At 44.2% G+C, this 40,490-nt stretch carries 37 protein-coding genes and 2 pseudogenes (1 of these 39 cut by a window edge); 30 read left to right on the plus strand and 9 right to left on the minus strand.

Annotation, left to right across the window (positions count from 1 at the left end):
• Positions 1-52: the start of an endonuclease SmrB gene (smrB, locus tag Xinn_RS02260; RefSeq protein ID WP_086956129.1), read on the minus strand. It extends 491 nt beyond the left edge of the window; 52 of the gene's 543 nt are visible here — the first part of the coding sequence; its start codon is at positions 50-52; its stop codon lies beyond the left edge, outside the window.
• A gap of 184 nt (positions 53-236) precedes the next feature.
• On the opposite strand from smrB, the gene hutI reads away from it, so the two are divergent.
• From hutI to Xinn_RS02325, 13 genes are all read left to right on the plus strand, one after another.
• Positions 237-1,493: an imidazolonepropionase gene (hutI, locus tag Xinn_RS02265; RefSeq protein ID WP_086956130.1), complete on the plus strand. Its 1,257-nt coding sequence runs from the start codon at positions 237-239 to the stop codon at positions 1,491-1,493.
• 16 nt (positions 1,494-1,509) lie between these two features.
• Positions 1,510-2,469 carry a formimidoylglutamase gene (gene hutG / locus Xinn_RS02270; RefSeq protein WP_086956616.1) on the plus strand — a complete coding sequence of 320 codons (960 nt, stop codon included), beginning with the start codon at positions 1,510-1,512 and terminating at the stop codon, positions 2,467-2,469.
• A 36-nt stretch (positions 2,470-2,505) separates the two neighbouring features.
• Positions 2,506-3,237 (plus strand): histidine utilization transcriptional repressor HutC, encoded by a 732-nt coding sequence (gene hutC, locus Xinn_RS02275; protein ID WP_422645986.1) that lies wholly within the window; start codon positions 2,506-2,508, stop codon positions 3,235-3,237.
• A 290-nt stretch (positions 3,238-3,527) separates the two neighbouring features.
• Positions 3,528-5,237, plus strand: coding sequence for a urocanate hydratase (gene hutU / locus Xinn_RS02280; RefSeq protein ID WP_186435672.1), 1,710 nt, complete (start codon positions 3,528-3,530; stop codon positions 5,235-5,237).
• Positions 5,238-5,251: 14 nt separating this feature from the next.
• Positions 5,252-6,811 carry a histidine ammonia-lyase gene (gene hutH, locus Xinn_RS02285; RefSeq protein WP_086956132.1) on the plus strand — a complete coding sequence of 520 codons (1,560 nt, stop codon included), beginning with the start codon at positions 5,252-5,254 and terminating at the stop codon, positions 6,809-6,811.
• Positions 6,812-6,889: 78 nt separating this feature from the next.
• The gene (locus tag Xinn_RS02290) at positions 6,890-8,260 is read left to right on the plus strand and encodes an amino acid permease (RefSeq protein ID WP_086956133.1); all 1,371 of its coding nucleotides are present in this window, start codon (positions 6,890-6,892) and stop codon (positions 8,258-8,260) included.
• 194 nt (positions 8,261-8,454) lie between these two features.
• Positions 8,455-9,387 (plus strand): 50S ribosomal protein L3 N(5)-glutamine methyltransferase, encoded by a 933-nt coding sequence (gene prmB / locus Xinn_RS02295; RefSeq protein ID WP_086956618.1) that lies wholly within the window; start codon positions 8,455-8,457, stop codon positions 9,385-9,387.
• Between the two features lie 155 nt (positions 9,388-9,542).
• The gene (aroC, locus tag Xinn_RS02300; protein WP_086956134.1) at positions 9,543-10,628 is read left to right on the plus strand and encodes a chorismate synthase; all 1,086 of its coding nucleotides are present in this window, start codon (positions 9,543-9,545) and stop codon (positions 10,626-10,628) included.
• A 78-nt stretch (positions 10,629-10,706) separates the two neighbouring features.
• Entirely contained in the window at positions 10,707-11,507 is an 801-nt protein-coding gene (locus Xinn_RS02305) for a sulfite exporter TauE/SafE family protein (RefSeq protein WP_086956135.1), read from the plus strand.
• A 90-nt stretch (positions 11,508-11,597) separates the two neighbouring features.
• A complete protein-coding gene (locus Xinn_RS02310) occupies positions 11,598-12,149 on the plus strand; it encodes an elongation factor P hydroxylase (RefSeq protein WP_086956136.1) in 552 nt (183 codons plus the stop codon).
• Positions 12,150-12,170: 21 nt separating this feature from the next.
• On the plus strand, positions 12,171-12,446 hold the full coding sequence (locus Xinn_RS02315; protein ID WP_086956137.1) for a YfcL family protein: 276 nt from the start codon (positions 12,171-12,173) through the stop codon (positions 12,444-12,446).
• 622 nt (positions 12,447-13,068) lie between these two features.
• Entirely contained in the window at positions 13,069-13,680 is a 612-nt protein-coding gene (locus Xinn_RS02320) for a hypothetical protein (protein ID WP_086956138.1), read from the plus strand.
• 19 nt (positions 13,681-13,699) lie between these two features.
• Positions 13,700-14,218, plus strand: a complete 519-nt coding sequence (locus tag Xinn_RS02325; protein ID WP_086956139.1) for a GNAT family N-acetyltransferase — start codon at positions 13,700-13,702, stop codon at positions 14,216-14,218.
• 98 nt (positions 14,219-14,316) lie between these two features.
• Here Xinn_RS02325 and mnmC read toward each other — a convergent pair whose 3' ends face one another.
• Positions 14,317-16,362 (minus strand): bifunctional tRNA (5-methylaminomethyl-2-thiouridine)(34)-methyltransferase MnmC2/FAD-dependent 5-carboxymethylaminomethyl-2-thiouridine(34) oxidoreductase MnmC1, encoded by a 2,046-nt coding sequence (mnmC, locus tag Xinn_RS02330; RefSeq protein ID WP_086956619.1) that lies wholly within the window; start codon positions 16,360-16,362, stop codon positions 14,317-14,319.
• A gap of 215 nt (positions 16,363-16,577) precedes the next feature.
• Between mnmC and fabB the strand changes: the two genes are divergently transcribed.
• Positions 16,578-17,792, plus strand: a complete 1,215-nt coding sequence (fabB, locus tag Xinn_RS02335; protein ID WP_086956140.1) for a beta-ketoacyl-ACP synthase I — start codon at positions 16,578-16,580, stop codon at positions 17,790-17,792.
• Between the two features lie 57 nt (positions 17,793-17,849).
• On the opposite strand, the gene Xinn_RS02340 is transcribed toward fabB, so the two are convergent.
• The 4 genes from Xinn_RS02340 to Xinn_RS02355 all read right to left on the minus strand — a co-directional run bounded on the left by Xinn_RS02340 (position 17,850) and on the right by Xinn_RS02355 (position 22,181).
• A complete protein-coding gene (locus Xinn_RS02340; RefSeq protein ID WP_086956141.1) occupies positions 17,850-19,373 on the minus strand; it encodes a tripartite tricarboxylate transporter permease in 1,524 nt (507 codons plus the stop codon).
• Between the two features lie 9 nt (positions 19,374-19,382).
• The gene (locus Xinn_RS02345; RefSeq protein ID WP_086956142.1) at positions 19,383-19,814 is read right to left on the minus strand and encodes a tripartite tricarboxylate transporter TctB family protein; all 432 of its coding nucleotides are present in this window, start codon (positions 19,812-19,814) and stop codon (positions 19,383-19,385) included.
• Between the two features lie 13 nt (positions 19,815-19,827).
• Positions 19,828-20,817: a Bug family tripartite tricarboxylate transporter substrate binding protein gene (locus tag Xinn_RS02350; protein WP_422645987.1), complete on the minus strand. Its 990-nt coding sequence runs from the start codon at positions 20,815-20,817 to the stop codon at positions 19,828-19,830.
• A gap of 464 nt (positions 20,818-21,281) precedes the next feature.
• Positions 21,282-22,181: a DMT family transporter gene (locus Xinn_RS02355; protein WP_086956144.1), complete on the minus strand. Its 900-nt coding sequence runs from the start codon at positions 22,179-22,181 to the stop codon at positions 21,282-21,284.
• A 165-nt stretch (positions 22,182-22,346) separates the two neighbouring features.
• On the opposite strand from Xinn_RS02355, the gene Xinn_RS02360 reads away from it, so the two are divergent.
• The 11 genes from Xinn_RS02360 to Xinn_RS02410 all read left to right on the plus strand — a co-directional run bounded on the left by Xinn_RS02360 (position 22,347) and on the right by Xinn_RS02410 (position 33,239).
• On the plus strand, positions 22,347-23,108 hold the full coding sequence (locus Xinn_RS02360; protein WP_244590116.1) for an AraC family transcriptional regulator: 762 nt from the start codon (positions 22,347-22,349) through the stop codon (positions 23,106-23,108).
• A gap of 146 nt (positions 23,109-23,254) precedes the next feature.
• A complete protein-coding gene (gene pdxB, locus Xinn_RS02365; protein WP_086956145.1) occupies positions 23,255-24,382 on the plus strand; it encodes a 4-phosphoerythronate dehydrogenase PdxB in 1,128 nt (375 codons plus the stop codon).
• Positions 24,383-24,496: 114 nt separating this feature from the next.
• Positions 24,497-25,507: an aspartate-semialdehyde dehydrogenase gene (locus Xinn_RS02370; protein WP_086956146.1), complete on the plus strand. Its 1,011-nt coding sequence runs from the start codon at positions 24,497-24,499 to the stop codon at positions 25,505-25,507.
• Entirely contained in the window at positions 25,507-26,346 is an 840-nt protein-coding gene (truA, locus tag Xinn_RS02375) for a tRNA pseudouridine(38-40) synthase TruA (protein ID WP_086956147.1), read from the plus strand. The genes Xinn_RS02370 and truA overlap by 1 nt, the downstream gene beginning before the upstream one ends.
• Before the next feature lie 45 nt (positions 26,347-26,391).
• Positions 26,392-27,081, plus strand: a complete 690-nt coding sequence (locus Xinn_RS02380) for a DedA family protein (protein ID WP_422645988.1) — start codon at positions 26,392-26,394, stop codon at positions 27,079-27,081.
• Positions 27,082-27,239: 158 nt separating this feature from the next.
• Entirely contained in the window at positions 27,240-28,187 is a 948-nt protein-coding gene (accD, locus tag Xinn_RS02385; protein ID WP_086956148.1) for an acetyl-CoA carboxylase, carboxyltransferase subunit beta, read from the plus strand.
• The gene (gene folC / locus Xinn_RS02390) at positions 28,180-29,478 is read left to right on the plus strand and encodes a bifunctional tetrahydrofolate synthase/dihydrofolate synthase (RefSeq protein WP_086956149.1); all 1,299 of its coding nucleotides are present in this window, start codon (positions 28,180-28,182) and stop codon (positions 29,476-29,478) included. Before accD ends, folC begins: the two co-directional genes overlap by 8 nt.
• Positions 29,468-30,181, plus strand: coding sequence for a cell division protein DedD (gene dedD / locus Xinn_RS02395; RefSeq protein WP_086956150.1), 714 nt, complete (start codon positions 29,468-29,470; stop codon positions 30,179-30,181). The genes folC and dedD overlap by 11 nt, the downstream gene beginning before the upstream one ends.
• Before the next feature lie 200 nt (positions 30,182-30,381).
• Complete coding sequence (cvpA, locus tag Xinn_RS02400) at positions 30,382-30,870, plus strand: colicin V production protein (RefSeq protein ID WP_086956151.1); 489 nt, start codon at positions 30,382-30,384, stop codon at positions 30,868-30,870.
• A 32-nt stretch (positions 30,871-30,902) separates the two neighbouring features.
• On the plus strand, positions 30,903-32,420 hold the full coding sequence (gene purF, locus Xinn_RS02405) for an amidophosphoribosyltransferase (protein ID WP_086956152.1): 1,518 nt from the start codon (positions 30,903-30,905) through the stop codon (positions 32,418-32,420).
• A 234-nt stretch (positions 32,421-32,654) separates the two neighbouring features.
• The gene (locus Xinn_RS02410) at positions 32,655-33,239 is read left to right on the plus strand and encodes a UbiX family flavin prenyltransferase (protein WP_086956153.1); all 585 of its coding nucleotides are present in this window, start codon (positions 32,655-32,657) and stop codon (positions 33,237-33,239) included.
• 17 nt (positions 33,240-33,256) lie between these two features.
• On the opposite strand, the gene Xinn_RS02415 is transcribed toward Xinn_RS02410, so the two are convergent.
• Together Xinn_RS02415 and Xinn_RS02420 are read right to left on the minus strand one after the other, a co-directional pair.
• Positions 33,257-34,165: a TIGR01777 family oxidoreductase gene (locus tag Xinn_RS02415; RefSeq protein ID WP_086956154.1), complete on the minus strand. Its 909-nt coding sequence runs from the start codon at positions 34,163-34,165 to the stop codon at positions 33,257-33,259.
• Positions 34,166-34,476: 311 nt separating this feature from the next.
• The gene (locus Xinn_RS02420) at positions 34,477-35,094 is read right to left on the minus strand and encodes a glutathione binding-like protein (protein ID WP_086956622.1); all 618 of its coding nucleotides are present in this window, start codon (positions 35,092-35,094) and stop codon (positions 34,477-34,479) included.
• 105 nt (positions 35,095-35,199) lie between these two features.
• On the opposite strand from Xinn_RS02420, the pseudogene Xinn_RS02425 reads away from it, so the two are divergent.
• Together Xinn_RS02425 and Xinn_RS02430 are read left to right on the plus strand one after the other, a co-directional pair.
• A pseudogene (locus Xinn_RS02425) lies at positions 35,200-35,373 on the plus strand (IS630 family transposase); the annotation flags it as partial.
• A gap of 100 nt (positions 35,374-35,473) precedes the next feature.
• Positions 35,474-37,078 (plus strand): MBL fold metallo-hydrolase, encoded by a 1,605-nt coding sequence (locus Xinn_RS02430; RefSeq protein ID WP_086956156.1) that lies wholly within the window; start codon positions 35,474-35,476, stop codon positions 37,076-37,078.
• Between the two features lie 49 nt (positions 37,079-37,127).
• Here Xinn_RS02430 and Xinn_RS02435 read toward each other — a convergent pair.
• Positions 37,128-37,250: pseudogene (locus Xinn_RS02435) on the minus strand (IS630 family transposase); the annotation flags it as partial.
• A 138-nt stretch (positions 37,251-37,388) separates the two neighbouring features.
• On the opposite strand from Xinn_RS02435, the gene yfcD reads away from it, so the two are divergent.
• The 3 genes from yfcD (at position 37,389) to Xinn_RS02450 (ending at position 40,112) form a co-directional block, all read left to right on the plus strand.
• On the plus strand, positions 37,389-37,907 hold the full coding sequence (gene yfcD / locus Xinn_RS02440) for an NUDIX hydrolase YfcD (protein WP_086956157.1): 519 nt from the start codon (positions 37,389-37,391) through the stop codon (positions 37,905-37,907).
• Between the two features lie 123 nt (positions 37,908-38,030).
• Positions 38,031-38,795, plus strand: a complete 765-nt coding sequence (locus Xinn_RS02445) for an aminoglycoside adenylyltransferase family protein (RefSeq protein WP_211285996.1) — start codon at positions 38,031-38,033, stop codon at positions 38,793-38,795.
• Positions 38,796-38,960: 165 nt separating this feature from the next.
• Positions 38,961-40,112, plus strand: coding sequence for a hypothetical protein (locus tag Xinn_RS02450; RefSeq protein ID WP_086956159.1), 1,152 nt, complete (start codon positions 38,961-38,963; stop codon positions 40,110-40,112).
• The last annotated feature ends 378 nt before the right edge of the window (positions 40,113-40,490 follow it).

Raw genomic sequence — 40,490 nt, forward strand, 5'->3', positions numbered from 1 at the left:
ACGTTCTAAATAGACTAATGTCTTCTTCATTTAATAGTTTTTTCTTCTTCATTACATACGAATTCATTAATAACTTTCGGCGATTGTACCCGATTTATTAAGATTTTGCTTCGGCGCTATATCTCAGGGTACATGCTATTCATAAAATTATTTGACAATTGTGTCTGGTTATAAAATAAATGTATATACAACATAACAACAGATAGTAACAAGAAAAAAATAACAGGACGGAAATAATGTCGATTGAACTGAAAGATACCGACATTATCTGGCGTAATGCCAGACTTGCCACAATGAACCCTACAATCAGTAACATAGATGGCAAGCATAATTACGGTATTCTGGAACACTATGATTTGATCATACGGGATGAAAAGATCCTGGCGATTCTGCCAATGGAGAGCGTGCCCGTTAACCGTTGCAAGGTGATTGATGCAGAACAGCGATTAATAACTCCCGGTCTGATTGATTGTCATACTCATCTGGTCTTTGGTGGTAATCGGGCATCAGAATGGGAACAGCGCCTGAATGGTGTTTCTTATACAGAAATCAGTGCTAAAGGCGGCGGTATTAATGCCACAGTCAATGCCACGCGGCAAAGTTCAGCTCAGCAACTGGAAATCACGGCGCAAAAACGGCTGAACGCGCTAATGGCTGAAGGTGTTACAACCATTGAAATGAAATCAGGCTATGGGCTGGATTTGGAAAATGAAGCGAAACAACTGGAAGTTGTCCAGATATTAGGCCGGAACAACCCCGTTGAAATCAGCCCGACTCTGCTTTCCGCTCACGCCGTTCCTCCCGAATATAAACATAATTCTGACGCTTATATTGATTTAGTTTGTAATACTATCCTGCCCACGCTTTGGCAAAAGCAATTATTTGAATCTGTTGATGTATTCTGCGAAAGCGTCGGATTTAGCCTCGAACAGACTAAACGAGTCTTTGATGCTGCCAGAAAATTAAATATTCCCGTCAAAGGCCATGTTGAACAGCTTTCCAATCTGGGTGGAACTGAGCTGGTTGCTGATTATCAGGGGTTATCTGTTGATCATATCGAATATCTGGATGAAAAAGGTGTTGAGGCAATTAGCCAAAGCGGAACGGTTGCGGTTTTATTACCCGGCGCATTTTATTTTTTGCAAGAAACGCAACGTCCCCCAATTAACTTATTGCGTCAATATCATGTGCCAATGGCTATTTCGACGGATTTTAATCCGGGAACCAGCCCGTTTACATCCCTGCGTATGATGATGAATATGGCTTGTGTTCAGTTTGGCCTGACACCGGAAGAAGCGTGGCAGGGTGTAACTATTCACGCGGCACGTGCATTAGGCAGAGCTGATAGCCACGGTCAGTTAGCCGCAGGTTATATGGCTGATTTTGTTGTCTGGGATGCAAAAGAACCTGTAGATATATTATACGAACTTGGGCATAACCCACTGGTTTACCGTGTTTATCGCGGCGTAATTACCCATGGTTTTTATGAATAAAAATAAGAGAGACAGCATGAAATTATGGCATCCGACATCAGAAAACATTTGGCAGGGGCGTAATGATCTGGCAGAAGCCAATAATGCCTTACGTCTGTTCCAGACGATAAAACAGCCAGCGGATTTCTCCCCTGAACAGTATCCGAATCATATTGCCTTGCTGGGTTTTGAGTGTGATGAAGGAGTAAAACTCAATCAGGGGCGAGCAGGAGCAAAATCAGGGCCTGAATATCTGCGTCAGTCACTGGCAAATATGGCAAGTCATGATGGGCATGAAGCGCTGGTGGATTTGGGCAATATCCGGGCTAATAGCGGTCAGTTAAGTGAAGCTCAAAATGCATTGAGTGATGCTGTTTATGCGTGTCAGAGTCAGAAAATGCGAACCCTCATTTTTGGCGGAGGGCATGAAACCGCATTTGCTCATGGTATGGGGATTTATCGGGCATTTCCAACCCAGCGGGTAGGAATTATTAACTTTGACGCACATTTGGATCTACGGAATGCGCCACAGGCGACATCAGGAACACCATTCCGTCAGCTTGCTGATTACTGTCATCAGCAACAGCGCTCGTTCAATTACAGTTGTGTGGGGGCCAGCCTGGCCTCAAATACACAGGCTCTGCTGGACGAAGCTAATCACCTTGATGTCACCATTATTTGGGACACTCAATGTGTTGACTCTATGTTAGATAAAGTTCAGCAACAGATACAGGATATGCTGAATCAGGCTGAAATTATCTACATGACAATTGACTTGGATGTGTTACCAATCTGGCAAATGCCGTCAGTTTCAGCTCCGGCTGCTCTGGGTGTGCCGTTGGAGCGCTTATTGTCACTGATCCAGCCTATTTGTCAGAGTAAAAAATTACAGGCTGTTGATTTGGTTGAGCTTAATCCATTGTATGATATTCAGGGTATGGGCGGTAAAGCAGCGGCCCGCCTTGCATGGCAATTAGTGCACTGGTGGAATGGATAATTGGCAGAACGTCGGGGGAGTAGAAAGGAATTTATTGTGACCATTGATTTATCAGGCAAAATAACAAAACCCGTACCTTTGTATGCGAAAGTCAAACAATCAATTATTGAGAAAATACACACAGGGGAGTGGCAACCCCATGACAGAGTTCCTTCAGAATCTGAATTAGTAAAACAATTTAATTGTAGTCGCATGACAGCAAACAGGGCATTACGGGAATTAACGGCAGAAGGGTTTTTATTCCGTTTGCAGGGAGTTGGCTCATTTGTTTCTGAGCCTAAAGGACAGTCTGCTCTGTTTGAAATTCACAGTATTGCCGATGAAATTTCGGCACGCACTCATCGTCATCACTGCAAAGTTTTGAAGCTGGCGGAAGTCACCGCCAGTGCGACTCAGGCGACAGAGCTGGGAATAACAGCCGGTACTCCTGTTTATCACTCAATTATTGTCCATTATGAAAACGATGTGCCGGTACAAATTGAGGATCGTTATGTGAATGCGTTAGCGGCACCGGAATATTTGCAACAGGATTTCCATCAACAGACTGCCCATGATTATTTATCAATGGTGGCGCCGCTTACGGAGGGAGAACATATTGTGGAAGCCGTTGCCGGTGATGCACGCTCCTGCCGTTTACTGCAAATAGAGGAAAATGCTCCCTGCTTGTTAATCAGCCGCCGAACCTGGTCGAAAGACCATATTGTTTCCAGTGCCAGATTATTATTTCCCGGTCACCGTTATAAATTAAAAGGGCGTTTTAGCTCGTGAATTGACGTTTATGATGGGTTTTTACTGTACGAAAAAATCTCCTCTTTGCTTTATGCGTAAGAGGAGAAAGTAACAAAAATGTAAAGCATGTGTGATGTAAAACGCAAAATTAGCAAAAATCCCCTACTGCCAACCCGTGAATGAATCACCAGCATCTTATTGATCTTCATTAAAAAAGAAAAATAACAGAATTATTGACTTTATCTTCGTCACATTTTTGCCTATTGAATATACATGTATATACAACTATACAGTTAATAAATTTTCATAAATATGAAAAAGGAAAAACTGTGACAATGCAAAATAATAAATTCAGTAATACGGTTATCCGTGCTCCCAGAGGAACAAAACTCACAGCAAAAAGCTGGCTGACAGAAGCGCCGCTTCGCATGCTTATGAACAACCTTGATCCTGACGTTGCAGAAAATCCCAATGAGCTGGTTGTTTATGGTGGTATTGGCCGCGCAGCCAGAAATTGGGAATGTTATGAAAAGATTGTTGAAACACTGAAAAATCTTGAGAATAACGAAACATTACTGGTTCAGTCAGGCAAGCCTGTCGGCGTTTTTAAAACACATGAGAATGCTCCCCGCGTACTGATTGCTAACTCAAATCTGGTTCCTCACTGGGCAACGTGGGAACACTTTAATGAACTGGATGCCAAAGGATTAGCGATGTACGGCCAGATGACGGCCGGAAGTTGGATCTATATCGGCAGTCAGGGGATTGTACAGGGTACTTATGAAACATTTGTCGAAGCCGGGCGTCAGCACTATAACGGTGATCTGACAGGCCGCTGGGTTCTGACTGCCGGATTAGGCGGTATGGGAGGAGCACAGCCTCTGGCTGCGACACTGGCAGGTGCTTCATCGCTGAATATTGAATGTCAGCAAAGCCGCATTGATTTTCGTTTACGCACTCGGTACGTAGATGAGCAGGCTTCGGATCTGGATGATGCGTTGGCACGTATCGAACGTTATACCCGCGAAGGTAAGGCGGTATCGATAGCATTGTGCGGTAACGCGGCAGAGATTCTGCCAGAGCTGGTTCGTCGTGGTGTTCGCCCTGATATGGTGACGGATCAAACCAGTGCTCATGATCCACTACATGGTTATTTACCGGCAGGCTGGACATGGGAAGAATATTGCCGCCGTGCTGAAACTGAGCCGGAATCTGTTGTTCAGGCTGCGAAAGCATCAATGGCTCTGCATGTCGAAGCGATGCTGGCTTTCCAGAAACAGGGCATCCCTACGTTTGATTACGGCAATAATATCAGGCAGATGGCGAAGGAAGTCGGAATCGAAAATGCTTTTGATTTCCCCGGTTTTGTGCCTGCTTATATTCGCCCGCTCTTTTGCCGTGGAATTGGCCCTTTCCGTTGGGCGGCACTTTCCGGTGATCCTCAGGATATTTATAAAACTGATGCCAAAGTAAAAGAACTACTGCCGGATGATACTCATCTGCATCGCTGGCTGGATATGGCGCGGGAGCGAATCAGCTTTCAGGGCCTGCCTGCCCGTATTTGCTGGGTAGGGTTGGGCGATCGCGCCAAATTGGGTCTGGCTTTCAATGAAATGGTTCGTACTGGCGAGCTTTCAGCACCTATCGTGATAGGACGTGACCATCTGGATTCAGGCTCAGTTGCCAGCCCTAATCGCGAAACCGAATCCATGAAAGATGGCTCTGACGCAGTATCCGACTGGCCATTGCTGAACGCTTTGCTGAATACAGCCAGCGGAGCAACATGGGTATCACTGCATCATGGTGGCGGGGTTGGTATGGGCTTCTCCCAACATTCTGGCATGGTGATTGTCTGTGATGGTTCAGATGAAGCGGCAGAACGTATTGCCCGGGTACTCCATAATGATCCGGCAACAGGCGTTATGCGTCATGCAGATGCAGGTTATGAACTGGCAATTCAATGTGCAGAAGAACAGGGTCTGAATTTACCCATGCTTAATACCCGAACAAAAGAAACTCAAGCGGCAAAAATAAAATAAGGAGCGTTATTAATATGAAATATATCACTATTCATCCGGGAAAAATGACGCTTGAAGAATTACGCCATGTCTATCAGCACCCTGTTCAAATCACGTTGGATGAACAATCTTTTCCGGCTATTGAGAGCAGTGTTGAATGTGTTAACCGTATTCTCAGTGAAAACAGAACTGCTTACGGAATTAACACGGGGTTTGGGTTACTGGCAAATACCCGAATCGCAGAACAGGATTTAGAAGAATTACAGCACTCCATTGTCACGTCACATGCGGCTGGTATCGGAGAGCCGTTGCCGGATGATATTGTCCGCCTGATGATAGTATTAAAAATTAACAGCTTAGCCCGTGGTTACTCAGGCATTCGTCTGGAAGTGATTCAGGCGCTGGTGGCATTGGTCAATGCCGAAGTTTACCCTTGTATTCCGGCTAAAGGATCGGTTGGGGCTTCTGGTGATTTAGCTCCGTTGGCACATATGAGCCTGTTATTGCTGGGTGAAGGTAAAGCGCGTTACCGAGGGGAGTGGCTGCCAGCAAAAGAAGCACTGGCAAAAGCAGGTCTTCAGCCACTTAAACTGGTCGCAAAAGAGGGGCTGGCGTTACTGAACGGTACTCAGACTTCAACAGCATTTGCCTTGAAAGGATTGTTAGCGGCCGAGGAGCTACTGGCATCAGCCATTATTTGTGGCGCTTTATCGGTTGAAGCGGCTCTGGGTTCCCGTAAGCCATTTGATGCACGTATTCATGAAGTCCGTGGACAGCAGGGGCAAATTGATGTCGCAGCTTTATACCGCTTTGTACTGGGAGAGCAAAGTGGCATTTCAGCTTCCCACGAGAACTGTCCGAAAGTTCAGGACCCTTATTCATTGCGTTGTCAGCCTCAGGTAATGGGAGCCTGCCTGACCCAAATCCGTCACGCTGCTGATGTCATCATGGTTGAAGCCAATGCCGTTTCTGATAATCCACTGGTTTTCACCGAACAGGATGAAGTCATTTCCGGCGGGAATTTCCATGCTGAACCGATAGCAATGGCATCGGATAATCTGGCTCTTGCTCTGGCGGAAATTGGAGCACTGGCAGAACGGCGGATTGCGCTGCTGATGGATAGCAATATGTCTCAGTTACCGCCGTTTCTGGTCAAAAACAGCGGGGTGAATTCCGGTTTTATGATTGCTCAGGTAACGGCTGCTGCTCTGGCAAGCGAAAACAAAGCGTTGGCTCATCCTTCCAGTGTTGATAGCCTGCCGACTTCAGCGAATCAGGAAGATCACGTTTCTATGGCTCCGGCAGCAGGTCGTCGCTTGTGGGAAATGGCGGATAACGTCAGAGGCATTCTGGCAATTGAGTGGCTGACGGCATGTCAGGGCATCGATTTTCGCGAAGGATTAAAGAGTAGCCCGACGCTGGAAAAAGCCCGCCATATCCTCCGTAATAAAGTGAAGTATTACGATAAAGATCGTTTTTTCTCACCGGATATTGAAGCCGCCATTCAGTTATTGGCTGAACAGCAACTTTCTGCACTATTACCGACAGATAAGATCCTGCCAATTGGTAATATCCTGAAAAACCACATAAACTAAATCGTCTGAAGGCCGGTTTTCCCGGCCTTATCGTTGTATTTATCTTTCATCTAATAATAAAAGAAATAGGGATAAATCATGCAAAACACCTCACAACTCAAGCGTGGGCTAAGTGTTCGTCATATTCGGTTTATGGCATTGGGGTCGGCAATAGGTACCGGGCTTTTTTATGGTTCTGCGGGAGCCATTCAGGCCGCGGGGCCTGCGGTATTGCTGGCGTATATTATTGGTGGTGCAGCTGTCTTTATGGTGATGCGGGCATTAGGAGAAATGGCGGTTCATAATCCTGTGCCCGGCTCATTCTCCCACTATGCCAGCCATTATCTGGGGCCGTTGGCAGGCTTTCTGACCGGATGGACTTATGTCTTTGAAATGTTGGTTGTCTGTCTGGCGGATGTCACCGCATTTGGCCTCTATATGAAATTCTGGTTTCCCCATGTTGAACAATGGATCTGGGTTCTTGGTATCGTCTTGTTTATCGGAGCAATAAACCTGTGCAACGTTAAAGTTTTTGGTGAAATGGAGTTCTGGCTTTCCATCATCAAAGTGGTTGCGATCATTGCTATGATAGTCGCTGGTCTGTACATCATGATGTTTGGATTTGGTCAGGAAGCGGGCCACGCTGCTGGTTTGTCAAATCTGTGGGAACACGGCGGCTTTATGCCGAATGGTATTGCCGGGATTATTGCTTCATTTACGGTTGTTATGTTTGCATTCGGTGGTATTGAAGTTATCGGCATTACCGCCAGTGAAGCGAAAAATCCGGCATATTCTATCCCGCGGGCTATCAATGCCGTTCCAGTGCGTATTCTGTTGTTTTACGTTCTTACCCTGTTTGTCCTGATGTGTATTTATCCGTGGGATCAGGTGGGTCAGAATGGCAGTCCGTTTGTTCAGATTTTTTCCAGCCTGCACTTCGACTATGCCGCTCATGTTCTGAATATTGTTGTTATCACCGCAGCAATTTCAGCCATAAACAGCGATATTTTTGGTGCTGGTCGGATGATGTATGGCATGGCGCAGAAAAAGCAGGCTCCCTCTGCTTTCACTGAACTGACGAAACATGGTGTGCCGTGGGTTACTGTACTGGCTATGTCAGGCGTTCTGTTGATCGGTGTTGCGTTGAATTATTGGTTGCCTGAAGAAATCTTTTTGATTATTGCTTCCATTGCAACGTTTGCCACGGTGTGGGTATGGCTGATGATACTGTTGTCACAATATATCATGCGTCGCAAAATGCCTGCGGAAGAAGCCCGCCAGCTAAAATTCCCGGTTCCGTTCTGGCCGATAGCTCCAGCTCTGACAATCGCATTTATGGCGTTCATCATAGTCGTGCTGGGTTATTTCCCTCATACGCGCGTTGCGTTATATGTGGGAATTGGCTGGATAGCGTTACTGACAGTCAGTTATTTCTTGTGGGTGAAAAAATCGGGCGAGAAAAAGGTCTGAGTAATAAAATAGCCTGAGTAATAAAATAGATAGAGATAATGAAAGCCATCTTGCCATAACAGGGTGGCTTTCCTGTTTTTGTCGATCTTACATATACTTTTCATCTGAAATAATTCACATGCTCAGATTGCTGATTTGTGGCGGGGATCGTGGCAAACTAGCGGACTTAACATTTTTGAGGTTTAGAGGTGCTTGTGGATAAGATTTTTGTAGATGAAGCCGTTGCGGAGCTGCATACCATTCAGGATATGCTGCGCTGGGCAACCAGCCGTTTCAGTGCAGCCGGTATCTTTTATGGTCATGGGACAGATAACCCGTGGGATGAGGCTTTGCAATTGGTTCTGCCAACATTGCACCTGCCTATCGATATACCAGAAAATATGATGGCATCCCGCCTGACAACAACAGAGCGTCACCATATCGCTGAATGTGTTCAGCGTCGTATCAACGAGCGTATTCCGATCGCTTACCTGACTAACCGGGCTTGGTTCTGTGGGCACGAGTTCTATGTTGATGATCGCGTTCTGGTGCCGCGTTCACCCATTGGTGAGCTGATTAATAATCAATTTGCAGGGTTACTCTCACAGGAGCCATCCACCATTCTTGATCTGTGTACCGGAAGTGGTTGTATTGCAATTGCCTGTGCTCATGCTTTCCCTGAAGCAGAAGTTGATGCGGTTGATATTTCCGCAGATGCTTTAGCTGTGACAGAACAGAATATTGAAAACCATGCTCTGCTACATCGCGTCATACCAATCCGCTCTGATATGTTCCGCGATATGCCTCCGATGAAATACGATCTGATCGTGACTAATCCACCTTATGTGGATGAAGAAGATATGAATGATCTGCCGGATGAATTTCATCGTGAACCGGAACTGGGTTTAGCTGCGGGAGTGGATGGATTGGATCTGGTGCGCCGTATTCTTGCAACCGCGCCGGATTTCCTGACAGAAGAGGGTGCGCTGATATGTGAAGTCGGTAATAGCATGGTTCACCTGATTGGGCAGTATCCTGACGTACCATTCACATGGCTTGAGTTTGAACATGGTGGTGCTGGCGTCTTTATGCTGACACGCAGCCAGCTCGTGGAATATCACGAACATTTTCAGCAGTTCAAAGATTAAAGTTTAACACTCAATATTAAGCACAATGGTTAAAGTGTTCTTTATCACATTTAAGTGAAATAAAGCTGATGAAATAAATTATGCTTTAACCATTTGTTAGTTTATTGTTATTCAACATCTAATCTTAATACATAAAAAATAATGGCAGGGTAGGTATGGCAGGAAACAGTATTGGGCAGTTTTTCCGTGTTACTACATTTGGTGAATCACACGGTCTTGCATTGGGGGGGATTGTTGATGGTGTCCCTCCGGGTATTGCTATTACGGAAGCCGATTTGCAGATTGATCTGGACAGGCGTCGCCCCGGAACTTCCCGCTATACCACTCAGCGTCGTGAACCCGATGAGGTTCGCATTCTTTCAGGTGTTTTTGAAGGAGTGACGACCGGAACCAGTATTGGGTTATTTATTGAAAACACCGATCAACGCTCACAAGATTACAGTGCGATTAAAGACGTTTTTCGTCCCGGTCATGCAGATTACACTTACGAACAAAAATATGGATTGCGCGATTATCGCGGCGGTGGTCGTTCATCTGCCCGTGAAACTGCAATTCGTGTTGCTGCGGGAGCGATAGCCAAAAAATATTTATTCGAAAAACAGGGTATCCGAATCCGTGCCTGCCTGACTCAGATGGGCGATATTCATTGCGAAATGAAAGATTGGGATCTTGTTGAGCAGAACCCATTTTTCTGCCCTGATGAAAGTAAACTGACTCAGCTTGATGAATTATTGCGTGCCCTGAAAAAAGAAGGGGATTCCATTGGTGCCAGAGTCACGGTTGTTGCTGAAAATGTTCCGGCTGGGTTGGGAGAACCGGTTTTTGACCGTCTGGATGCCGATATTGCCCATGCAATGATGAGTATTAATGCTGTGAAAGGTGTGGAAATCGGCGATGGTTTTGGCGTTGTTGGTTTACGGGGCAGCGAAAACAGGGATGAAATCACCTCACAGGGCTTTACCAGTAACCATGCGGGCGGCATTCTGGGTGGGATCAGCAGTAGCCAGCCTATTATTGCTCACATTGCTTTGAAGCCGACATCCAGCATTATGGTTTCGGGCAAAACGGTTAATCGACAGGGTGAAGAAGTTGATATGGTGACCCGGGGGCGGCATGACCCTTGCGTTGGTATCCGGGCTGTGCCTATTGCAGAGGCAATGATGGCGATTGTTCTGATGGATCATCTGTTGCGCCAGAGAGCACAATGCGCAGATGTGGTGCCTTCCCTTCCAAGTTGGTGAGCCAGAGCAGGTGGTAATACAAACTGGTGCCGAAAGACATCATAAAATTAAATACGCAGTTTTCTGGTGAAATCAATCATGGAATGGTCATTACTGAGTCCGGAAATTTATGGTTTTCTCTTTTTGGTTGCTCTGGTAGCAGGTTTTATCGATTCAATCGCTGGCGGCGGCGGGCTATTAACTATTCCCGCGTTATTATCAACAGGCATCACGCCGGTGCAGGCTCTGGCAACCGGGAAACTTCAGGCTGTAGGGAGTTCACTGTCTGCCAGCCTGTATTTTGTCCGCCGAGGCATAGTAAATCTGCGTTCTCAACGGTTTGCTATCACGATGACGGTTCTGGGTGGTATGTCAGGTGCATTGCTGGTTCAGTTCGTATCACCGGATTTATTGCGTTATGCCCTGCCGATTCTGGTGATGATTATCGGTCTTTACTTCTTGTTAGTACCGAATATAGGCACTGAAGATCGGCAGCGTCGTTTGGGGCCGGTTGCATTTGGTTGTCTTGCCGGGGGTGGAATTGGATTTTACGATGGGGTATTTGGGCCGGGAACAGGTTCTTTTCTGGCACTTTCTTACGTCATGTTGTGTGGCTACAATCTGGCGAAGGCGACTGCACATGCGAAGGTACTGAATTGCGCCGCTAATCTCGGGGCATTGGTTTTCTTTATTCTTGGCGGGCAGGTTTTATGGCTGCTGGGTTTTGTTATGTTGGCTGGTCAGATGATTGGAGCACGTTTAGGAGCGGGGTTAGTCTTAAGTAAGGGACAGAAATTGATTCGTCCAATGCTGGTAACTATCTCTTTTTTAATGAGCATCAAATTGCTCCACGAACAGCATGGTGAAACTATCCGTTCCTGGCTGGCATTTTATTTTTAATTTTATATCCGTCTTCTTTCGGGTTGTCCCTTTGCCGCAACTCGAAAGTTATTGAGTATAGTATATTAATTTTTAGGATTGTATTAATAAATGGCTGGACATCATTATCAACAACTAATTGAAATATTTGATAATTGCTTTAGCGATGACTATAACACCCGTTTGATAAAAGGTGATGATGAGCCAATTTATCTACCCGCAGATGATAAAGCAGTTTATAACCGGGTCGTGTTTGCCCACGGTTTTTACGCCAGTGGGTTACACGAAATTTCCCATTGGTGTATTGCAGGCACAGAGCGTCGCAAATTAGTTGATTTTGGTTATTGGTATTGCCCCGATGGCCGCGATGCTCAGACTCAGGCTGAATTTGAGAAAGTAGAAATTAAACCTCAGGCCTTAGAGTGGCTATTCTGTACAGCCGCCGGTTTTCCGTTCAACATTAGTTGCGATAATCTGGAGGGTGATTTCGAACCAGATCGTTTCGCTTTTCAGCGGAAAGTTCATGCTCAGGTCATTGCATACCTTGAAAATGGTATTCCTCTGCGTGCAGCACGCTTTATTCGTGCCCTGCAATCGTTTTACAATACCCCCCCACTAAAGGCGGAACATTTTCCTGACCCGGAAAACCCTTTTGCCAACTGATTTGATTTTTGAGGAAAAACAATGCTCGCAGAGTTTGAAACACGCATTCTGGCACATATAGATGACATGGTTGAATATGCCAGTGATGATGAATTATTTGCTGGTGGATATCTCCGCGGGCATCTGACATTAGCTGTTGCTGAACTGGAACAGGAAGGTGCCAATACTATTGAACAGCTTCATCAGCGTGTCGAGGAAAGCGTTCAGAAAGCAATTAAGGCGGGTGAATTGACACCACCAGATCAGGTTTTGATTTTATCAACCTGGAATAAACTACTGGATAGTGCGAGAGCATAATAATTTATTGCACTATTTTGAGGGTTGTTTTACAGCCCTCTATTTTCAGATTTGGATAAAGTAATTATTACCTTTTCAATATATATAATGGGTTTCGAGTGGGACTATTCCTTTACTACTACGATGTAATACAACCTCATTGAGTATACATAAAATTGCGTAGTGGTTCGCAATTAGCTACAAATAAAATATATTTGGAAATACTTATTGTTATTTTATGAATGAAATAAGGTAAGATTATTGAGCTGTAATAATTATAGGGCTTTTCATAATAGTGAGAGTTTTTAAAATGAAGCGTCCTTATCCCACGCGGTGCACGGGATAAGGGATACTCCTGTCATTTTGAATCGCTATTTAATTTTAATGCAATAAAGTTATATATCAGCGTAATTTACTTTTATGTGTAATTCATAAATCTTTATATTGTTAGTTGAACGAGTGATGATTTAATAAATTAATGATGATAAGGTTTATCAGGTCATGATGAATTAAAATATTTTTGATTAATTGGTTGTTTTATCAGTTTTAACGTGTAGTAAAACGTTCGGTACTTTAGAAAGTATGGATATAAATTCTCTGTAATAAGTACAGAGTAGAAAAAGGATGTTTCGGAGGTCGTACCATGAGGATTGAGGGCAGTGCTGTTCAAGGTGAATATGGATATTACAATGAACAAAATAAAAATTTTTTGTTACCTGAATCAATAAGTTTTAGTACTTCCAATCTGACAGGGAGAAAGGAAATGAATGTAATGTTAGAAAAACGATTTGAAAATATGGAGACAGATGTTTCACAACTAAAAGTAGATGTAACACAGCTAAAAACCGATGTCACAGAGCTAAAGTCAGACGTAACACAACTAAAAACCGATGTCACAGAGCTAAAGTCAGACGTAACACAACTAAAAACCGATGTCACAGAGCTAAAGTCAGACGTAACACAGCTAAAATCAGATGTAAAAGAGTTAAAGTCAGACGTAACGCAGTTAAAAACCGATGTGACAGAACTAAAAATAGATGTGGGGATTATAAAAAAGACCTATGCAACCAAGGCGGATATTGAGTCAGTAAAGGTACTCATTCATAATGAGATTGCATCTGTAAATAGGGAAATGTCATCTATACATAAGGCACTATTAGAGAAAATAGCATCTCAGACAAAATGGATGGTAACAATAATGTTTGGTTTTTCTGGTATTATTATTGCCGCAATGAAATTGATGCTCCCATCCTGATTAATGACTAAGGAGTGTTATGTTTACTATTCGGCCAGCACAGGTGTCAGATATAAATCAATTAGCCATAATTGAGCATTCCGCTGCACAATTATTTCGTTTGATACCTGAATTATTCTGGATTGCTGATGGGCATGTACAGACTGAAAAACAACACTTAGCTTATATTGTACAAAACAATAGCTGGGTAGCGTTGGATAATAATGGCGTTCCTGTAGGTTTTATTCTGGCCAAATCTCTGGATGGTGGATTGCATATTGTTGAACTGTCTGTGCATGGGAATTGGCAAAGAAAAGGTATAGGCAAGGCATTAATGGAAACAGTTATTCAGGTGGCAGAAAATCGCCGATTAAAGTCTGTAACTTTAACAACTTTCCGGCACGTCATCTGGAATGCACCTTTTTACCAAAAGCTGGGGTTTTCTATCTTGGAGTCACAGGATATGAGTGAAGAATTACAACAGATTTTACAAGATGAAATTGAGTATGGTTTTTCGGCACAACAGCGTTGTGCCATGAAGCGTACCATCATTATATGAAAGAAGTGCAATTCAATTATTGATAACTTCCCCAATCACATAACCTATCTACGTGACTGGAGATTGATTTTCTTATTGTCGAATAATATCAGTGTAAGTTAGGGCTTTTCGATTTTTACCTTTTTGCCGCGTAACAGCTTTCTGACCCAAAAGCGGTTAGGGTTTAATGCTGCTAATGTTTCATTATCGAGAGGCAGGGCCTCACCAAAAATTTGTCCTGCGAGTAACTCAGCACATAGAGGGGCAGAGCACAAGCCTCGAGACCCTAACGCACCAATAACAAACAGATCAGAATAGCAGGGAGTATCGTCTATTTTCTCACCGGCCTGCATTTGTAAAGGTAAGTTGGCATATCTTTCCATAATCTCATTGAGAATAGGCACATTACCAACCATTGGCATATGATCCCGAATGACACATCGTATTCCCTGACGGGATTTATCCTCTGAAATATCGATTTGCTTTACCCATGCCACATCGGGAAAACATTTGAGTAATCGATCTCGGTTTTCTTGTTGTTCGATAGGAGAATACTCAGTATTTAGCAAATTACGCTGATAACTTGCGCCAATGCAGTGGTATTGATTCTGTGGATTGACCGGCGTCATGTAACCATCGTAACACAAGACACTTTTTAGCTGGCTGAGGAGTTTAGTTGTTGGAATATGGCTGACCTGCCCACGCACAGCGGTAACGGGCAGTTTTTCAGTTTGCTTAAATTGTGGCAGGCAATGTCCATTGGCAATGATAACCACTTTATGGTTTTTAACCTGCATTTGCCCCTGATGTTCAATATGCAGTTGCCAGCCGTTTTCATGTTGAGTCAGACGCATTATTTTATGGTTGAAGAGCGTACACATACCAAGTTGTTGTGCAAGCTTGATGGCTTCCTGAGTCAATTGCCCCGGATAGAGCCATCCACCTTGTGGGTAGTGAACACCATGATAATTGACATCCAGCCCACTCATCTGACTAAGCTGCTGGCGATCCATCCCAATAGCAATTTCCTCCGGCCATGTAGTTTCCAGTATGGCGGAGATTTTTTTATCCGTTTTTTCATCATAGGCGAGTTGGCTGACTCCGCCCCATTGGTGATCAAATAATACTCCCTGATAAGTCAGGTGATCGTACTGGCGACGGGCAAAGGTAAATGCTGAGGTAAAAAAACGTTCTAATGGGTCATTCTGACCATTCAGTAAGGGATATAATGCCCCCTGCTGATTACCTGATGCATTCAGTGCCGGTTGTTCATCCTGACAATATAAAGTAACTTTTGCACCCCGACGCAGCAAAGACAATGCCGTAAATGCACTGGCAATACCTCCGCCTATGATGGCAATATCATCAGTACACGTTGCACTCTGGCGGGTAAACCAGGGCGTATCGGAGCTGAAAGGGGGAATATCTGGATGTAAAGAGCCAATCAACATCTCTCTTTTACGTCCGAATCCTTTTATTTTTTTGACATCAAAACCCGCTTCCTGTAACCCCCGACGTACTAAACCGGCGGATGTAAATGTCGCAAATGTGCCTTCCGGGCGGGAGAATTTTGCCATAGAAGTGAACAGTTGTTCGCTCCACATTTGCGGATTTTTGGATGGGGCAAAACCATCTAAAAACCACGCATCAACTTTGCCGTTCAGGCCGGAAGTTATCTCAGGTAATAGCTCATTTACATCACCAAACCAAAGATCCAGTGTAATCGCACCATTATCCAGAATTAATCGGTGACAACCTGAGAGGGGCAAAGGCCATTGCTGACATAATTCTTCAGAAAATGGCTGAAGTTCTGGCCAGCGCTGATGGGCATTTTTTAGGTCTGAGGTTTTTAATGGATACTTTTCAAAACTAATGTAATGCAGTCTTTTTAATGTGGCATTCGGTGACTGCTGCCTGAAAGCGGAGAAAGCGCGCCAGAGCGCCAGAAAATTTAACCCTGTACCAAATCCTGTTTCGGCGATAACGCAATCACAACGGGGGTGAGTGTTAAAACGCTGAGGAAAATGATTGCCTTTCAAAAATACATATACAGTTTCTTCCAACCCGTCTTGATTTGAAAAATAAACATCATCAAACTGCTCAGAAATAGGTGTGCCCTGTTCATTCCAGCTTAGGGTTGCGCTACTGATAGCACTGTTTTTCACGATACTGTTTTTCAAAATAAGACCTGTATTTTTGCGAAGAGTAATAGGGGATTTTAACGGGCTTGAGTCTGTTACACCACCTATTGCGGATCTTAAGAACTGATACTGATCAATTGTTCCATGATTTTTAACCTGATCGGACTTGTTCAGCGTACAAGTGTACGCTAAAGTGCGAGTAGGAAATCCCGCAGGTAAACATATTGATGAGGTAATTAATGAAAAGAGCAGTAATCACTGGTCTGGGAATTGTTTCCAGTATTGGTAATAACCAGAAAGAGGTGCTGAAATCTCTGAAAGAAGGCCTTTCCGGGATAACTTTTTCCGAAGAATTCAAAGAAATGGGGCTTCGCAGCCAAGTTTGGGGAAATGTCAAACTGGATACAACGGGTTTGATTGACCGAAAAACACAGCGTTTTATGAGTGATGCTTCTGTTTATGCTTATCTGGCTATGGATGAGGCAATCAAAGATTCCGGCCTGCCAGAAGATCAGGTTTCTAATTTACGCACCGGGCTGGTTGTCGGTTCTGGTGGCGGTTCTCCGCACAATCAGGTTGTCTGTGCGGACGGTATGCGCGCCCGTGGCTTACGGGGTGTCGGGCCTTACATGGTTACAAGAACAATGGCTTCCGGCATTTCAGCCTGTCTGGCAACTCCATTTAAAATTAAAGGCGTGAACTATTCGATCAGCTCCGCCTGTTCAACTTCTGCACATTGTATCGGTCATGCTGTTGAGTTAATCCAGCTTGGCAAACAGGATGTTATTTTTGCTGGCGGCGGTGAAGAACTTAGCTGGGAAATAGCCTGTGAATTTGATGCAATGGGGGCACTTTCAACCAAATATAATGAAACCCCGGATCGCGCTTCCCGTACTTATGACCAAAACCGCGATGGTTTTGTTATCGCAGGCGGGGGCGGTATTGTGGTTGTTGAGGAACTGGAACACGCATTAGCCCGTGGTGCACATATTTATGCAGAGGTTATTGGTTACGGAGCCAATTCTGATGGCATGGATATGGTGGCACCTTCAGGCGAAGGGGCTGTTCGCTGTATGAGAATGGCTATGGATGGCATTGATGGCGAAATAGATTACATAAACACGCATGGCACATCGACACCTGTTGGTGACCTGAAAGAGCTGGAAGCAATCAGGGAAGTATTTGGCGACAACACACCTGCAATCTCAGCGACCAAAGCGATGACCGGGCATTCTCTGGGAGCGGCTGGTGCTCAGGAAGCCATTTACAGCCTGTTGATGCTTGAGCACGGGGTTATTGCACCAAGCATTAATATTGAAGAGCTGGATGAAAAAGCGCTTGGTATGAATATTATTAGAGAACCGACCGAACGCGAGCTAAGAACAGTAATGTCCAATAGCTTCGGGTTCGGTGGTACAAATGCATCTTTGGTAATGCGTAAATATTCGGACTGATTTTCTGAATTTCTGAAGCCGGAAATTTATCGTTCTGAATAAAAGCCAATTCATCAGTTAGGTGGATTGGCTATAAATCTTCCCGTTTTTCTGACGTCTTTTACGGATACCCCGCAATATAGGCGGAATAATCAGAACCAGTGCCGCTAATACCAGTAGGGATTGAGCGATAGCACTGCTCCAAAGGATATCAAAACTACCGTTGCTGATTGAAAGTGCCCGCCTTAAGTTTTGTTCCAGCATTTCACCTAACACAAATCCCAGAATAAGTGGTGACATCGGGAAGTTCATTTTCCTGAGAATGTAACCCAAAACGCCCAGACCAACCATCAACATCAGATCGAACGTTGTGCTGTGTACTGCATAAACGCCGACGGCTGAAATGGTGGCGATGACCGGTACTAAAAACCACAGAGGGATACTCAGCATACGGGTAAATAACCCAATCATCGGAATATTCATAATCAGCAACAGAATATTGGCAATGAGCAGTGCAGCGATTAATCCCCATACGATATCCGGCTGCTCTGTAAACATGGCAGGCCCCGGTGTGATGTTATAAAGAGTCAGTGCACCTATCATGACTGCTGTAGTGCCTGAGCCGGGTACGCCGAGCGTAAGCATAGGAATGAACGAACCACATGCAGAGGCATTATTAGCCGCTTCAGGAGCAGCCACCCCCCGAATATCACCTTTACCAAACGAATCACTGTTACCGCTGAGCCGCTTTTCTGTCATATATGTGATTGCGCTGGCAATGGTCGCGCCTGCCCCCGGCAATATTCCGACAAAGAAACCAATAACGGATGAACGTAATATTGGTCCGGTACAGGTCTGAGCTTCTTTTTTATTAAAAAGTAATCTTCCGGTTTTGCTTATGACTTTTTGGCCGGTAGAAGTGCTCTCCAGCATCAGCAGAATTTCGCTGACGGAAAACAGCCCAATGACAACGACAATAAACTGAATACCATCGGAGAGATGGACACTATCGAAGGTGAAACGATAAACCCCGGTATTGGCATCAACGCCTACGGTGGCTAAACCCAAACCAATCAGGGCTGCCAGTAGCGATTTAACCGGATTCTGGCTCATCATGCTGCCAAGACAGGCAATGGCAAACACCATCAGGGCAAAATATTCAGCAGGCCCGAATGCTAACGACCATTTTGCCAGAAGTGGCGCAAACAAAATGATACCAGCAATGGCCAACAGTGAGCCACAGAATGAACTGACGGCTGAGATAGATAATGCAACCCCGGCTTTGCCCTGTTTTGCCATTGGGTGCCCGTCCAGTGCAGTCATTATTGCTGCTGCATCCCCCGGCACATTCAGCAGAATTGAAGATATCCGTCCTCCGTATTCGCAGCCAATATAGACTGTCGCCAGTAAGATTAAAGCCGATTCTGCGGGGAGCTTCAGAGCAAAAGCCAATGGTAATAAAATCGCTACACCATTTATCGGGCCAAGCCCCGGAAGCAGGCCAACAACAGTACCAATAAAACAACCGATTAATGCAATAACCAGATTTTTGGGGATTAATGCGACTTCAAAACCGTGCGTGAGGTATATCCATGTATCCATTTTATCTCCTTACCTGAACAGGCTGCCAAGCGGCAGAGTGACATCTAACAGGCGATCAAAGATAAAAAAGAGAGAGATACCTAAGATCACGCCAGAAATAATTGCGGCGGGAAGAGTGGCGTTAAATAGTAACGCGATACTGACAGTCAGTAATGTTGTTGCCAGAGGGAAGCCTAACCATTCAAACATTCCGGCATAAAAGGTCAGGCAAACAATCAGTAATAATAAACGGCGTAATGCTTGTGGAGCAGGCCAGTCAACGATTTCAGGTTTTCTGAACAGCATTAGCAGTGCACACAATGCCATTAATGAAATAATGGCAATCGGGAAAGGACGAGGGCCCAATGGTTCATAATTGTATTCACTGTGGATACTCCAGCCAATGCTCAGCCCTATTGTGCACAGTACTAACCAGATAATGGCAAAAATACGATCACTCATAATACAATTCCTGTTATTTTGCTAAACCAAAAGATTTAGCCATTTCATGGTACTGAGTAACCTGTTTTTTCACATAATCATCCAGCTCTTTACCTGTCATATTGAATTCAAACAGGCCACGTAGTTCACGCTGTTTTTTAAATTCATCGGATTGTTGCAGTTTGTTGAAGGTATCAACCCACCATTGATATTGTTCATCAGAAACTTTCGGTCCCATGTAAAAACCCCGGATAACAGGCCATACAATGTCATAACCTTGCTCTTTGGCTGTCGGGATACCGGCCAGAACGCCATCAAGTCTTTTATCGGTATAGACGGCAAGAACACGGATCTTATTACTTGTCAGGTAAGGTAAGACTTCGCTGATATCGCCGGAATAAACCTGTATATGATTACCCAGCAGGGCGGTGAGAGATTCTCCTCCGCCTTCGAAGGCAACATAACGCATTTTGTGTGGATCAATACCGGCTTCTTTCACCAGTAATGCGGTCTTCATCCAATCCTGACCGCCGATGGAAGCACCTGCACCAAACACAATACTGGCAGGGTTATTCTGGAGTGCATCAATGAGATCTTTTAAGGTCTTGTAAGGCGAATCCTGACGTACGGCAATCATACCGTAATCTGTACCAACACCTGCCAGCCAGCGGACATCATCCACGTTGTAACGTCCGAACTTCCCCTGAGCAAGATTTAACAGTGAACCGCCGGAAAAGGCGACAATTGTTCCCGGTTCGGCAGGGCGCTGGGCAACAATAGCGTTATAGGCAACTGCACCGACACCCCCGGGCATAAATGTTACCCGCATGGGGGAATTAATGGTTTTAGTCTCCAGTAATGAGACCTGAGCTAATTTACAGGTTAAATCGAACCCACCACCCGGTTTCGCTGGGGCGATACATTCAGTTCTGTCAGGGGCGTTGGCTGCGAAGGTATTGATAGAAAAAAGTAAACCGGTAGTTGCTAATAATGCCTTTAGTTTTTTCATTTTTTTATTCCTCATGTGGCACCAGTACAGGTGACAATTCAATAAAACGCTGGTGCATTATTATTTATAGAACCGAAATCCTTTATTAACCGTGAAAAATGTTTATATGTGATATTAATCACTTAATATCATGTATAGCCTATTTCAAATTCATCAAGAATTTTATTATCACAATTTATTGAAAATATAGTGAATCCGATCTGATATTTATTTTCTGATAAAATACGACTTAAATGTACCATTTAATAGAATGGAGCATTAAAAAATATTAATAGTAAAATAATTTCAATGGTTATATGTTCGATGGGGTTCAGGTTCTAATAATGCAATAAAAATTAGATTTAATTCGAATGATTAAAAATACGTTTATATAAAAATATTATATGGAGAAAAAATGATTCAGTTTTTCAGTTACCGCCCAAAGATAAGTAGGGCGATAACTGATGAGAAAGTGATTTAACTTGCAGATAATTAACTTTTTATTCTTTTCTCTGTTTTTTGCTGTAGCTGTTAATAGGGGTACGTAGTTGTTGAGCAATAATAACACCAACCAGAACAATACCACCTCCGATAAGATGATAGCTATACATCTTCTCATGAAGTACTGCAATCGCAATAATAGCGGTAAAAACCGGAGCCAGATTCATAAATATTGATGCCATATTTGCACCAAGTCGGGTAACTCCCTGTATCCACACATAAGGGGCAATAATTGAAGCAGGAATACCGGCAAACAAAACAAGAGAAATATTATCACTGGTCAGCCGGACATCTTCTGTCATTATAAAATTGGGCAAAAGTAATAACACGCCAAACCCGATTTGTATATAAAGTGCCTGCCAGTTGGGTAATGGAATTGCCCAGCGTTTGGTCAGAACTCCGTACAGCGCATAAGCGGCCGCTGCAATAAACATCATGACATCGCCGATTCCTAATCCGTTCTGTAACAGAGTGGAAGGTTCACCTTTACCCACTAACCATATGAGTCCAAACAGTGAAAAAGCGGTTCCGATCAGAATGCCAACAGTCGGTGTGACCCGTAGAACAAATATACTGAGTATGATCGTCAGTAGCGGAATTAATGAGGTTAAGATCCCGATCAGTGTTGCACTGACAGTGTGAGCGGCATAGTAAACCAGACTTTGATTAAGAACCATACCAAGCAAACCCAGAATCAATAACTTCCACCAGTGTGGAATGATCGTTTTCCACTGTTTCAGTACCGGTAATAAGATAAAAGGACTCAAAGCCAAAAACGCGATAAACCAACGATAAAAAGCGATAGCGCCGGGTTCAATGGCGGTGGCGGCGGATTTACTGACGACGACGTTGGCTGACCAAATCAGTACAGCAATAAGGGGAAATAATAAATTCTTCATTGAGTTAAATTGTGTGTGTAGAACATTGTGTGCTTAGTGTAGCAGTGACCGATTTATTGTATATATTTATAATCCGCCAACTGATGTGGCAATCAGGACAAATTATTATAAATTCCCCTCTGTTTTTTGGATAAAAAATGAATTTTCTGAAAGGGAGTTAACCAAATGATGTTGCAGTTACCGGACTGGGATATGCCCAACACCCTCCTTTTTCGTGATGAAACTCTGAGTGCTGATACTGAATTTATGCTGCATTCCCATCCATTCGGCCAGTTAATTTATGTCGTATGCGGCGTTATGGAAATGACGGTGGGAGGGCAACGTTTTCTGGCTCCCCCGGAATTTTGTATCTGGATACCGAAAAATAGCGTTCATTCGAGTTATAACCGGAAAACCATGCGGTTTTGGATAATCGATATTTCGCCACAATTGAGCAAATCCTTACCCCAACAGCCATGCATTATCCGGTTAAGTGCTATTTTTAATGCCATTATGCAAGATTTCTTTAGCCGTAAGGTGATACGGCCACATGCCGAAAAAGATCGGCGGCTGGTACAGGTTCTGATTGATCAGCTTGAACTTTCACCCAGTCAGAATACTTACCTGCCTTCATCAAAAGATAAACTTCTTGCGCCGATCTTGCAGGAATTGGAGCACAACCCTGCGGATAATACTTCATTGGCAACATGGGCAAAGAAGCGTTATACCTCGGAAAGAACTTTATCACGCCGTTGTCAGCAAGAATTAGGCATGTCTTTTAGTGAATGGCGGCAGCGTCTGCGCTTTCTGCACGCGATTTCCTTGCTGGGACAGGGAAAAAGTGTTTATGAAATTGCATTTGATGTTGGCTATAGTTCATCGTCCGCTTTTATTGCTATGTTTCAACAAATTTCCGGAACAACACCTGAACGTTTCAGGAAAGGATGATCGGGAATTGAAACGAATTAGTGAACGATAAACTGCGAAAAACCGCTCATAAAGGGTCAGCCAGAAAGATAAAGGGATATTAGGCATTATGTCGATAAAATGGCAGAATAACGGATCACGCCCACTTCACTCGTTGGATAAGAAAAGTGAAAATTTTAGTCGATGAAAATATGCCTTATGCTGAACAACTCTTTAAACAATTAGGAGAAGTTCAGGCTATTCCGGGGCGCCCTGTGCCTGAGGGAGTGCTGGAACATGCAGATGCCTTTATGGTGCGTTCTGTCACTAAAGTTAATGAGTCCCTGTTAAAAGGTAGTGCTGTAAAATTTATCGGAACCGCTACCGCAGGTATGGATCATGTTGATCAGCCGTGGTTAGAGCAGGCTGGGATTGGTTTTTCTGCTGCCCCCGGATGCAACGCTATTGCTGTCGTTGAATATGTGCTCTCCGCGCTGATGGTTCTGGCAGAACAAGATCAGTTTCAGTTGAAGGATAAAACGGTCGGTATTGTTGGTGTTGGTAATGTCGGAGGGCGTTTGGCCACACGACTGACTGCTCTGGGCGTGAAAACTCTGTTGTGTGATCCACCACGGGCAGATCGGGGAGATGAAGGTGAATTCTGGCCTTTGGAAAAGTTGGTCAGCGAGGCCGATATTCTGACATTCCATACCCCGCTTAACACATCAGGCCCTTATCAGACCTATCATCTGGCAGATGCAGAACTGCTTTCTGCCTTACCGGATAACCGAATCTTAATTAATGCCAGCCGTGGTGAAGTGGTTGATAATCAGGCATTGCTGTCAGCTTTACAAAACGGAAAAAAATTGCGTACCGTACTTGATGTCTGGGAGCCGGAACCTAACCTTTCATTACCTTTGTTGGCGCTGGTTGATATCGGTACGCCACATATTGCGGGATATACTCTGGAAGGCAAAGCCCGTGGTACAACTCAGGTTTTTGAGGCGTATTGTGAATTTTTAGGGCAGCCCCAGAAGACGACACTGTCTGACTTGCTGCCGGAGTCTGATTTCAGTCATATAACGGTTCGTGGTGAAGTGACACAAAGCATCCTGAAGCGTCTGATGCATTTAGTGTATGATGTGCGCCGCGATGATGCACCACTGCGTCAGGTAGCCGGACAGACTGGTGCTTTCGACCAGCTACGGAAGAATTATCCAGAACGTCGTGAATGGTCTTCCCTGACAGTGCATTGTGACTGTGAAAGCAGTGCTCAATTACTATCCCAGATTGGGTTTAATACTAAAATCATTTAAAAACAGTTAATTAAAAGTTTTGAATTAGCCGTATTGAATTAACTGTATTTGAATTAACAACAGGCAGAATTCTCTGCCTGCCAGCAAAATAAAAGAGAAGTGGAGAAAACCAACATGTCAGAAGGTTGGAATATTGCGCTATTGGGTGCAACGGGCGCAGTAGGTGAAGTGATATTGGCGTTACTACAGGAGCGCCAGTTTCCGGTTGGTGAACTGCATCTTCTTGCCAGTGAGCAAAGCGTCGGGAAAATCCAGCGTTTTAATGGTAAAAATATCACCGTTCGTGATGTTGCCGAATTTGACTGGTCACAGGTACAGCTCGCATTTTTTGCTGTAGGCATGGAAGTCACAGCGCAGCATATTGCGCAGGCAACAGAAGCGGGTTGTCTGGTGATTGACAGCAGCGGGTTGTTTGCGGCTGAACCAGATGTTCCATTAGTTGTGCCAACAGTAAACCCACATGCACTGGCGGAATACCGTAACCGTAATATTGTTGCGGTTGCAGATAGCGCAGCCAGTCAGGTGTTAACTGCCATCAAACCTTTAATTGATACTGCGGGTATTGCACGTTTACAACTGACCAATATCCTGCCGGTTTCTGTTCATGGTAAAGCCGCTATAGAAGAACTGGCGGGGCAGAGTGCCCGTTTATTGAATGGCATTCCGCCAGATGAAGGGCATTTCAATAAACAATTGGCATTTAACTTATTGCCTTTGTTGCCTGATGCGGAAGGGACAGTACGTGAAGAGCGCCGAATTGTCGATCAGGTTCGCAGAATATTGCAGGATGAAGGTTTACCTGTTTCGGTGAGCTGTGTTCAGTCTTCTGTATTTTACGGTATTGGCCAGATGGTGAGTGTGGAAACATTGCGTCCGGTTGGCGTAGAAGAAGCTCGCAGCGAGTTTGAACGTCTTGAAGAAATTAAGGTCTCAGAAGAAGGGGATTTCCCGACTCAGGTGACTGACGCATCAGGTACAGATGGGTTAAGCATCGGCTGTTTGCGTAATGATTATGGAATGCCGGAGATGTTACAGTTCTGGTCTGTTGCCGATAATATTCGTTTCGGCGGTGCTTTAATGGCGGTTGAAGTCGCAGAGAAACTGATGCAGGAGCAATTTTACTGATGTCTGATACAGAACTGAACCAGTCTGTGCCAGAAGCAAAAAAAGTGAAAATTGCACTGGGGATTGAATATGACGGCAGCCGCTATTATGGCTGGCAGCGTCAGCAGGAAGTCAGAAGTGTACAGGCGTGTCTGGAAAAAGCACTGTCAAAAGTTGCAAATGAACCAATTGCGGTTTTCTGTGCAGGCAGAACGGATGCAGGTGTTCACGGAACAGGGCAGGTTGTGCATTTTGAAACTTCGGCACAGCGTAAAGATGCGGCATGGACAATGGGTGTTAATACCCATTTACCTGCGGATATTGCGGTGCGTTGGGTAAAAGCGGTAGATGATGAATTTCATGCCCGTTTCAGTGCAACAGCACGCCGGTATCGGTACGTCATCTTTAATCATCGTTACCGTCCTGCGGTATTGGCAAAAGGCGTCACGCATTTTCATTATCCGCTGGATGAGAAAAAGATGCATGAAGCAGCACAATGTCTGTTAGGAGAGAATGACTTTACTTCTTTCAGGGCAGTACAGTGCCAGTCCAATTCACCGTGGCGCAATCTTATGCACATTAATGTCAGTCGTCACGGGCATTATGTTGTCGTGGATATTAAGGCTAATGCTTTTGTCCATCACATGGTGCGTAATATTGTCGGCAGTCTGCTGGAAATTGGCTGTGGTAATCAGGATGTACAATGGATGGCTGAACTGCTGGCACTGAAAGATCGAACAAAAGCCGCAGCAACGGCTAAGGCTGAAGGGTTATATTTAGTTGCGGTGGATTATCCTGCCCACTTTGGTTTACCTGAGCCGGTGATGGGGCCTTTGTTTTTGGCTGATGAATTAATCTGATTATTTCGAATGATGACAGGGAAGTTTGAGCACACGAGGAATATTATGGAGTTTTTTACTCATTTTATTGATTTCGCGAAGTTCATTGTTGATTTTATTTTGCATATTGATGCCCATTTAGCTGAATTAGTTGCCACTTATGGCGACTGGGTATACGGGATCTTATTTTTAATTGTATTTTGTGAAACCGGGTTGGTAGTTACGCCATTTCTGCCGGGAGACTCGCTGTTATTTGTAGCGGGAGCGCTGTCGGCATTGGATTCTAACGATCTTAACGTACATATTATGGCTGCATTGATAATTGCCGCAGCAATTATTGGAGATGCTATAAACTATACTATTGGTCGTATTTTTGGTGAGAAACTATTCAACAATCCAAACTCGCGGATTTTCCGGCGTAGTTATCTGGACAAAACTCATCAATTTTATGAAAAACATGGTGGAAAAGCGATAATTCTGGCGCGATTTGTGCCAATCATCCGAACATTTGCTCCATTCGTTGCTGGAATGGGTAAAATGTCTTACCGACATTTTGCGGCTTATAATGTTATTGGGGCACTTATATGGGTATTATTGTTCACTTATGCCGGTTATTTATTCGGTGACATGCCGATTATCCAGCAGAATCTGAAATTATTAATTGTTGCAATTATATTTATTTCTATTTTGCCTGGTGTGATTGAAATTTGGCGTCATCGTCGGGCTGCATCTAAAAAAGCGGCAGATAACAATTAGATAGCCAAAAAATAATAGATAGCCACAAACAGGTTTGAGCAGTTTTTTATCCACACTGCTATGGCATTGTGGTTTAATGGCACGTAAAACAAAAGCTGGCCTATACCGAGGGAATGCAGTCCAAGGTATACGCCAGAATCAGACGGAAAGGTTCATTAATGAGCTGGATTGAAAAGATTCTAAACAAAAGCAAAATTATGCAAACTCGCAAGGCAAGCATCCCTGAAGGAGTTTGGACTAAATGCGACAGTTGCAGTCAGGTGCTTTACCGCGCTGAGTTAGAGCGTAACCTCGGCGTGTGTCCGAAATGTGACCACCATATGAGTGTTTCTGCCCGTCAGCGTTTGCTGGCATTTTTGGATGAGGGAAGTACAACAGAGTTAGGCAGCGAATTAGAGCCTAAAGATATCCTGAAATTCCGTGATACCAAAAAATATAAAGATCGTCTGACAGCGGCTCAGAAGCAGACTCAGGAAAAAGATGCCCTGATCGTAATGAAAGGCTCATTACATGATATGCCGATTGTGGCAGGTGCATTTGAGTTTACTTTTATCGGTGGCTCAATGGGTTCGGTTGTGGGTGCTCGTTTTGTGCGTGCGGTTGAACAGGCACTGGAAGATAATTGTCCGTTTGTCTGCTTTACGTCCAGTGGCGGAGCACGAATGCAGGAAGGGTTGATGTCACTGATGCAGATGGCAAAAACCAGTGCTGCATTAGCCAAAATGCAGGATCGTGGCTTGCCTTATATCTGTGTGCTGACTAACCCGACGATGGGCGGTGTGACTGCAAGTTTTGGGATGCTGGGAGACGTTAACATTGCAGAACCTAAGGCGTTGATCGGTTTTGCTGGCCCACGGGTTATTGAACAGACTGTACGTGAAAAATTGCCGGAAGGTTTCCAGCGCAGTGAATTCCTGCTGGAAAAAGGCGCGATTGATATGATTGTGCGTCGTCCGGAAATGAGGGAAAGAGTTGCCAGTCTGCTTGCTATGCTGACTAATCAGCCACATCCCGACGCGAAAAAAGAGGTAACAGGAGAAATTGTTGCCGAACCTGCTGACGTCGAAGTTGACATAAACATCAACCCTAATAAAGAAGATGTCTGATATTTTACAAATTCCTCAAGCCACGTCGTCATTGGCGACGTGGCTTTCCTACCTTGAAAATCTGCACTCAAAAGCAATTGATATGGGGCTTGAGCGCATTGGTATGCTTGCCGGTAAACTGGATTTATTACATCCGGCTCCGAAAGTCATTACGGTATCCGGTACGAATGGTAAGGGCACAACCTGTCATACGCTTGAATCTATTTTTCTGGCTGCGGGTCTGAAAGTCGGCGTTTACAGCTCGCCGCATCTGGTGCGTTATACCGAGCGGGTGCGTATTCAGGGTAGCGAACCGACAGAGCAGGATTTCTGCCGTGTATTTTCTGACATAGAATCCCAGCGTGGTGATATCTCCTTAACCTATTTTGAATACGGAACATTGGCAGCATTGCAGCTCTTCAAAGAGTCTGCTCTTGATGTCGTGATCCTCGAAGTGGGGCTGGGGGGGCGTCTGGATGCCACTAATATTGTCGATGCAGATATTGCCGCTGTGACCAGTATTGCACTGGATCATACGGATTGGCTGGGGGCAGATCGTGAGCATATCGGGCGCGAAAAAGCCGGTATTTTCCGTCGGGGGCACTTTGCTGTCGTTGGTGAACCGGATATGCCTCATGCTATTGCTGATGTTGCCGAGGAAGTAGGGGCAAAACTGTTCCGCACAGGGAAGGACTGGGATTTTTCTCAGGAAAAAACGTGCTGGCACTGGCGAACAGCAGATCGGCAATTTAATTCGCTGCCGATCCCTAATTTGCCACTGGCTAATGCTGCAACTGCACTGGGTGTCATTCACTGTCTGTTACAGCAGAATGATAAGGTCAGTCAGGCTATTGATGAACGGGCTATTCATGAAGGCTTGAAATGTGCTCAGTTACCGGGGCGTTTTCAGATTATCGGGGAAGCGCCACGCATTATTCTGGATGTGGCACATAACCCCCATGCAGCCGGATACCTGGCACAAAAGCTGGCGGAATTACCCCGTTTGCCGGGCAGTAAAGTACGGGCAGTTATCGGCATGTTGCATGATAAAGACATTGCGGGAACAGTGGCCTGCCTTACCCGGCAAATTGATGAATGGTATTGTGCCTCATTACATGAATTTCGTGGTGCAGCAGCGGGTGAGTTGGCTGAACACCTTCCCGCTGCCCGGATATTTCCAGATGTTAAGCAGGCATGGCATCAGGCTGTGAAAGACGCGGCAGAGCAGGATATTATCGTGGTTTGCGGCTCTTTCCATACGGTTGCTCATGTTATGGAGTCATTGGAGGAGATAAAGGGACGTGGCAAGTAAATTTCAAAATCGCTTAGTCGGAACCATCGTTCTTGTGGCACTGAGTGTCATCGTGCTGCCGATGCTGTTGGACGGCGATAAGAAATACAATGAGGAAAAATTCGCTTCTATTCCATTAGTGCCTAAGCCGGGTGATGAAGAGAATATTGATTCGATTCCGCCACTGACACAAAGTATGCCATCTGCCCCTCCGGAAGGAGCGGCAGAGGCGATGCAGGTACAAGCACAGGAGTCGCAGTCAGGTGCAGATATGGTAGGTGCGGATACATTATACGGTTCGTCAGCACCGGAGCCTGTACCGATGACAGCGTCTCCCGCCACAACGAAGAAAGATAACGGAGAACAGGCCAAACCTGATCTTTCGGCTGTTCATAAGGCAGAAACCAAACCGCAGGTTAAGGCTGAAAGTCGTACCGAAAGTCAGCCGGAAGTGAAATCCCGGGTTGCTGAACAGGCACCGCAGGCGGTTGCTTATGTGGTCCAGCTTGGGGCATTGAAAAATGCGGATAAAGTGAATGAAATCGTCGCCAGACTGCGTCTTTCAGGTCATCAGGTCTATACCGTTCCCTCTTCTGCGGTACAAGGTCAGTTAACCCGAATCTATGTCGGGCCTAATGCTTCACGACAGACGTTAGGGGCTATTTTGCCTGAGTTGAAAGAATTAACAGGTCTACAAGGGCAAATTAAAAATTACACGCCATAACATAATGATCTTTGACGCCGAATCTAACCCTGCCGTAAAAGATCCGGAACCCTTCATCATGCCATCGCTTGTACAGGCGGAGATGAGCGGTTCCTTAAATTATTTTTAATAGCAGAGTGATAAATCTGCTACGCAAACGTTTTCGTTTTCTGTTAGAATGCGCCCGACCTGAAAGTCGGGAGCCTGTTTTGGATTAAAATATGGTCTGGATAGATTATACAATTATTGCCATTATTGGTTTCTCTGCACTGGTCAGTCTGATCCGTGGGTTTGTTCGTGAGGCACTTTCACTGATCACGTGGGGATGTGCTTTCTTTGTTGCAAGCCACTTCTATACTTATCTGGCGGTTTATTTTACCCGTCTTGGAGATGAGCTGGTGCGCAATGGGGTCGCGATTGCTATCTTGTTCATTGCAACACTGATTGTTGGTGCAGTCGTAAACTATGTGATTGGCTCACTTGTTCAGCGAACAGGCTTATCAGGTACTGATCGGGTTCTGGGGATCTGTTTCGGGGCATTGCGTGGTGTATTAATTGTTTCTGCCATCTTGTTTATTGCAGACTCATTTACTCCGCTTCCCCAAAGTGCAGACTGGCAACAGTCGCAGTTGATCCCTCAGTTCAGTCAAATTATCAGGTGGTTTTTTGACTACCTGCAAAATGCGTCGAGTTTCCTACCGGAGAAATAGCTTTCTCCGCCTGACTGATGAGGAAAGACTACATGTGCGGTATTGTTGGTATCGTTGGTTTTACATCGGTTAACCAGTCGATTTATGATGCATTAACGGTGCTTCAGCACCGTGGACAGGATGCAGCAGGTATTGCGACTATTGATGGTAACAATGAGTTCCGTTTACGTAAGGCCAATGGTTTGGTTAAAGATGTGTTTGAAACACGACACATGTTACGTTTACAGGGAGCAATCGGAATTGGGCATATCCGTTACCCGACAGCGGGGAGTTCCAGTGCTTCTGAAGCCCAGCCTTTTTATGTGAATTCACCTTTTGGTATTACATTGGCACATAACGGCAATCTGACAAATGCGTCGGAACTGAAAAAAAGTCTGTTTCAAAATGGCCGTCGCCATGTCAATACGACGTCAGACTCTGAAATCCTGCTGAATGTTTTTGCCGATGAGTTAACTCAATTCCCACATTTCCCATTGAAGCCAGATGATATTTTTGCGGCTGTCGCAGCAATGCACCGGAAAATCCGGGGTGCTTATGCGTGTGTAGCCATGATTATCGGACATGGTTTGGTAGCTTTCCGTGATCCGAACGGGATCAGGCCTCTGGTATTAGGGAAACGTACACTGGAAGATGGTCGCAGTGAATATATGGTGGCATCGGAAAGTGTGGCGCTCGATACTTTAGGCTTTGAATTCCTGCGGGATGTCGCTTCTGGTGAGGCCATTTATATTACTGAACAAGGGCAATTATTTACCCGCCAGTGTTCAGAAAATCCTTCACTAACTCCCTGCCTGTTCGAATTTGTTTATCTTGCCCGTCCGGATTCCTTTATAGATAAAATTTCCGTTTATAACGCCCGGTTACGGATGGGAAGAAAGCTGGGGGAAAAAATAGCCCGTGAATGGGAAGATTTACAAATAGATGTTGTTATCCCGATCCCTGAAACTTCCTGCGATATCGCACTGGAAATCGCCCATATTCTGGATAAACCTTATCGTCAGGGGTTTGTCAAAAACCGTTATGTCGGACGCACTTTCATTATGCCCGGTCAGCATGAACGCAGGAAATCAGTCCGGCGTAAACTGAATGCCAACCGCGCGGAATTCCGTGGTAAAAATGTTTTGCTGGTGGATGATTCCATTGTCCGTGGTACAACTTCAGAGCAAATAGTGGAACTGGCCCGTGAAGCCGGAGCCAAAAAAGTCTATTTTGCTTCGGCTGCGCCTGAAGTCCGCTTCCCGAATGTATACGGGATAGACATGCCAACCGCCAATGAGTTAATAGCCCACGGCCGCGAAGTTAACGAAATTCGCCAGCTCATTGGTGCTGATGCACTGATATATCAGGATCTTTCGGATTTAGTCACTGCGATGCGTGAAGAAAACCCGGATATTGAGAAATTTGAATGTTCAGTTTTTGACGGTATCTATGTTACGAAGGACATTGATCAGACTTATCTCGATTATCTGGAAAACCTCCGTAAAGATGATGCCATGAAATTACAGGGACAGAGCGAAATTGAGAGTCTGGAAATATATAATGAAGGATAACAATCTCATACCCTATGGATTTCAAGTTGCGTCGCGGCGGTATGGAATGACAAATTCGTCGGGAACGAATTTGCCCAGCTAAAGGCTGGCCTCTGGAGAGAGGCAGGAGCCTCTCAGTAATCCCCGGGAGCATAGATGACTATGTGACCGGGGTGAATGAGCGCAGCCAACAAAGAGGCAGCTTGAAAGACGACGGGTATCTTTTTAGTTATTTCCGGTATTACTGAGGGACACATGAAAAAACTGATCGTCGGTCTGACAGGGGCAAGTGGTGCAATTTATGGCATCCGGTTACTACAGGTCTTACAGCCTGTAGCGGGTATTGAAACACATCTGATCATCAGCCAGTCAGCCCGGCAGACACTGGCACTGGAGACTGACTATACCCTGCGTGAAGTACAGTCTCTTGCCGATGTTGTATACGATAGCCGAGATATTGCTGCTTCTGTCTCTTCGGGGTCATTTAAGACATCCGGGATGGTGATTTTACCCTGTTCCATCAAAACGTTGTCAGGCATTGTGCATAGTTACACGGATGGTTTAATCACCCGAGCTGCCGACGTTGTTTTGAAAGAGGGGCGTAAACTGGTGCTGGGCGTCAGAGAAACGCCATTGCACTTGGGGCATTTAAGGTTAATGACTCAGGCGGCTGAAATAGGGGCAGTCATCATGCCGCCAGTGCCTGCATTTTATCACCGGCCTGAATCTATTCAGGACGTTATTGATCAGACAGTTAACCGTGTGCTTGATCAGTTTGATATCAACCTGCCAGAAGATTTATTCAATCGCTGGCAGGGTGTAAAATCTGTCAGTATTTAAAACATCGGTGTTCAATATCATCTGACGTTTTCCGTCAGTAAATTATTCAGGGCTTCTTCTAATTCAAAATAGCAGAAGCCAAATCCGGCTTCCTCCAGCCGCTTTGGAATAGCTTGTTGCCCGCCCAGTACCAGTGCTGCTGCTTCTCCCATCACTATTTTTAATACAAAAGCAGGAACCCGGCATACAGCAGGGCGATGCAGTACTTTCGCCAATATTGCGCTGAACTGATCATTATGAACAGGATAGGGCGAGGTCATATTGAAAGGGCCATCCAGTTCAGATGAAATCAGCAGGTAATAAATACCGTTGACCATATCATCAATATGAATCCATGGCATGTATTGTCTGCCACTGCCTATGGCTCCTCCAAGCCCGAGACGGAACATAGGCAACATTTTACGGAGAGCTCCTCCATGACGAGCCAGAACAATACCTGTCCTCAACAGACATACCCGGGTTTTTTCACTTTTAGCCTGTAAGGCCAGTTTTTCCCAACGTTCACAAAGCTGGTGGGAAAATTCATCGTGGGGAGGATCATCTTCGGATACAACAGCCTGCCCCTGATCACCGTAATATCCGACGGCGGAACCGGAGATAAAAACAGAAGGGGGCGATTCACTCGTTCTGATCAGCGAACTTAATTTTTCAGTTAGTTCCCAGCGGCTCTGGCAGAGTTTATTTTTTTGTTTTGGTGTCCATCGCTTATCTGCAATAGGTTCACCGGCAAGATTGATAACAGCATCGAATCCATCCAGACAGTTCCTGTCATTCAAGGTTGTCCAGCACTCCACCTGATCACTGAATAAAGAATAAACTTTTTGAGGGGAACGGCTCAAAACAGTGATGGAGTGGGAAAGTGAAAGTAATTGATAGACTAGCTGTCGGCCTATCAGTCCGGTTCCCCCTGTAACTAAAATATGCATAACCACTCCTTGTGAACAAAGCAAAAGCGGGTATATCAGGTATTTTTCAGGCACACAATGAGGTTGTCTCCTGAAAGACGAAAAGCATAATCAATGACTGACTATAGCAAGGGATGAGGTATGCAGCAGCGAGATCTGCTGTTATCTGTTATCGACATCAAGTTTTCAGGTGAAAAATTAACGCAGATAAATAAATTACCCAATATATTGAAAACTGTATTGTGGTGGTAACAGAGTGAACCCCGGCAGCAGTAGCTATTACCGGGGTGGGGTAGCCAGCAATGAGGCCGCTTGAAAGATAATGGACATATTTACTTATTGTAAGCCGCCTGTGTTGCAGGGCGCAGGCTGATTTTTTCTAACCATTTTTCAACAGCGGGATAATCCTGCAAATTAATTTTTTGATGCTCATAACAGTACGCCCACGGATAAGTAGCAATATCTGCGATACTGTAGTCATTACCACCAAGATAGGGCGTTTTTTCCAGTTGAGTATTAAGCACTTTGTATAATCGCTTGGTTTCTTCTACATAACGATTTATGCCATAGGGAACAACTTCGGGAGCATAGTGGTTAAAGTGATGATTTTGTCCGAGCATCGGGCCGAACCCTGCAACCTGCCAGAATAGCCATTGTAATTGTTGGAGACGTTCCCGTGCATTTTTGCTCAATAGTTTCCCGGTTTTTTCTGCCAGATAGAGCAAAATAGCCCCTGATTCGAAGATGGATACGGGTTCTCCGCCATCAGCCGGTTGATGATCGACAATAGCCGGGATTTTATTATTGGGTGAAATGGCCAGAAACTCTGGAGTAAACTGTTCACCGGTACTGATATTGATTGGGTGAATTGTATAAGGGAGACCAGTTTCTTCAAGAAATAACGCGATTTTATAACCATTGGGGGTAGGAGCGTAATATAAGTCTATCATTATAACCTCTAGTAATAATAACATTGGGATTAATGTTGGATTCATTATACCAATCGCCATTGAAGATGATTGATTTCTTATCCAAATCCGATCATGCTTGCAACCATGAAAATTCATCTGACACCAGCAGAACAAAAACGTGCTCTCGAATTAATGCATGATACCACTCGCGATAGCCGAGTCTGTGATCGCATCAAGGCCGTTCTGTTGGCATCAGAGGGCTGGACATCTCAGATGATTGCCCAAGCCTTACGACTCGACTGGCTGACAACTTTCAGATTTTAAAACCTGCATCTTCAAGTCACATTGGTATAGAGAGCGATCTCCAAACTGTATTAGCGCAGATTATACGCCATAACTTAAAGAGTGAGTCCGTTTGATGAATCATAAACTGTATCTTAAAGGCAATGTTATTGCCGAACCGCTCTGGAATCAGTGGTATGCTTGGTCATTTCTGATTCAACCTATTACAGCGGCTTATATCAACGAACACCATTTACGCGTCCTTGAATCCTACATTGAAGCACCGGATCTACATGCAATTGCATCTAAAAAATCGGCATTACGCGGTGGGGCATTTTTGGAAAATAATAGTGATGTAACGGCAATACAGGATTTGATTGATCGCACTAAAACCCGGCTGAGTAAACATCGTGAATTGGTTCAGGCCATTAAAAAACTGGACAGGTTATTACAGCAGGAAGCCACGGGTTATTCTCTGGAGTCGTTTTATGATCAGGTTGACGATATTTTAAAAGGATATATCGAGATAGTGTATGATTTGAACGATAATCCTAAAATTCGTTTTATTGAGCCTTTGTTCTACTTCAGTGAATTCTATGATGAGACGCTGCAAAGTATTTCCCTTTCTGAATCTTGTGCTGATGGGCGCGCTTTTACATTAAGTAGCCCCCGTTTGGTCAGTGACAATTCTCTCCATTTATCTATCCCTTTCCGAAGTACCCTCTGGGATGAGTTGTTTGCAATGCGCAGCCAAGGTGTAACGGAAGTACAACTAGATCAATGGTTGGACAGCGCAGCAAATACGTTATCGACGTCGCAACGAGCACTGTTTAAACGCTTTTTTACAACCTTTCCCCCTGAACAAAAAGCGGATCGGGAATATAAAGGGGAAGGGGTTAGAGTGCGTTATTTTGGTCATGCAGCGATATTATTGCAAACCAAAAACGTTTCTATAATGACAGACCCTATCGTCAGTTACCCTCTGGAAAGCGACACCAATCGTTATACCTTCAATGACTTACCTGAAAAAATCGATTATGTGGTACTGACGCATAACCATCAGGATCATGTGATGCTTGAAACCTTGTTACAGTTACGACATAAGATAGAGACGATTGTCGTACCTCGAAGTTCTGGCGGAGACTTACAAGACCCGTCATTGCGGCTGACATTAAACGCTATTGGTTTTGAAAATGTCATCGAACTGGCAGAACTGCAAACAATCAATTTCGGCAATGGCTGTATAACAGGATTACCCTTCTTAGGCGAGCATGGCGATTTGGATGTGAGAAGTAAACTTGCCTTCTGTGTGCAATTATATGATAAACGTTTCCTGTTTGCCGCTGATTCCAATAACCTGGAAGATAAACTTTATGAGAGGCTCAGACAAATAGTAGGCAATATCGATTATTTGTTTATTGGTATGGAATGTGCTGGAGCACCAATGTCATGGCTATATGGCCCTCTTTATACTAAACCTATTTCCTATATAAATAACCAGTCACGCCGATTAAACGGCAGCGGTTTTGAACATGCTTTCAACATTGTCAACCATTTCTCTCCACAAGGGGCTTATATTTACGCAATGGGAGCGGAACCTTGGCTGACGTTTATTTCTAGCATTAGCTATGAAGACGATTCTGGGCCGATTATAGAGTCAAATCAGTTTGTTGCTGCCTGTCGTAGTAAAGGCATCGACTCAAGAAGGCTTTATGGTAGTGATGAGATGGAGTTGTTATGACGCCTTTTTTTCTGAATCACTGAACGGATGATTGAACCACTTAAATCTGAGATGTCCAGCCCTCTGATGCCAACACAACGGCCTTGATGCGATCACAGACTCGGCTATCACGAGTGGTATCATGCATTAATTCGAGAGCACGTTTTTGTTCTGGTGTCAGATGAATTTTCATGGTTGCAAGCATGATCGGACTTGGATAAGAAATCAAGGATCTTCAATGGCGATTGGTATACATTATCATTGATCCTATTTGTCTGTAAAATTCCATGAAAACAAAAAGCGGCATATTATATTGTGTAAAGGTTTTAAGATGACTCAAGAACAGTCAGGAACTATTGAGTGGGTTGATATTGTCAATGAAGAAAATGAAGTCATCGCGCAGGCAACCCGTCAGCAAATGCGTAATCAAAATCTGAGGCATCGGGCAACTTATATTGTTGTGCATGATGGTATGGGAAAAATATTGGTTCAGCACCGTACAGAAACAAAAGATTTTTATCCCGGCAAATTGGATGCCACTGCCGGTGGCGTCGTGACAACGGGAGAACAGTTGCTTGAATCTGCCCGTCGTGAAGCTGAAGAAGAGTTGGGAATTGCGGGAATTCCTTTTGCTGAACATGGGATCTTCTATTACGAAGAAGAAATTTGCCGCATATGGGGAGGGTTATTCAGTTGCGTCAGCCACGGGCCGTTTGCATTACAGGAAAACGAAGTCTCTGCGGTTTATTGGTTATCTCCTGAAGAAATTACCGCCCGCTGCGATGAGTTTACGCCTGATTCTTTAAAGGCTCTTTCTCTATGGCTGTCACGTAATAAAGACCTATCCTGACCCTCAAATATTGGCTCCTCACTCCGGGGAGTTTTTTGTTGTTCTGAGCTAACTGTGGAGAACAATTAATTGAATATGCGAGCGATAAACTCATCTTTGAGTATATCGAGAATAGATCGTTTAGTGGTTATTCCATCCGAAGCAGATAATGCATTGTTAGTTGTTCGGAAGCGGCTGGCGGAGTCGTTGGTCGCGGCTTACCTTCATGGTTCGGCGGTATCTGGCGGTCTTCGTCCCCGCAGTGATGTAGATTTACTGGTCGTCATTAACCAGCCGATGACATCTGAGGTTCGTCAATCTCTTGCCGCTGATTTAATGAAAATATCAGGCCGCTATCCGACTGATCCTGATGGTCGTCGTCCTATTGAACTGATTGTTTTTCTGCATACTGATCTTATCACTTTACCTTATCCTGCCCGAAGTGAATTTGTTTACGGTGAGTGGTTGCGTCATGAGTATGAGGTTAAGGAGATTCCCGACTCAGTTTGTGACCCGGAATTTACTTTGATACTGGCTCAGTCACAGCGGGAAGCTATACCTCTGATTGGCCCGAGTGCGAAAAGTTTTCTTCCTGCGGTTTCACAGCAGGATATTCGCCGGGCTATTAGAGACATTCTGCCTAATTTAATTGAGACCCTACAGGGAGATGAACGAAATGTTCTGCTGACGATGGTGCGTATGTGGCGAACATTAGTGACAGGTGAACTTGTCCCGAAAGATGCTGCTGCTGATTGGGCGATTGCTCGTCTCCCTGCCACAGAAGCCTCAGTTTTAGCCGATGCTCGGCAGAGTTACTTGACTGGGGAAGAAGCGGGTTGGGAAAACTATCAGCAAGAGCTGCAAATGACGGTTAATACATTACACGATTGTATACTGATGAGCTTATGATTTTTTTTGGAAATCTAATTGATAGCTGGAATAAAAAAATATTATTTTCTTCACATTTAAATAATGATATACAGATAAAACGTTTCAAATTGAAAATATTATATTACTTTTTTGAAAATAAAGTGGCGATGATAAAATGTAAATATTAATTTATGAGACAATAATATGTTAAAAAATATTCCATATATCATTTTTGATGCAGAACCATTCTGTTTTGGTCCAATATCCACGACATTAAATATAGTAGAGCAATTAAAGTATCGCAATAAATTAACATCAGATACTAAATTAATTTTATTAGGTACACTAACCTCTTCTCAATTAGGCGAAAAGTCTAATTTATTTGATATTATTTATGAATGTGATACTACTTCAGTTACTGAGCTTTCTCGCTATTCTGAGCTTATCTCAGGAGCAAGTCTTTACATTAATAACACAAGTCCGGGTTCGATCAATTTTGTTGCACAATTGGGTACACCCATTATCTATATTGATACTTTGTTCTGGATGTGGGGTAATCTTCATGTTGATCTGCACCAAACTGAAAAAACGTTCATTCAGAACTTTCATGGGATAGAACGAAACATTACAAAATTTGCTGATAAACTGGGTGATTACCAAGTTATACCACCGATTATTTCTGATTCTTTGCAACAATACATAGTGGATGATTCTCCACAAGAAGGAGTATTAATTACTCTCGGTGGTATTGATACGGTTTACACCGATACAACAGGTTTTTATGAGCATTTTCTTCAGGAGTTACTAACAACTCCCAGTCTGAAAAATGAAACTGATATTACGATTGCAGGCGGTGGAAGAACTATTTTAAATCTGGAAAATATACTGGCGAAAACACACCCACATATTCATGTTGGTTGTTTTTCAAGGCATGATTTTCTACAAAAATTACATCGAGCGCGTAAAGTATTATCTAATCCGGGGCTGACAACATTTTATGAATGTGTGGCACTGAATAAAGATGTTTTTTTCTTACCTCCACAAAATTATAGCCAGCAATTACAGTTGGAGGTCTATCTGCAACATTATTACCCGCCTGAATATGGTTTCTTATGGCAGCCGGAATGCGGTTATCCTGAAATCCCCTCATACTTACCAGAAAGAGAGGGGTTAGCATTACTGAAAAAATGCACAGATTCGTTTATTAATAATCCTGTGGAAATAAAACGCGCTATAGGAATGATTGAACAATTTCTTTTAAAAGAAAAAATCCCCCCTGATTTTTCTCATGATATTTTTGGAAATAATTCAAATGACACTATTGTGAATTATATTGAAAAAAGAATGTCAGACTAAAATCCACAATATCCATATGAAGATAAAACTTTACTCCGATTTATTGCGTTCCTGTTTTTTACGATATGAGCGCCAACGGTATCTGGGCCAATAGAAACTAAATAGGATCATCAGTATTGTCAGCGGAGTTCCACAAAAGGTCATAATATTATTTATGGGAACTCCGGCCTGATTGGAAAGTATATAAAGGCCGGTCGCTTTTGACAAGTACACCAGAATCCAGCCGATGGAAACTTCATGCCATACTCTGTCGTAGATGGGTTTACCATAAACAGAAATCTTGGATTCGACTAATAAGTGCAATTTCTAAGAAAGGCGGTCAGTTGCTATAGTAGGCATCTTTCTCGCCAAAGGAAAATGCACTATGACCTATACACA

Origin of the sequence: Xenorhabdus innexi, assembly GCF_002632485.1 — a bacterium.
GTDB classification, from domain to species: domain Bacteria; phylum Pseudomonadota; class Gammaproteobacteria; order Enterobacterales; family Enterobacteriaceae; genus Xenorhabdus; species Xenorhabdus innexi.

Excerpts from the sequence above, each read along its gene's own strand:
- Xinn_RS02345 (WP_086956142.1), bottom strand. The coding sequence starts at position 19,814 with ATGAGTGATCGTATTTTTGCCATTATCTGGTTAGTACTGTGCACAATA.
- hutI (WP_086956130.1), top strand. The coding sequence starts at position 237 with ATGTCGATTGAACTGAAAGATACCGACATTATCTGGCGTAATGCCAGA.
- Xinn_RS02320 (WP_086956138.1), top strand. The coding sequence starts at position 13,069 with ATGAGGATTGAGGGCAGTGCTGTTCAAGGTGAATATGGATATTACAAT.
- hutH (WP_086956132.1), top strand. The coding sequence starts at position 5,252 with ATGAAATATATCACTATTCATCCGGGAAAAATGACGCTTGAAGAATTA.
- Xinn_RS02305 (WP_086956135.1), top strand. The coding sequence starts at position 10,707 with ATGGAATGGTCATTACTGAGTCCGGAAATTTATGGTTTTCTCTTTTTG.
- Xinn_RS02380 (WP_422645988.1), top strand. The coding sequence starts at position 26,392 with ATGGAGTTTTTTACTCATTTTATTGATTTCGCGAAGTTCATTGTTGAT.
- Xinn_RS02420 (WP_086956622.1), bottom strand. The coding sequence starts at position 35,094 with ATGATAGACTTATATTACGCTCCTACCCCCAATGGTTATAAAATCGCG.
- Xinn_RS02310 (WP_086956136.1), top strand. The coding sequence starts at position 11,598 with ATGGCTGGACATCATTATCAACAACTAATTGAAATATTTGATAATTGC.
- Xinn_RS02340 (WP_086956141.1), bottom strand. The coding sequence starts at position 19,373 with ATGGATACATGGATATACCTCACGCACGGTTTTGAAGTCGCATTAATC.
- Xinn_RS02360 (WP_244590116.1), top strand. The coding sequence starts at position 22,347 with ATGATGTTGCAGTTACCGGACTGGGATATGCCCAACACCCTCCTTTTT.
- Xinn_RS02350 (WP_422645987.1), bottom strand. The coding sequence starts at position 20,817 with ATGAGGAATAAAAAAATGAAAAAACTAAAGGCATTATTAGCAACTACC.
- purF (WP_086956152.1), top strand. The coding sequence starts at position 30,903 with ATGTGCGGTATTGTTGGTATCGTTGGTTTTACATCGGTTAACCAGTCG.
- truA (WP_086956147.1), top strand. The coding sequence starts at position 25,507 with ATGTCTGATACAGAACTGAACCAGTCTGTGCCAGAAGCAAAAAAAGTG.
- Xinn_RS02370 (WP_086956146.1), top strand. The coding sequence starts at position 24,497 with ATGTCAGAAGGTTGGAATATTGCGCTATTGGGTGCAACGGGCGCAGTA.
- fabB (WP_086956140.1), top strand. The coding sequence starts at position 16,578 with ATGAAAAGAGCAGTAATCACTGGTCTGGGAATTGTTTCCAGTATTGGT.
- cvpA (WP_086956151.1), top strand. The coding sequence starts at position 30,382 with ATGGTCTGGATAGATTATACAATTATTGCCATTATTGGTTTCTCTGCA.
- Xinn_RS02430 (WP_086956156.1), top strand. The coding sequence starts at position 35,474 with ATGAATCATAAACTGTATCTTAAAGGCAATGTTATTGCCGAACCGCTC.
- Xinn_RS02450 (WP_086956159.1), top strand. The coding sequence starts at position 38,961 with ATGTTAAAAAATATTCCATATATCATTTTTGATGCAGAACCATTCTGT.
- Xinn_RS02410 (WP_086956153.1), top strand. The coding sequence starts at position 32,655 with ATGAAAAAACTGATCGTCGGTCTGACAGGGGCAAGTGGTGCAATTTAT.
- aroC (WP_086956134.1), top strand. The coding sequence starts at position 9,543 with ATGGCAGGAAACAGTATTGGGCAGTTTTTCCGTGTTACTACATTTGGT.
- yfcD (WP_086956157.1), top strand. The coding sequence starts at position 37,389 with ATGACTCAAGAACAGTCAGGAACTATTGAGTGGGTTGATATTGTCAAT.
- hutG (WP_086956616.1), top strand. The coding sequence starts at position 1,510 with ATGAAATTATGGCATCCGACATCAGAAAACATTTGGCAGGGGCGTAAT.
- Xinn_RS02290 (WP_086956133.1), top strand. The coding sequence starts at position 6,890 with ATGCAAAACACCTCACAACTCAAGCGTGGGCTAAGTGTTCGTCATATT.
- folC (WP_086956149.1), top strand. The coding sequence starts at position 28,180 with ATGTCTGATATTTTACAAATTCCTCAAGCCACGTCGTCATTGGCGACG.
- Xinn_RS02355 (WP_086956144.1), bottom strand. The coding sequence starts at position 22,181 with ATGAAGAATTTATTATTTCCCCTTATTGCTGTACTGATTTGGTCAGCC.
- accD (WP_086956148.1), top strand. The coding sequence starts at position 27,240 with ATGAGCTGGATTGAAAAGATTCTAAACAAAAGCAAAATTATGCAAACT.
- Xinn_RS02325 (WP_086956139.1), top strand. The coding sequence starts at position 13,700 with ATGTTTACTATTCGGCCAGCACAGGTGTCAGATATAAATCAATTAGCC.
- Xinn_RS02415 (WP_086956154.1), bottom strand. The coding sequence starts at position 34,165 with ATGCATATTTTAGTTACAGGGGGAACCGGACTGATAGGCCGACAGCTA.
- Xinn_RS02315 (WP_086956137.1), top strand. The coding sequence starts at position 12,171 with ATGCTCGCAGAGTTTGAAACACGCATTCTGGCACATATAGATGACATG.